This is a genomic window from Thermogemmatispora argillosa, assembly GCF_059696725.1.
Genome location: NZ_AP019377.1, coordinates 2993577 through 3051247, shown reverse-complemented (window position 1 = coordinate 3051247; position 57671 = coordinate 2993577). Strand labels below are relative to the sequence as shown.

Sequence of the window (57671 nt, the reverse complement as noted above, 5' to 3'; positions counted from 1 at the left end):
AACATCTGGCGGCTTCGCCCACTACTTCACTGGACTGTGCAATGGGAAAACGCTTTCAGCTTCTTTCCTGGCTACACATCGCCTATCTCTGCCTGACCACCCTGGGAGCCAGTTGGCAGCTCTGGCGCGTTCGTCGCACGCTCAAGGAGACGCTGCCTCCCAGTGAGGCCCCTTTGCCGGACCCGGCGCCTCGCGTTTCAATCGTGGTGCCGGTCCGCAATGAGGAGCAGCATCTTGGGGCCTGCCTGTCGTCCTTGCTGGCTCAGGATTACCCTGACTTCGAGGTGTGGGCCATCGACGACGGCTCGACGGATGCCACGCCGGCCCTGTTGGCCATCTGGCAGCAGCGCGACTCGCGTCTGCGCGTCACGCGCGTCGACGAGCTGCCCCCCGGCTGGGCCGGCAAGGCCCACGCTCTTCACACCGGCGCCACCCTGGCAAGCGGCGACTGGCTGCTCTTTACCGACGCCGATACGCGCCATGCCCCCCAGGCCCTGCGCAGGATGATGGCCCATGCGCTATCTCTGCGACTGGACTTCCTATCGATGCTAACAGGGGCGCGCCTCGTGGGAAACGGCTCGCGCCTGCTGACGCCAGCGGGAGCTATCTTGATGACGCATTTCGCTACGCCTGCAGAAATGCGCGACTCGCGACAGCCGAATCGCGCACTGGCCGTCGGTCAGTATTTGCTGGTGCGTCGCACGGCCTATGAGGCAAGCGGCGGCTACAGCGCTCCTGAGCTACGGGCCAGCTTCGGCGACGATGTGGGCCTGGCCCAGTTTCTGAAACGGCGAGGCTGCCGCGAGGACTTTGTCGATGGGCGCGATCTGGTCTTTAACGAGCAGTGGACAACCTGGCGCAGCGCCTGGCGGGGCTGGCGCAAAAGCGTCTACTCGGTGACGGCCTCGGCTCCCTGGCTCTGCCTCGGCGCCGGCCTGGGATTGATCAGCTACGGTCTGTTACCTCTGCTTAGCCTGGTGGCAGCCCTGCGATGGCTGCAGCGCCGGCAGCGGGGGCGCTCTGCCTTGACGCTGGTCCCCGCTCTGCTAACGCTGTCCCTGCAGATACTGGCGCGCCGTAGTTTCGAGCGCGAACAGGGACAGCCCCTTGCCTGGTCCTTGCTCGCACCAGTCGGCTGGATCGCTTTCGGCCTGTTAATGCTCGATACAGTGCGCCTGGCCCTGAGCGGGCAAGGGGCTGAATGGAAGGGACGCCTTGCTCCCCATCAGCCACCAAGCATTCAAGCGCTGGGTCTGCCCTTGCCTCTTCGGCGCCGCAGCCGCCCTCACAGACCTTAGCTGGCGCGAAACGAGAAGTGCCAGCTAGGGTGAGGTTGCTTCAGCCTGGCCATGATGCTGCTTACTTATCTGTCTCTGCCTGTGGTAGAATAGGTTCACCATGCATGATCTGTGGGCAGATGTCGATCAAGAATACTCTCAGGTGGCAGCACGCGCGGGTGCCCGTGCCCGCTCTGCCCGTCAAGGGGATCTGCTGACCTCTCTGCGCCTTTGGCTTCAAGAGGAGTATCTTGCCCGCTATTGTCGGGCATTACAGCAGAATCCTCTCTATCGGCGCTGCTATTGGATCGACGCCCTGGGCGGTGAGCCGCCACGGGAAGAGCAGGCCGCTGTCAGGCGTGAGGCGGGCGGCGAGGAGAGCGCCAGCCCGCGAGAGCGCCCTACAGGCAAGCGACGCGCTCAGTCTCAACCACAGCATCCCTGGCTGCAAGCATTAAGCTCTCTCTCGGCTCGCCTGGCCTCTGAGGGTCGCTCATTTGCTCTCTACGGGCTGCTCTTGACAGGTGCAGAAGGCGGACGCAACCCTACCCGCTCCTCCGCAGCGGGTCTCAGTTCGAGCCCCGGTAGTCACGGGAGACAGCTCGTGATTCCCCGGGAAAGCGGCCCGATTGCTGCTAGCTGGCCGGAAGCCGCCACAGCCATCCTGCAGGCTCTTGATCAGGCGCCGGCGGTTTTCGCCCTCAATCCACTGGCCCCGGTGCCTTTCCGCTATGAGGACCTGGAGCCGCTTTTGCTGCGCGCTGCCCCGACGGAGCTCTGCCTGCTGATCATGCATCGCCAATTGGAGAGCCGCCTGCGCGCCGCCCGTCGCCACGAGCAGCAAGCTGCCGTTTTGCTCAGCCTGCTGCGTAGTGATCGCTGGCGGGCCTTGGTCCCTCGCGATGAGGCCGCCCCGCTCTCCCCGGAGGCGCTCGCCGAGTTACTCGACCTGCTGTTGTCCCAGATTCAGCGTCACTTTCCCCTCGCGCAGCGTATTGCTCTGCCCCGCGCAAGCGGTCCCGCTCACATCGAGGCCGCTCCCTATACGCTGCTCTTCGCCACACGCCGTCAGGATAGCCTGCTAGTCATGAATGACGCTGTCTGTACCTATTGGCGTCGGCTGGAGGAGCAAAGTCAGGCCAATCTGCTCGGCAGCGCCTGGTTTCAAGCGCGGCGCGAGGAGCGCCGGGCCGCCGCCCGCGAACAGCTCTATCAGCGCACATTACAGACAGGGCGCGCTCTACGTAGCCGACGCTGGCCTGATCTGCGTCAGCAGCTTATTAGCAGCACTTTTGGCCAGTTCACCCAGGCCGAGCATGATGCCATCATTCAGCGCCTGCTGCGCGAAGGACAGGTACGCTGTGAATGGCGACGCGCCCGCCCCGCCCAGGCGCCCGGACAGAGCGATGAGCCAGCGGAGCCGGTACCTGGTCCAGACGACCTGCTGATCTGGCCAGCTACCCGCTAGAGCAGAGGAGGCCGGTCCCGCAGACAGGATCAGATCAGGGGCCAGTTGCCTGCGCGCGGACGACAGCTAGCCCAGGGAGAAGAAAGGAGACGTTGCCAGGGGGAAACGCCGGCCAATGGGGTAACCGGCGTCATTGGTAACGTCTCCCACAGGAGAACGCGCGAGCCAGCCAAAATCAGAGCAATAACTTGCCTGTCTAGCCACGATCTCTTTGCTCGGTAACGACGATATCAACGGGAGGGTGATGTGGATACCGAGAGTGTCTCACAGAAAAACACCTTGAACGAGTTGACCGGGGCTGAGTGGCTCTATTTCACGAAGAGCATACTCATCACCAATTATCCCTCTGTCTATGGGCACGAGCTGCGCAAGGCCCACGGGGCCAACAAGCCGCCCCAGCTGATGAGTCAGCTCATCGAGTTTTTCACGAAGCCAGGCGAGTGCGTGCTCGACCCTTTCGCAGGCGTTGGCGGCACGCTCATCGGCGCCTCTATCTGCAAGAAGCCGCGTCGGGCCGTCGGCATTGAAATCAATCCTCGCTGGGTAGAGATTTACCAGCGTATCCTGAGCGAGCACCCTGACTCGCTGCAGCCCCAGACTTTGATCCAGGGCGACTGCCTGCAGGTTATGCAGGAGTTCGCCGATAATTCCTTTGATTTTATTGCCACCGATCCCCCGTACAATATTCACTTGGCCCAGACCATGAGCAACGGGCGCTACGCCGCCGCCTTCCCTAATCGTCGCACCGACTACTATATGCGCTCGGATGACCCGCGCGACCTTGCCAATCTGGCCAGCTACGATGCTTATCTAGAGGCAATGGAGCGGGTTTTTGCTCAGTGCTTTCGCGTGCTCAAGCCGCGCAAATATATGGTGGTGATTGTGCGCAACGCCTATCAACACGGCGAGTATATTTTCACGCACGTGGACCTTGCGCGGCGCGCTCGGCAGCAGGGCTTTATCCCGAAAGGAGAGATTATCTGGTATCAAGCCGGCACACGCCTGCGCCCCTACGGGTACCCCAATGCCTACGTTCCGAATATTGCCCATCAGTATATCGTTGTGCTGCGCAAGCCAGCCGCTCATCGCCACAGCTAAGCCTGGCTGTTTAGCCAGTATGCTGCCTGAGACCAGACCAGGTCGGCTCTGCTTGAACTGGCGCCCCGCCCTTTGGCCATAGCAAGTGGACAGCATAGGTTATAATTACCAGAAAGCAACGCACAGGCACCGCTCAGATTAGCTTTGGTAGTAGCGCAGCAGAGGAGAGAGAAGAAGAGGACAGAGCCTATGCCTAGGAAGAAGCCAACACCTCCACGCCGTATCCCCGAGCGTGATGCCTTTGAGCCACGCGAGCGCATCGAGGAGTACCTGAATGAGGAGGAGGATAGCGAGCACCTGCAGGAAGAGCTTGCAAGAGAGAGCAGCGAAGAGTATATGGTCGAGCGTGGCGAGGGACGCCATGAGGCGGGTAAACGCGATGTCGAGCTGTACATTCGAACTTACAATACCCTGTTGCGCAGCTCGGGCGAGGTGAGCCTGAAGGCACTTGTGCAAGCTCATTACAATATTGACTCCAGCTTGCACCCAGATGCTCGCTCACCTTATCCCGATATGTCAGCCCTCATCTACAGCGCCCTGCGCCTGCCCTCGGCCATCCTCTACTGCACCCACGTCTTGCTTGGGCAGTCCGAAGAAGTCTTTCTGAAACAGGGCTTCCAGGTTGACCGCTGGCAGGCTGTAACGGCTCCGGCCCGCCGCCGTAAGTGGTTCTACGATGGCAAGGAGACGCTGGCCGTCTATGTAGCCAGCGTCAGCGATACCGACGATATTGTCCCCATTCTGGTCGCCTTCCAGATCGAGTGGAACAAGCTCTATTATCTGATCAACGCCGATCCGACGACGATCCAACTGCTCTCGACGCGCATGGATCGCTCCTCGCCGGTCTTCGCGGAGATCACGCGCGTGCTGCGCCAGCGCTTACATATTGCAGCCGACGACTGGCGCCGCCTGGAAGTGGTCTGGGGTGATCGCCTGTGGGAGAACCTCCTGATCATCGGACGCCAGCGCAAGAGTTTCACGCTGCGCATGCTCGGTGGCTCCCACGTCGGCTTTGTGCGCGCAACACGTAAATGGTGGGCCCCGGTCGAGCGCTTGCTTGATTCGCTGGGATTGCGTGAGCGCCCAGTCTACTTTGTGTCAAGCAATACTCATAGCCTGGTCAATCTCACCTCCGGCTCAGTGCTGCGACGCGAGGCGGAGCTGATCGATTTCGCCCTCAGCGGCCAGGATCAGTATCTGGCTAAGGAGTGCCGCAAGCTGCAGGCCGGCGAGGTGCCCGGCAACTGGCAGAATTTCTTGTACTTTGCCGCCCGCGAGTGGGCCCGTACGCCCCAGGGCCAGGAGGCTATGCGCCAGCGCGCCGCCGAGGAGCAGGAGCGCGGTATCTGGTACGTCGGCGCCCGCCACGGGCTGGAGATCGATGCCCAGATCTTTGAGTTGGCACGCCTCCATCCAACCGATGTTGATCCGCGCTGCCGCATGCCCGGTATGGATCTGCTGGCTAAAAGCAAGGCCATTATTCTGAATATCGATTATCCGCTGGGCATGGCTGCCTATCGGATGCTGCGCGAGATCATGGAGAATATGTCAACTATCCTGGGAATCTATATTCTGGGGAAAGCTGCGACCCTCAACGGCAGTATCGGCGATGTGATGATCTCCAATGTGGTGCTGGATGAACATAGCCAGAATACCTATTGGCTCGATAATTGCTTCTCAGCCCAGGATGTGCAGCCCTACCTGATCTACGGCTCGGTCCTCGATAATCAGAAAGCTGTCTCAAGCAAGGGCACATTTCTTCAAAACCGTCAGTACTTCGATTTCTACTACAGCTCCAACTATACTGTAGTAGAAATGGAGAGCGGCCCCTACCTCAACGCTGTCTACGAGGATCAATATCTGACGCGCTACCCCATCGGCGAGAATATTAACTTCGCGCGCCTGCCCTATGATCTCGGTATTCTGCATTATGCCTCGGATACTCCCTACACCCGTGGCAAGAACCTTGGTGCCGGGAGTCTCTCCTACTTCGGCATGGACTCGACTTACGCCTGTGCCGTAGCGATCGTTCGTCGCATCTTCGAGCGAGAGATTCGCTATGTGCAGGAGAAGTACGGAAAGATAGAACAGCGTGAGGAGGTCACTGCGGCGCGCGACGGCAGGCAGTCGCCGCCCGAGTCCGGCCAGGACGATTCACGCCCAATGGAGGCCTCTGTTACTTAACCGGGCGCGAGGGATTTCGCCGACTCCAGCCGCTGCGGAGGCGCATGAGGAGGCTGCGCCACAATGGCCCCCGTCCGCGCAAGGCCTCGCTGGCGGATGAGGATGGGCGGGTTGCCTGGCCTCTTGGTCCAGCGGCTGGCGCCGCCAATGGGGAGGCACCCTCCTCGCCTGGTGCCGCTTCCCTGCTATGCTGGCCAATGGCCTGGCGATAGGCCGCCACAAGCTCGCTGGGACGCCGGAAGCGCCGGGCTGGCTCTTTCTCCATGGCCTGTCTGATGACCTCATCCAGGGCCTCGGGCAAATCCCTGCGCCAGCGACGCAGTGAGGTGACAGGGGCGCGGAGATGCTGGGCGTAGATGCCTTCGCGGGAACTGTCCCGAAAGACCGCATGTGTGGTCAAGAGTCGGTAGAGAACGGCCCCCAGAGCGTAGACATCGGTATAGGGTCCGCAGGTACGCTCGCGCAGTTGCTCTGGCGCCCGTCCCTCACCGCTGCCATAGTCGGGATAGCTCTGCGCCGCTGGTGAGGCCAGTTCGAGCAGGTGCATGACGCCGAAATCGCCGATGGCAAGGCGCCCATCGCGCAGTAGAAAGATGCAGTCTGTGCTCAGGTTCCGGTGGATGATCCCTTGCTCATGGGCATATTCCAGCCCCTGGGCGATCTGCTCCAGATAGTCGCCAATGGTGCTCAGGCTGGGCGGGCCACTCTTGGTGAGCGCTGAAATCAGCGTCTGCATGGGCAAATTGGGCGTTACCAGATAGGAACCGCCCAGATAGCTCCCGTAGTCAACCAGCGGCAGAATATGGCGATGCTGGAGGGCCGCTATTTCGCCAGCTACCTGCAGAAAGCGCTCCTGGTAGGCCGCTCGCTCTTCGGGGTCAAGGGCACATGGGGCAAGAATGAAACGCACCAGGTAGGTGCTTCCTTCGTCGGTGCTGCCCAGAAACACCGGTCCCAGCTCGTTACGTCCGACCAGTTGTTCCAGATAATAGCTTCCCAGGGTGGTACCGATTAAGCTTTCGCTGGGTGGGAACGCAAGCATAACCTTCCTATCCCTTTCCCTTCAGCCTCGCTCGTTATCTCTCGCTCGGATGTGAGTGACGCTTTGACCACAAGTCTGTCACTCCTCCTCCCTATGCAGGGTTTGTGATTCTGGCACCCTCTAGATCTGCTCTTATCACCAGCAAGAACGCGAGGGCAAGGCACTTTTGGCGGGCATGGCCAGACTGGCCGGCGCTTGTTAGTCCCCCGACACTTCCCCCATCTCGTGCTATAATAAGTCGCATAGGGAGTGCAGTTTCGCTTAGTCTTGCAGTGTGCACCTGTCCGGCCTTATCGCTCTGCGCTTGCCCCAGGCCAGCGGCAGGCTACCTTGCCAGTCTGTCCATGAACGAGCCATCCCAACAGAGCGAGCAACCGTCTGTCGAGCCTGTAGAGTTCACTGACACAGAAGAGATCTCCTTTGAGTCGCTCGCGGCTCCTCATGAGGAGCGCTCGCACTATGTGACTTTGCCTGGCGGGCGCCGTTTGCTGAGAGCAGCGGTCTGGTTCGGAGGGCTCTTGACCGCGCTGCTGCTCTGGCAACTTTTTCCCGTGGGAGAGGTCGCTCAGCAGCTTCTGAAGCTCTCCACTGCGGAGCAGAGCACAGGCGCCAATAGCGCCGCTTATTATCTCAGCGTCGATCTGCCCTGGACGCGTGTTGCCGTCGATGGGCAGCCTCTGAGTCAGAGGTCCGTGCTGGCTTTTACCGCCCCTCTTCAGTTGCTCCGTGGCTCCCACCTGATTAGCTGGCAAGCCCCACCTTTTCGGGAACAGTCATGCACGATCTCCGTGCCTCCTTCGCTGCAAGACACCTGTCTGACTTCGACCGCCCTGCTACACGGTCGACAGTCGATTCAAGTTCTCTGGCTGCGCGATCGCCTGAGCGATCTCCCCCCCTCGGCACAACAGGCTTTGTTGGCAACCTTGCGCGCCGCCTGGCAGCCTGCTGCCTGGAGCACAACGCTTGAGCCGGGCGAGCGCTATATCGACCTGAACCAGCTCGGCTATGTCGGGGTCGTTCGGCCCGGGCAGCCGTTGCGAGCTACACTGCGGCTAGAGCTGATGCTGGACCTGAGCGGACGGCATACCAGCTATTTGGCCTGCCAGAGCGGTACCCCGGATGGGGAGACCGGTGACTGCCCGATCCGTGAGGAGAACTGCTTACAGCTCTGTACGCTTCCAGCCTGGCAATGGCAGCCCTCTTCCGCCGGCGCCCTCGCGCCCTTGAATGGCTGGCACGTAGTGGCTCTGGCAACGTTTGCCTGGGATATTATCCGCCAGGACGGCCAGCCGATCGCTTTGCGTCAGCCACTTGGCCTCTATAGCTTCGCTCCCGAGACCATCCCGTTGGCCTTCAATGTCATTTGGACTGGTTCCCACTGGCAGGCTCAGCTGTTAACTGGCCCGGCTCTCAGTTCGACGCTCTTCCTTGATGGTCAGCAGGTCACGCTTGACCCGGCCTGTGTCGATGCCCAGCATAGCTTTCCCTCCTTCGACCAAACCCTTGTAGGGAGCGTTCAGCAGGTCCATTTCTTTTCGTCCGCCAACCCCGCTGAGGGGTGCTTAATGACGTTCAAGGTGAAAGGAGAGACGGCGGCTTTCCTGGAGCGCTGCGGCCTCCTGCTGGCACTCAATCCCGTGGCCCAACGCCTGCAACCTTACTGGCCCGTGGCCAACGCTACGGAACAGGCCCTGGCGGCTCGCTTGAGCCATCTACCCGGCTGGGACTGGTGGCCATGGCTACCTCAGTAGGGGCTGTCTTCTGCGCTTCTCCCCAGGGGACAGCCCTACTCGCGGTAGAGAGCGAGCCGGCTGGGTGAGGCCCCTCCCGCTAGCTAGCGACGCGCGCCCGACAGGGCCCGGCTGGCTAGGATGCCCTAAGCTGATCAGGCCCGCGCTCATAGAGGGCGAGAATAGCGCGCCAGGTTTCTTCACCTCCGACGTGCTGGACCAGTATGCCCGGCACCTTTGTCACAGGTACCTGGCCGATAGGAAGCAGGCAGACAGAATGACCACTGCGCTGGAGGCGCTCCAGAACTGTCAGCAGGGCCTCATTGATGGTACTGGTCACCAGGATCACGGTCGCCCCAAAGGGCAGGTGCGTGCGCTCGGCATTGATGACGACTTCGATAGGATCGCCATAATATGGCTCAACGCGCGCAAGCACCTCCAGCATGCGCTGACGCTGCCTGGGACCACTCGCCGGCGGCAGACGAATCACACTTGATAGCGCTTCTGAGTCTTGCTGCTGCTCGCCAGCGACCGACTCTGTCGCTGCCTTGCCATGTTCCAGCCCCGCTAGCATGCCGTTACAGTAAAGACCGACAGCGTACCCCTCTTGCAGTCCCCAGTCGGCTACAGAGGCTGCCACGCAGATGGCCAGCTCTTTTAGCTCCTCGTTTATTGCCCGATCGAGCAGCGAGAGGCGCAAGGGCATATTCAAGAATAGCACCAGCGTGTAGGTAGTGCTTGTCTCGTAGATTTTACTCTGCAGGCTCATGACACGCGCGGTGGCTTTCCAATGGACGCGCCTTAGCTCGTCGCCCTGGCGATAAGCGCGGATGCCGCTAACGCGCGCGGGGTCTTCTAGCAGACGCTGTGGAGCACGCCGCTCGCCGAAGGGATGGCGTGCCGGCAGGCCGAACCAGCTCAGGGGAAGCACCGGCGGGTAGACAAGAATCTGCTCACGGTTGTCGAGCTCCTGACGCTGGCTGGTGAAGCCGAAGAGGTCTCCGCTGCGCAGGACGGTGGGGCCAAAGGTATGCACGCCGCGCGCTAAACAGCGCATGCGATAGCTGCGCGTGATGCGCTCATACCAGCGCGGGCTAAAGAGGCTCTCGATAATGGCCCGCCTGCCGTCAGGAACGAGATGGGGGCTTAGCCCCCGAAAGACGAGCGCCAACGGTACTCGATCACTTACTTCGACCCACGGCAACGGCAGGAGCTTGGCATTCTCTACTACCTGGGTCAGAACGATCTCTTCTCCAAAGCCGGCTCGCTGGTGGCTAAAAGTGCGCCTGTATCGCAGATTCGTCAGGCAGAAGGTAGCCCAGATATCAACCAATAAGAGGACCAAGAGAAACAGCAGCCCACCGACCAGCAACAGTAGCTGATGGAAAATAACACTCATTCCCAGGAGGACAAGCGCCAAAAAGTACCAGCTACGTTTCATGGCTCAACAGGCACGGGCACGCTTGCGACGATGGTGGTCATGATCTTCTCCAGGGACTGGCCACGCAGGCTCGTTTGCCCAGTAGGAATCAGACGATGAGCCAGGACAGGAATCGCCAGACGCTTGATATCATCGGGCAGCACGTAGCTGCGCCCTTCAATGGCTGCCAGAGCCTGGGCGGCGCGATAGAGGGCCAGGGTACCGCGCGGGCTGACCCCCAGTTCAAGGGCCTCATGCTGCCTGGTCGCCCGCACCAGCTCAATCAGGTAGCCTTCGACGCTCTCCTCCATATCTACTGTGCGGACAACCTGCTGCAAGTGAGCGAGTTGCTCAGGGCTAAGTACAGGCTGCAGCTCGGCCAGCGGTTGCCTCTGGCGAAAGCGGCGCAGAATCTGGCGCTCCTCCGCAGCGTTGGGGTAGCCCAGGCGCAGACGCATAAAGAAGCGATCAAGCTGGGCCTCCGGCAGCGGAAAGGTGCCTTCCAGCTCAATAGGGTTTTGCGTGGCAATCACCATAAAGGGTCGAGGCAGAGCAATCGTCTCGCGCTCAACGCTGATCTGACGCTCCTCCATCGCCTCCAATAAGGCGGACTGGGTGCGCGGCGTCGCACGGTTGATCTCATCGGCCAGGACAATCTGAGCCAGCAGCGGGCCGGGACGAAATTCAAAGGTGCCTTGCTTCTGGTTGAAAAAGGTGATCCCTGTGATGTCGGAAGGCAGCAGATCGGGCGTGAACTGGATGCGTTGGAAAGAACAAGTGAGCGAGCGAGCAAGCGACCTGGCTAAGGTAGTTTTTCCGGTGCCTGGGACGTCCTCAAAAAGGACGTGCCCTTCGCACAGAAGCGCCACTAACAAGAGATCGATGATCTCTTCTTTGCCGACAATCACCTGCCCAATGTTCTCGCGCAGCGCCCTGGCCACTACGCTGACTTGAGCAAGCTCTTCCGAGTGAATCATGCTATTCGTCCTCTGGTCAGCCAGACAGAATCTCCACTATTAGATCAGGTTTGCACAGGCGAGGCTCGCCAGGGCACGATCGGTCAGAACGCAAGGGAGGCTCCTCTGCCAGCCTGCAAGCGCGGCGAGGAGCGCCGGCCTTAGCTTACTGGCTCCCTCTGTCCTCTCTCTACAGAGTCTGCCACGTTGGTCACGTGAGCCTTTCTCTTTGGAGATACGCCCGATTCGCGTGGGCTATCACAAACCAGACCTGGTGGCGCCGGGCGAGCCTGAGTAGACAGGAGAGGAAGCCGAAGAGAGAGGACAGCTTTAGCGCTCTCCCTGTGCCTCTCCTGCCCTCAGCAGGCCGCTGGCTGCCGCCAGGCCGATCAGCGCCTGCCCGCTAAGAGCCAGGAGGTAGCGAGGATAGGCCGATGATCGTGATGGCATTGGCGCTGGCCGGCAAATGTTTGCCCCATAGAGGTGCAAGTTGCATGCTCCTGGTCTTAGCATGGAAGCGCTTGAGAAGTAGCGCCCGCGCTTCATCCTGCGACAGGCCAGCGATGCTCTGCGCTACAGCCTGCCGCCCGGCGGCATCAAGCTGCAAGACCCACTGACCACTAGCGATGAAGAGAAACTGTGGTGCCTGGACGATGCCGAGCAAGGCTGAGGTTTGCAGTTCACCTACCCGCCCAAAGTGCGCCCCAAGGCTATGCTCTACCCGTTGCTGGAGATCCTGCTCTACCCAGCCAATCAGGGCCTGGGCATCGTAGGCCACGGCCTTGCAGCTCAATTGCCCGGTGACGGTAACCCGGCTGCTGTGGTCGCCAGCAACGTGATCGGCTTGCATCTGCACTGAGCAATCGAGCACGTCACTGCCAAGGTTCAGAAAATCTTCCCCCGCATGGAGCTGGGTCTGGAGGTGCTGTTTGACCTCTTGCTGAAGCTGCTCCGTCAGATCTCTCTGCGCGTCATTGATATCCTTCTGGGTCACCTCCGGCCCATCGTAAGCGTCAGCCCCTCCAGTGAAAGGGGCCGGATTGGAGATGTAGGCAGTAAAGCTGGGATGCGCTGCGCTTCCGCTGTAGGCATAAAAGCCGTCCAGGAAATGGGCGGGAATGTTACCCTGACTGCCAGCTTGCTCGACGATAGCATCGACAGTCGTCGATCCTTGGGAGCGAATCAGGCCGTGGTCGATGATCGCGATGTCTAAGCCGTTGCTGGCCTGGATTACCAGGGACTCATCTGGTTGGATGTCGCGGCTGACAGACGAGAAGACAAGCTTTCCTCGGGCATGGGTGGCCGGAATATTGGCATGGGCAATACTGCTGGGAAGCGTCTTAGAGCGCTTGGGGGTGGTATAGCTGAGCACTCGTGTCGCCACCTGGTGATTGGCAAAGTCATCGCTCTGGGCACGGGCAAACGTATAGGATTGCACTATCTGCTGACGCACCGGTACAATCGTCACACTGGCCGCAGTTGCAGGTAGTAAACCATAGAGCCAGATACCTCCCAATATAAGCAGCAATACAAGTATAATGGCTAGAGCTGTGCTCAGAGCTATTCGGCGCCTCCTGGCCATGAGAGCCGGTAAGCGCACTGTGCGCAGTTGGCGGGCAACGCGCGACGCAATCGCAGCAGGAGTCGTCACGCTACCAGTGAAAGCCAGGTTTTGTCTATGGCCGCCCCCGCTCTGCAGGCCGGCCGCTCCAACAGGAAATGTCTCCGCTGGGGACAGCGGTGGCGGGGTCACGGGAGTTAATGGGAGCGCAGGAGTGATCGGCGTGACTGGCCCAGAGCTGCCGCTGACAGCCGGCGACGGCGGGGGAGGAGGTGCCATGATCGTCGCTAGAGGGACATCCTCTGAGATTGCTGGCTGGTCCTGGCCCTGATCCTGACCGTGCTGAGATCCCTGAGCGCTAGCCATGACCTTATGTCGATCGATCCCCCCCTGCATGGCCGGCCCAGCCGGCCGCTCCCAACGCTCCAGCGGACTCTCTGGGAAGGGTAGCTCATAACCAAGCGCGCGCAGAAAAGCGCGGATGGAGGCGAAGCGCCGCTGAGGATCAGGGTCAGTGGCAGGCTCTAGCGCCGCCAGGTTGAAGCCAGACCTTTCCTCGTGGGATGTGGAGGCCAGCACGTCGCGCACCAGCATGGCCAGAGCGTATTGATCGCCCCGCTTGCTAATGCGGCCTTCAGGGGGACAGTAGCGAGGATGGTCCTGATCAGGCAGAGCAAAAGGCGGCTTGAGACCGCTCAGGAGCGTGCGCCCATCAGCGGTCAGCAAGACCCACTGCGGCGCTAGCTGACCATGTAGCATGTCCAGTCTGTGCGCCGCCACTAGCCCGCGACCTACCTGCTCTACTATCTGGCGCGCCTCAGCGATCAAGAGCGGCTCCCTGCTACTGCGCGCCAGACGCAGCGTTAAGGTCTCACTCCTGGTGACCAGCTCGCTCCCTTGCACCAGATAAGGGTGACCCTCCACTACGTCACCGTCGATAACGGGCACCAGCGCCGGATCGCGCAAATTGACCAGGGCTTTCACCCACTCTAAAAATTCTATATAGCTATCCCGCGATTGAAGAGCGATAGCAGGCCAGAGCTGCAGGGTGTAGAGAGCACCTGGATCATTAATATCTTCAGCAAGATAAAACAGGCATTGAGAGGTTTGCCGCAAGCAGGTCAACAGACGATAGTGTCCAAGATAGTCACCTGAGTTCTTCACTCTGCTTCTGCCTCCTTGTCAGGTCGGAGCAACAGCAGCCCGCCTGCTAGCAGAATCTCTGGCAATCATCGCGAAGAAAGCTGTTCTGCTCATTCCACTAGGGCAAGAGAAGAGCGGTTATAAGTTTGCTTCTATAAGATACCATATTCTGCAGTAACCGTGAAGCAGGAGGGCCATCTTGAGTCTTCGATCAGCGAGAGTCGTACCAGCCTGATCAAGAGGCCAGCGGAGTCCAAAGAGCCAGTGCCAGAACAGCTCATCAGTTTACATCTTGCGGCTTGCCTCTTCTCTTCACCGCCATAGGAGACGGACAGCCTCCCTTCCTCTTTTTCGCGGTTTCCGAGAGCAAGGAGCCTGTAAGGCAGGGAAAAAATAGCCGGGGGAATCCATCTCTAAAGGAGAACTTTCTGAAAAAATACAGAAAGAGTGGAAAAAGAGGCCTGCTTCTCCAGCGGGCGCCTGAATGCTTACCAGGTTCCATATCCTGCGGGCTTGCCTCTTCTACTACCTACCAGGCGCCGGGCGTATGGCTGGCCAATGCCATACCAGGGGCAGCCCAACCTGACGCCAGTGGAGCGGAGGGCCAGCACACTGGCCTTGCGGTCTTCTCTCGCCGCTCACCCTCTGTCGACGGCCGACGAAGTTAGCCTGATCATCCCTCCCTATGCGCGCCCTCAGCTGCAGTGATGCTTTCCTGCTTTCCTACGGCAGCAGTATCAGAGGAGGAGCGGCAGTACAATCAGTTAAGGCAACGGAGCAGAAGTCGGCAAGCGCCACAGCACAGAACCGCTTGCGCTAATCGGCAGGGGCAAAACCACCGGTTGTAATGCGCACAGTCACCGTATTCGAGCTGGCCGCGCCATTAGGACCAAAGACCGTGGCATGGACGCGCGCCTGTGCGCGTCGGCTCGTCGAAAAGACCTGCACATGCCACGTTAAGGTAGCCATGCCCGAAGCATCGGTAGTGCCATTGACCACGGTGACGAAGGGCGCCACATTATATGTCACTTGCAGCTGAACAAAGCTGTTTGGCTGATTCGTGATAACGGTCACCGTGACATCGCTATTATTCTCCACGGTGCTGGGGAGGCCGCTGATCTGCACCGCTCCGTTATTACCCCCGTTGCCATTATCATTCGTAGTGCGAGTCGGGCGCAGAGCGGGCGTACTCTGCACTGGAGGCTGACTACTCTCATTGCTCCCCTGACCACCCGGCGTCGGGAAGGTCGGGCGTAGATCCACCGTACCCGTCGGCGCGACCCCCGGCGGCGGGGTCAATGGTACACGTGCTTCCATGCCAGCGTTTTCCTGCATCAGAGTACTACCCACGATCACCGAGAAGATGACCCCCGCGATCAATACCAGCACACTGGCGACCATCAGGACCTTGTACGCAGGGTCCTTCTTCCAAAAGTAGCTAATCTTTCCCAGCAGCGTCGGTGGTGCGCTCTGCCGCGGACGCCGGATCAGCATTTCCGGAGCGATGTAGGTTGTCCGCTGCAGCGGATCAGCAGACCATTCCCCCGGCACCGTCCCAGGCGCCGCCGGAAGGACCAGCTTACCGGAGAGCGGTTGGTTTCTCACTCCCTGCTCATCTTGTTGCTCTTGACCTAGCATCTGGCGTTACCCTCAATCTCAACTCGCTCTCAATGAGTACTCAGCCGTCAGCCAGCCCCCTCCGCAGACAGCGGAGCGGGACAGATGTGCTCTTATTCCCTCTCATGCCACCGCTGTCCTCCACAACGAACCTCGCCCCTACGGAACGGAACAGCTACCCTCATCCTCGGAGCGCAGGGCGCACAGAGGACCAAGCGATCAGACCGACCTTCATCAGGTAGGGCCTCCTCCCTCTCACCCTCACACTCATCTCACGCTCAGCCCGTCCTCGTCTCTCTGCTTGCCTATCTCAGCACGGCGCGCAAGCCAGCCACATCTGCGATTGAGCGTGCGCTAGAGATGGCCCCCCTTCGGTACCAGGCGGCCCAGCCTCTGCCTCTGGCCAGCCCATCCTTCTATACTATACGCTTCACTGTTTCTCAGTATACAACAATGAGCCTTTATTGCTAAGGAGCAGGTACCCACAGGTAGTACACCTTCTAGTGAGCGCTTGCCAGTTGCTCAATATGCCGTACAACCACTTCAACCGCTAGTTGATCCAGCGGCTGTGCGCGCAGAGGAACCACGGCCGGCCCCAGAGGGCGCCAGATCGCGGGGTCCGTTGGCCCGAAGAGGACAACAGTTGGCACCCCGAGCAGGCCAGCCAGATGGCTGAGTCCGCTATCATTGCCCACATAGCAACGTGCACGTTGGATCTGGGCCGCCACCCGCAGCAGCGGCAGATTAAACAGTACTTTTATCCTATGCGACTGCGGCGGCGGCAGAGCACGCACCACCGCCGCAAGCTGCTCATGATCAGCCGGGCCGGCTAACAAGAGTACCGGCCAGCCATGTTCCCAGGCCCACTCAATAACAGCGGCAAAGCGAGCAGCGGGCCAACACTTGGCCGGCGAGCCGCTCCCTGGGTGCACCACCAGCGGAGCCGTGCAGAAGAGCGGCGGCTCCTGCTCAAGCACAGCCGGCGGCAGTCGATAGCAACAAGCTTCAGCAGCGACCAGCTCAGCAGCCAATCCCAGCGTCCGCGCCAGGTAGGCCGTCACATGCTTACGCTCGCCCGCCGGAGGACGGCCCGGCGCCACCGTGGCCATATGCACTTCAGCCTCGGCCAAATTGCGCCGGACACAGCCTTCAGGGTCAGCCAGCCAGCATATCACCCGCTCTGCCTGGCGGAGGCGCGTTTGCAGTTCAGCGCTGGCAATCCCATTCTCAGCAAACAGGGCGCTCCAGCGTAGATCAGCATAGTCTTCAACGCTATCGGCTACCCCTAGCCAGCGCGCCAGTGGCAGGACCTGCGCATTTCCCACGAGAGTCAGCCGGGCCGGCGGCGAGGCCGCTCGCAAGGCCGACAAGACAGGGAAGGCCAACAGCGTATCGCCAATGGCCCCAGGACGGATGACCAGTATCTCTTTGCTCTCTCCCTCTGCGTTGCTGAGACTCATGGATTACTTACCACTTCTTGGCCAACGAGAGCACCTCAACAAGCACCGCTGCAGCGCCAATAACAAGCGCCGCCAGAACACTCCAGCTATGCAGGGCGCGCAGGATCAAATTGAGAACAATACAGAGCGACATCAGGCTGCCCTGCCGTAACGCATGGCGGATGGTCGCGCGATAGAGACGGGAAGAAATGAAGAGCAAGCCGAAGAGATAGGCGAGCGGGGCCAGCGTGCAAATGAGGGCCCCCAAAAGGAGCACAAAAAAAGCCACGAAGGCCAGCAGCCCTCGTGGTGGCACAAAGTAGGTAAAAAGGAGAAAAGCCAACCAGACCGGCAGAGCAAGCCCGCCCAGGAGAAAGAGCGCCGCGCGATTGGAGATGCGAAAGCGTAGGTGTCGCTTAGCCATAGCTTATTTCAACAGGCTGAACCCCTGGTTGTTCCCCAGCGGGGCCTCCTGAAGGCGGCGGCTCTCGCGAGCCTCAGAGCTAAAGTACTTTTGCCAGATATCCGGGGCATCCTTGCTTTCACCTCCGTGACGGGTCAGACGCTGGCGGACTCGACAGATCACCGGCGTGTTGACGGCAGCCCCCGCCACAATTACCTGCCCCTTTGAGAGCGCCGGCAGATTATCCAAGAGATCCCGCCCCACTCCCTCAATGGCAGCAGCAACACTCTTCTGATCAATCTCGTTAACAATGCGCATGATGCACTGCGTCTGGCATTGGCTCAAGACGTCGGCGTCCAGCTTGCCCGGGCGCTGACTGATGATGCCCACGCCGATGCCAAACTTGCGTCCCTCGGCCAGCACCTGCTTGAGGATCTGCGTTGAGACCACTTCGGTGCCGCTCGGAGCAAAGTGATGGCCCTCTTCAAGAAGCACGAAGACTGGATAGGGTAGATAGGATTCGCCAGAGTGCACTTTTCCGCGCTCAGTGTTCATGCGCGCCTGATAGAGGCGGCGCAGAAGAGTGGCGACGATTACTTGCTGATCGCGCTCATCAACTTCATTCAACTGCAAAACAGTACATTGGCCGGGCTTGAAAATCTCGCGCAGATCCAGATGCTGGACATCATCGAAGGTGAAGCTATCGACAAAGCGCTGCTCGATACGCCACATCAGGGCGTGCACCGTACTGGAGTCGTCGGCCCCCTCACCATCTTCATCGTTCTTGCTGCGCGCTACCTTGCGAATCGCCTCCATCAGGTCCTGCGCTCCCCAGGGCGTCCCACGTTTCATTTCATTTACTTTACGCAGAGCGCGACTGAGTAGATGCTGCTGCTTCTCAGTCATCTCTGGCAGGAGATGCCGCATGTCGCCCATATTGAGCGTTGAGAGGCGTACCTTGACCTGCTCGGGCCGGTAGACCCGCACCTGGGCGCGGTAGCCCCCGCTGCCATCTTCGCCGCCCTCCTCAGAGAACTCGGGAAGATTAGGCAACTGGTCAAGCGTGCCATACTCGCCGTGTGGGTCGACGATAAGCACGCAAGCCTTATTATAGGGCCGCATCAGCTCCTCTATAATGACACTGGCCAGGTAGCTCTTGCCGGCGCCGGTGCTGGCGATGATGGCCAGGTGTGTGCTGACAAAATCCTTTACCGAAAGCACAATGGGCACTGCCCCCGGGGCCCGCGTCAGCAGCGAGCCGATAGTGGCCGAGCCTGGCTGACCGACTCGCTTGCGGCAGAGGATCTGCGCAAGCATCTCATCGTCGGCCAAGAAAATCTGTTTGCCCGACTGGGGCGGTATCCAGGGATTAATAAAGGAGCCGCTTTCGGGGTCGTAGTAGCCCATGATGGCGACATGCAGTTCGAATAGTTCGTTGGCTCGCGCATCATAGCCTACCATCGCCGCGACCTGAGCCGGCGAGACCTCCGGCTCCGCCAGAAAGGTATCAGGATAGAGCTGCAGAGGCACACGCTTGATAATGCGACCCAGCACACGCCGCGTTAGCGGCTGGGCGCCGTTTTGGCCCCACTCACCAGGCTCATCTAGCTCGTAATAGACATATTCTCCATTTTTCAGCACTTGCTCGTCATCGCGCGAGACAAAGGTATACTCGTGGGCTGACTCGCCCGGCCCCTTGGTAATGCCCACAGGCTTGCGACCCGTGCGCCCTCGCGACACAGGAGGCACATTAGCAGAATCGCTTACCATAGCCGCTTTACTCCATCTCACGTGAGAGAACTGCTTGTCCGATCTGAACCGCGCCGCCTGGCAGATGCGCCTCTCTTCTGGCCCGCTGCGTCCGTTTTGTCTTAGCCTGGCTCTGCAACGAGCCAGACGGCCAGAGCCGAGGGGGAGAGCCAGGCTGGCCGATCTGACACCCCTGGCCCGGCCCGCTGCTCTCTGCTCTGCGCACCCCCTCGCTATACGCGCTCACTCCGGTCTAGCCAGTGGTTTCAACCTTGAGACGCCAGGCAAAGTTGCGCTTGACAATCGACAGTAGAGAGAGATTTTGAGGAAATAGACGTTCTAATTGATCTATGATGCAGAGCGTGACCATTGGCAGCAAGCTATTGCGCTGGGCGATGATGTGGGGCAGATAGCCCATATGGAGATAGGGCGGCTCATCCGGCCTGTCAGGATCACTGAAGAAGTGGAAAGCCCGCACCTGCTCATCGTCCATTGTCTCGATCTCGCTGCCCAGCTCCAGCGAGAGCAGGGGGACGCCGTGCATAATAGAGAGCACCTCTGTTCGCCCCTCGGGTGTCGTTCTCTCTTGCATCATGCCGAGCACCATAACATAGATCAACACGGCGCGCTCGGCGATATAGTCGGGCGAGAACAGCTCAACCTGCGTTTCATTGGAAAGGCGTGGGCCCAGCGAGCCGAAGGTCGGATTGAGCAAGATGGTGTCGTAGATCACACCAACGGCGTAGGTTCGCGGTTCCGTACTCATACCCAGCACGCGATGCAGCTCCGCCTCTGGATCATCGCCCTGGCGTGCACGCACAGCAATGCGCACGAAGCGTCCGAAGGCGTAGTCTTCAGGCGCCGGCTCAACCTCGACCTCGCGCGGTCCATAGATCTGACAGACGTAGTTGATATGCGAGTCGGATTTGACGATCTTTCCGATGAACATGCCGATGCCTCGTGTGCGGGCATGAAGTAGCACGCCCTGTATCTATTGTACCTGTCACTGCTCTCTCTTGAGAAAAGGCTCAAGTTGCCCTTTCTTGCAGAGTGTTCCTTGTCTCAAAAAGCTGTTTTTACACCTGTGAGGGCCGTTGTCACGGGAACGGTGGACACCTACAGCCCATCTCACTGGCGGCCATTATACCATACTGGGCGTTGCGCGAGGAGGCAGGTTGCTCCTCTTGGCAGGCTGGTCACGTCAGGATAGCAGGCCTCCCGCAGGGGTCAGAGTGCGACCGGGGAGGGAAGGCCTATGCGAAGATTTCAGGCGGGGCAGATAAGAAAGAAGGGGCAGGCCGGACAGCGGCCCGGGTCAGCGGGCGCTGCGGCATAATCATGCTCTTTGAGGCGTTCAAGGCTTGCGACCACTTTGGCGTAGAGATTCTGCTCACGCCGCGGCCCGAGCTTCACAGGACTTACTTCGCCTGTAGTCAAGTTATCGCTCTGGAGTTCGGCCTCCTGCCCGGGATAATGCTCGCGGTAGGCACGCACATAGAGCAGTTCCCGCGTATCAGGTTCCGGCTCCTGTTTGCGTCGGCCAAAGCGTGTGCGGACAAAGCGCACCGGCTGGTTTGGCTGTCGTGGCACCTCGACCCGATCGACGTCGACCCGGATGGCTTGCCCAGCGATCTCTATCGTGAAGCTGCGCCCAAGCTGCCAATGCTGGGTCTCAGCGCTGGCGCGCAGCTTGTGATGAAGCTGCTCTACTACTTCGCGTCCGTGCCGTTCGTAGAGCGAGGCAAAGGGCGACTCGGGGCCACCAAGGTCGCGCCAGTGCCGGCTATAGAGCTCGCTCACCTCTTCGTGCGTCGGCCACTCCTTGGCGACCTCATGCTCTTCTGAAGCAGTCTGACGCGCCTGCCTGATCCTGTCGTAGAGGGTCTCTAGCGTTTTACGGATGGCCTGCACAAAGAGAGTGTACCCCTCTTGCAGAGGTTGAAAGCGGTAGATATAGCTATATAGATACTTGCGGGGGCATTGCTGGTAGCATTCAAGGGCGGAGGCACTGAGAATCTCTGGCTGCATGGCCCGAATAAATTCCTCATGGGGCAGGGCCGCAGTTGCAGGCTCTGGCTCTTCCTGATCACTGGGGATTCGCTCGCTTGGCTGGTGCCATTCCGTTCTCACCAGGCGCTCGGGTGGCAGGCTGGTCAGCAATGGCTCTAAAAAGGCTGATGGCCTGGCTGTGCGCTTGCCAGGACGGCGGCTATAGCTCAGCACGAGGTGATCGCGGGCGCGCGTAATGCCGACATAGAAGAGGCAGGCTTCGCCCACCTCATGCAGGCTCGCCTCATCGCCCTCCAGCGAAAGCATGCCGTCAGGAGGCGGCACCGGGTTATAGCGGCGTGTGGTAGGAAAGCGCCCCTGACTGAGGCCGGGCAAATAGACGACGGGAAACTCCAGGCCCTTGCTGGCATGCACCGTCATGACTCGCACGACGTCCGCCTCTTCTCCCTGGTCCGCATCAAGAGAGTGCTGGCGCGCGCTGCTATCCTGGCGCAGCATTAATAGCACACGCACATATTCCAGGAAACCGCGCACGCGCTCAGCGATCAGGCCGGGCTGGGGCGCATCCGGCTGGCTAGCGCCCGCTGGAAGCTCCTCGGGCTGCTGGCGCTGTTGCTGCAAGTCGTAGCGTCGTGCTAGCTGGAGCAAGAGCGCATAGTCGGCCAGCATAGCGCGCGCCTGGGCATCGTTACGCGCGAGCAGGCGACGCACCTGATCGGTCTCGGCCAGCAGATATTGAGCGAGCAGTGACCAGATATCAGGGGCGGTGGCCAAGCGTTGGAGCAACTCACCGAGGAGCTGTAGCGAGCGCCGCCCGGGAGGGCTGACGGTCTCGGGGATTTCACCACGCAGGAGGAGCAGGCCCGGGGCAAGCTGTTGTTCGCGCGCTGCCAACAGCAGAGCCTCGATATCAGTCTGACTGAGAGGATGCTCTGGCCAACGAGCCGCGCGCAGCAACCCCATGCCATCCGGTCCTGCCAGCAGCAGCAGCGGCGCCAGAGCATCCTTGATATGGTCCTGTTCCAGGGCGCCACCGCTCTCGATGACCGGCAAGCCAGCCGTTGCCAGAGCCTGCGAGATGCGCCGGGCCTGGGCCCGGGTGCGACAGAGCACGACGAGATCACGGTAGCGATACCCCTGACGAGCGCGCGCCTGGAGATCAGCCGTCAGGCCGGCGAGTTCGGCAGCCTCATTCTCGGCCACCGCCAGCGTCACGCACGGCTCGGGCGGCGAGGAGCGCGCAGCCTCGTTGCGCCGCAGGGCAGCTTCTCCGCCAGTTTGTCCGGCTTCCAGAGACTGCAGACGAAAGGCTTCAGCCAGCACAACAATGTCGGGACGCGAGCGGTAATTACGGCTCAGCGAGAGAATCACGGCCCCGGGATAGTCCTCCTGGAAGCGTGCGATATTGGCAGGCGAGGCGCCGCGGAAGCCGTAAATCGCCTGGTTCGCATCGCCCACGACCCAGACACGACGTGCTTCTCCTGCTAAGAGACGCAACAGAACGCCGCTGGCCCGATTGATATCCTGGAATTCATCAACAAGGATATGCTGGTAGCGCTGCTGGAGCAGCAACAGAATATCGCTGTGACTTGTGAGGAGCTGCACTGTCAGCATAATCAGGCCACCGAAGTCGATGTCGCCACGCCGCTCCAGCTCTTCCTGATAGAGCCTATAGACCGCCGCCACTTCAAGGGCACGCTCCGCGCGCTCACGCTCCTCCACGGTCTGCGCCCGCTCTAGCATCTGTTCTGCTAATTGGCGATAACGCTCAGGGGTCACCAGCTCATCCTTGGCGCGCGAGATCGCTCTTAGAATGTCAGGGAAATAGAGCGTGGGCTGCGTCAGATGATGATAATAATGGAGAGGCAGGCGAGGCGCCAGATTGCGTAGCAAGAAGTAGCCTTCGACGTCATCAATTAAGGCAAAGTCGGGGCGGAGGCCCGCCAGCTCGCTATACTGACGCAGCAACTCGGCACAGAAAGCATGGAAGGTGCTTACTGTCGGCAGCTCCCTGCTATCGGCCCCCTGCCCGGCGCCAGCACTCAGAAGATGCGCCAGGCGCTCATGCATTTCTTCGGCGGCCTTGCGCGAAAAGGTTAGCGCCAGGATCGAACGGGGCGCAACGCCACAGGAATGGATCAGATACTCAGCGCGCCCGATGAGCGTGCTGGTCTTGCCGCTGCCAGGACCAGCAATCACCAGGGCCGGCGTGGCTGCCGCAATGGCAGCCTGCTGAAATTCATCGTAATGCCGACCCGCGCGCGTTGGCGCTTGCGCCAGCCTGGAATCGGCAGGCTGCGAGGAGGGTGCTGCCGCTGGCTCTGGCTGTTCTTGTAGCTCCATGACAGGAGGATATTCTTTGAGCAGGCCAGCCAGGCGGTTAAGCATGGCAGCCAGCGAGACCCCGAAACGCTTTGCTAGCGAAAGTGGCGGCTGCCGCTGCTCCACATAAAGGGTGCGTACCTCGTGGCGGGGCATGAGCAGCTCAGCGGCAAACAGGTTAGCCGCTCGCTCGCGTTGACTGCGGGGGCTATAGGACTGGCCAGGCCCCAATAGCTCTTCGAGGCTCCCGTCGTCAGAGAAAGCCGCCACATCTTCGCGGATATCAGCCTCGCTGCACAGGCCCGCCTGGTCCGACTCTTCGCGGGTGAGCGTCGCCGAACCGCGCTTGAGGGGTTTCAGCATCTCCTCCAGCTCTGGCAGCAAGAGGCGCATAGTCTCGGTTAGAGGGCGATGGAGAATCACATGACCGAGTTCATGGGCGAGCGTAAAGCGCCGCTGCGGCTCCGACAGATTGCGGCAGATCCAGATCAGATTATCGCCTGGCTCCAGATAGCCATAGGTTCCTGGGGGCTGATCAGCAGGGTGAAAGGTAGCGATCTCCAGCTCTAGCCAGGCGATCAGCTCATCCAGCGGAACAGCCTCGGCCTCCCACGATGGCCTGTAGAGGTGATAGCGCTGGCGCACATAGAGAGCAGCCAGCGTAGCCAGCGCGCGGGTCTCTTGCTCCATAGATGGCGCCTCTTTCCCCGCAACTTGTTTCCTACCCTGTGCCTCCTCTGCTCGTCCGTCTGCTGGCGGCCCTGGCGAGCAGGACCCCGAGTCGACCGGCTGCCGGAAGAAAGCACAAGGGGAAAGCCACAGCTTCTCAAGCATTATACCATGCTCGCCAGCAATGGCCAAATCTACTAGAATAGAGATAGCGTGCGGCGGTCATGGCGGCGGCGAGAGGCAGGAACAGCGCGGCAGCCGATAAACAAGCTCCCACCGCACGCAGCGGGAGTCTCCGGGCACGGAGGCTGAGAGAAAATTTTCTGCGCAGCGGCCTGGATTCCTGCTATAATTGAGGGAGACAGGCAGGCGGCTAGTCCTACCTGGTGCGCGCAGCGGGCGAGACGGCCAGGCGCAGCGCGGCGGCAAGGGAGCGGACACGCCCCACACCTATGGGAGGTTCCTGGTCATGGAAGCATCCGAGATACTGACTCGCGCCAGAGCGGGAGAGGAAAAGCCAGACGGCTGGATTATCTTGCCGTTGCAGCGTGGCAGAGTGATCCTCTCGATCATTGGCTGGCTCTTCGGGGCAGCTCTGGGGCTCATCCTGTTCGCGGCCATCTTTCCTATTATGGTGCCCGAGAACTACCACAGTGTTTTCGGAGCGATTGCCAGCACTATTTTTCTCGGCATTCTCCTTTTCATCGGCCTGGGTAGCATCTGGTGCCTGATCAACGATGCCCGTCGTCTCATCAGAGCACAGGACTACCTGATCGTCATCACTCCTGAAGACTTCGTACAGCAAACTGGGGATAAGGTGGTCCATGTCCCCCTGATCAATGTCCGTTACGTGACGGCCAGAGGGCGCGCCAGGCCAGACCGCACGCCCCCCACGACCAGCCAGCTTTCGCAGCTTGGCAGCGCAAGCGAGAACATGGTGGGTTTTCTCTTTGGACGCGGCATGACCCAGTCACCCGAGGAGCGGCGCAAGGCCATGAGTTCCCGCGCCCCTACTTCGCTGGCCTTCATCGATACACGCACCAATACTGAGGTCGTTGTCACCACAGACACAGCCTATGGCGACCCCTTCTTGATCGCTGCTTTGCTGAAGCAATACGCCGCCAGAGCACAGCAGATCGCCTGAACCTGGTTCTGCGAGTGAGCGCTTTGTCTGCTCACTACTCTTTCTTCTCGCGCGCAATGCACCTGTGTAGTTCTTCTGTTTTTTCTGAGCCATCCTCTCTGGCCACCGATAGGAGTTCCCTATGCTGCTGGCTATTGACATCAGCAATACCAATATTAAGTTTGGCCTTTATAACAGCGAGGCCCTCAAGCACCATTGGGCCGTCTCTACCGTGCGCCAGCGCACCGCTGACGAGTACGCTATGTTGCTGGGCACACTCATGAATCATAGCGGACATACTTTCAGCGACGTGCATGCCGTTATCTTCTCATGTGTTGTGCCACCGCTGACGCCGGTCTTTCAGGAAATGGTCCAGCGCTATTTTCACCAGGAAGCCATCATTGTCGATCACACCCTGGATCTGGGCCTGCGGCTGCTGGTCGACAACCCCTGGGAAGTAGGCTCCGACCGCATTGTAACCGCCATCGCTGCGCACGAGCTGTACGGTGGTCCTGCTATCGTGATCTCCTTCAGCACCGCTGCCACCTTTGATGTAATCTCAGCTCAGGGCGATTTTCTTGGGGGGGCGATTGCCCCGGGGTTAATGATCTCCGCCGAAGCTCTCAGCAGTGCCGCTGCGCGCCTTTTCCGTGTCGAGCTGACTCCTCCGCGCTCAGCGCTGGGCAAGAACACGACCGAGAATATGCAGTCGGGTATCATCTATGGGCATGTGGGCCTGGTACAGGGATTGATCCGCCGTCTGCGTGCCGAGATCCCCGAGGTGCGTGACCAGGACGAGGTGAAGATCATTGCTCACGGCGGCCTGGCCAATTTTATGGCTCCGCTGATCCCCGAGATCCAATACGTTAATCAGTTTCTCCCCTTGGAGGGCCTGCGCATCGCCTACGATCGCTTACGCAACGGCTACCGCCAGCGTCGTGAGCGCTAGCTCAGGCCCAAGGAGCCTTGTCTCCTGCTGCCCGTTCTCACTGCTACGCCCGCGTTCAGAAACGTTAGCTAGCCAGCTTACAAAAAACAAGGCGAAGAGGGTACTGAGTTAGCCTCTTCGCCTTGTTACTGTTATGACGCTGTTCCCACGGTCGGTAACAAGCAGGTGAGTTAGCTCTTCAGTAACTGGGCAATCTGGTGTAGATCGCTGGCAGCCTGATGCAAGGCTGTATGGGCTGTTTTCTCAGCGCTGCGTACTTTCGCAAGATTGCTGGCGTAGGCCGTGCGATCCTGGTTATAGTTCTCTGGGGTCAGAGTAGGGAGAGTACTCTGCACGGTGTCAAACTGGGCCTCTGCCGTCGCAAGCTGGGCCTTAAAGTCATTGTAGAGGCTTTGCAACTGAGCCTGTTTACTGGCTGGCGCGGCGGCGATCGCCTTCTCAATGCTGGCTTTCGCTGCTTCCATCTTGCTCGCCAGCTTCTTTTCGATATCAAAGTGGAGCTGCTGATAATCGCGCGGCAGTACAACTGCATAGATGCGGAACTGCCAGAAGATGTTTTTCACATCCTGCCGGGCGGCCTGAGCCGAGGTCTCAGCGTCAAGCTTACTCTGCAGCGACTTCAAACCGTTCTGATTGGTGGCAATGTCGGCCTGTAGAGCACTGGCCGCATCAGCAGTGATATGGCCGGCCTGCTGCTGCTGCGTCACGCGACTGCTGAGCGTATTCAAGGCGTTCAAACGCGCTGTAATCAGTTGATTACCGATGTTGATCACACACTGGACATCGTCGCGGGCACACTTACCCCCGGAAGCTGGCGCAGCCTGAGCAATGGCCGGCAGAGCAACAAAGGCGAGCAGGCCGACGAGCGTGAAGCTGACTAGCGTTACTACGGTCAGCTCGCTGGAACGCTTCACTATGTGGAAAAGTTTCGCTTTCATTGTATGAGTCTCTCCGCGCATTGGTAATCGATCGCTTAGATCGCCATGTTCAAGATAGCTTCTGGCTTGCCGAAAGCGCCAGGGAACGCGCTAGGGAAGAGGAGCATTATCCTGGCCCTGATCGCTGTTATTGGCGTCATTCTGGGCTTGGTCCAGCGCTGGCAGCGTCCCTTGAACCTGCTGATCAATCGACTGCACTTGCTGCGCGGGACTGCCGCCGCCAGCCGATGGTGTGCTGCTTTGATTGCTCGCCGGCGCAGACTGAGACTGGCTCTGCGCGCTGGCAGGAACGACCTGATTCTGCGAGCTGGCAGCGCGCCCAGCACAGGCCGTTAAGGCTACCATCCCCACAATCAGGATCAGCAGCAAGGCCAGACGCAGCAGAGGACGCCGGGCGACAGCGCTTTGCACTAGCGACTTTTTGCTCATTTTCATCGTTAGCATAGGCTCTATAACGATAACCGCTTGATCAGTCTTTAGCTAATTTACTTGCTGAAATGCGAGCCGGGTCAAGTCTGCACAGGGAGAGTCGAAGTGTGCAGGCTCTACCCCGGCAAGGCACAGCTCCGTGTGTGCCCCTCGCTTTAGAGGGAAGTGTAGCAGAAAAACCTCAAGAATAGCTCAAGGTCAACCAAAGATTTGCTCAATGCGGTCAGCAGCCCTGTGGGAGCGGTGCACGGTGACCAGGCCTGGGGCCGGGCTTTGCCCCCAGGTCCCATGATCAGATCAGACCAAGAGGTAGAGGTAGCCTCGTGCCTGGACAGGAGCGGCGCCCCACGTCCACCAAGGTCCAGTGCCCCAAAAAAAAGAGATTGCCAGTCAAGGCTAACTCGACTGGCAACCTCCTGTCGTGTTCCGCAGCGGGAACAGGGAGAAAGCGCCGTGCTGGGCTACTGCTTCTGCTGACTCAGGCCCTCGGCGTAGCGGCGCTCAATCTCTTCCCAGTTGACCACGTTCCACCAGGCATTTAAGTAATCGGCGCGGCGGTTCTGGTACTTCAGGTAGTAGGCATGCTCCCAGACATCGTTACCCATCACCGGATAGAGACCATCCATGTAGGGGCTATCCTGGTTGGCGGTCGAGATGACCTGTAGCTTCCCCTGCTTATCCAGCACCAGCCAGACCCAGCCCGAGCCAAAGCGCTTCAGGCCAGCATCATTGAACTGATTCTTGAAGTTCTCGAAGGAGCCGAAGGTTTGCTCGATGGCCTTCGCCAGATCGCCGCTGGGCTGACCGCCGCCATTAGGCTTCATGATGCGCCAGAACATGCTATGGTTGGCATGTCCGCCACCGTTATTGCGCACCGCCGTGCGCACATTCTCTGGCACCTCGTTGATGCGCTTCAGCACCTCCTCAACTGGCAGATTGGCAAAGGGATGGCCCTCTAGCGCGCTGTTGAGGTTAGCGACATAGGTGCCGTGATGCTTATCGTGGTGGATCTGCATCGTCTGCGCATCAATATATGGCTCCAGAGCATCGAAGCTATAAGGCAAAGGTGGAAGTTCAAATGCCATAGACCTTCTCCTTTTTATAGAAAGAGATTGCCAGAATGGCGCTTCAGATAGCGTGCTCACCCTGGCCTGGCTCACTCGCCTGCACTGGCGCTAGCTGGCTAGCCGAGGAGAGAAAAGCGAACCGGACCCGGCAGCAGGTCCGGCAAGCAGGCAGACACAGATGCGCATGTGCACAAGCGCGTACGCCCGAGCACACGGGCAGTCGAGGGACTGGCCAGAGCGTTGCGTCAGCCAGCACTAGAGCACTCCCCTGTTTAGTTGTATTCGATAAGATATGCGATTGTCAAGCAGATGCATACCTTTCCGTCAAGCCTGCCAGGCTGCCAGGCGTCCAGAGCCGGAGCAGTCTCTCCTGCCCAGCGCGTCATCGCCGCGCCAGCGCCAGCGGCAGGCTCTCTAGCACCCCTGGCAGAGCAGGCCAGAGCAAGCCGGCCTTTACGTATATTAGTATAGCGTAAGGAGCGCCAGCCGCCTCTGAACGAAAGGACAGTGAAGTGAGCGCCCTCAATGCCACCAGGGCAGCGAGAGGCCTCCATAGAGCAGAAGACCAGCCCCGGCAGCCAGGAGCAGAATCATAAAGACGTGCACACGCCGGCTCAGCGCTAGCAAGCATGCAGCGATTCCGATCAACCAGGCCCGCCAATCGCTGGCGCTATGGCTAATGATCGTCCAGCTATTCCCCACGGTGATCCCCACGACGGCCAGCGAGACCCCACGCATCAGCGCCTCAACCCAGCGGAGCCCCCCGAGGTGTTGATAGAGCGTCTCCCAGATCAGAGCAACGAAAGGCGGGATCATAATGGCAAGCAGAGCCAGGGCAGCCCCCAGATAACCGTAGGTCAGATAGCCCAGGGCAATGACCCAGAGGCCGTTTGGTCCTGGGCTTAACTGACCGATGACCAGCGCCTGACTAAAGTCGCTCTCATCGGCCCAGTGATTGGCCAGCAAATCCTGGTGGAGACTCAGAAAATTACTGAAACCGCCCGTCGAGAACAGCGAAGCTTTAAGAAACAGCCAAAAATAGAGAAATGGATTCTTCATGGTCGCTCCTTTCCATCTGGCTGCTGATCAGTGGCCGCCAGAGACGGAGCGTGAACAAAGAGGAACCTGCCGATGAGGGCGGAGGCGATCACGACCAGCACCACTGTGACTTTGCCGACGATGAGAGCCAGGGTCACCAGCGCAATAAAGGCCAGGCTGAGCAGCAGCATGCTGAGGCCCTCCTGATAGCCCTGCTTCAACAGCGGGCGAGCAAAATTGATAGCCACCACCAGCATGATGCCAGCGGTTGCAGGCACCACGCCGCGAAACATGGCATCGACAAAAGCCAGATGCTCTATCTCCTGAAAGCCAGCGGCGATGAGAGCCGTGATAGTGGCGCTAGGCAGCAACAAGCCCAGCAGCGACACCACGATTCCCCTGGCTCCGGCGAGCTTGCGCCCAATGAGCACAGTGATGGCCACCAGATTGATGCCAGGCGTCATAATGCAGAGGTTCCAGTCGCGGGCAAATTCCTCAATCGTCAGCCAGCGATGCTTTTCAGTAAACTCCCGTTGGATCAGCAACAACGTCGAAGAGCCGCCGCCGAAAGATTGCAGGCCGATCAAGATCCAGATACGCAGCAGCTCCCAGAGCGACGGCAGCGGGTCCCTGGAGTTCAGACAGGCGGGCGTCGCGCTGACAGAGGCAGGCAAGGACTGAGTCGATGACTTCTGTTGATCTGTGCGGAAACCGTCCATAAGCGTATAGTAGAGTAGAAAAGTTACAGGAGGAGTTTAGCAGTAACCAGCTCAGCCTTCATTCTAGCACATAGCTTCAGGGATGAGCCAGTCGGCGGCTCACCTCACAGAGGCCAAGACCACCGACCACACTGGGGCCACACTTTTCGCCTTCACTGGGTGCCTGCCAGAGAACCCGTTTCAGGGCGCCATAGGGAGGCCAGATAGATAGCGAGGCGCAGGCGTTAATCGCTCCTTTCCCAAGAAGAGGGAGTAGGGGCAAGAAGCAGCAGACAGCCGCCAGAAATTGAGCTGAAAGAAAGAGCAGCCCGGGCGAAGTCTCTCCTTTCGCCCGGGCGAAGGAGGAAGAGAGACAGGCACTGACCTAACCAGGGCAGCGAGGAAACAGTTTACAGCTCGCTGCGGAAGAGCGACAGATAGACCACCTCGGAGTCGGCATAGACAGCCTGGCCGAACCACTCGCTGTGACTGATCGACAGCACCCGCAGGCCGGCATGCACCTCAACGAGGCGAGCATGCTTATGAAGCTCAGCCACCGAGCAGAGCTGCGCAAGATAGAGCCGCTGCTCCTCACGACGAGCCTCCTCCAGACGCCGCTGCAGATCATCCAGGTCGCGCAGGCCTGTCAAGTCGAGAGTTGAGCGAGCGAGCGCACGGCCCTGACGCTGGGCCAGCAGAGCGGCAGCCCCATAGCAGTAGATCAGCAGAATTGGCATCAGCTCAGCCCAGTAAGCGCTATTGGGAGCCAGCTCCACACCGACCAGCCTGCCGGCCAGGAAGAAAGCCGCCCCGACCTGACCCGGCTGCAACTCTAGCGCGTGGCGATAGGGCAGCAACTGGGAGAAGCTAGGACGCAGCCAGCGCTCCAGATGGCCACCGTAATTGATCCCGTAGCGGCGCGAATATGCAGCGATCGCCTTCCAGAGTTGACTAAAATCCTTCACCCCCTGGAGCTCAAAGGCAGCGCGGCGCAGCCCAAGAGGCAACATACAGAAGCGCTGCTGGGCCTGACGCAGAGTTCCGCTCTGGCTCTGCTGGATGCAGAAGCAATCATCGACCGTCAGCGTTTCGCCGGCATCAAGGATCAGCACACGGCTGGTCGCGTGGTTCTGTGCACCTGGCTGAAAGAACCCCACGTGCATGGGCAGCACCAAGACGCCATCTGTTGCCCGATTGCGCAATACGAGTGTCCCATAGGAGGGAGACCCGACCAGCTCAAGAGAGCGCAGGGGAGGAGCAAAGCGCGCGTGGCGCTGCTCCTGATCAACGCTGACCGGGAAAAGGCCGATGACCTCCAGCAAGCCCCAGGAAAGCAGCGGACCCGGGGCCAGGTGCGCCAGCAGCCCCATAAGAGGAGAGGTTTCCGCCGCCTCCTGCTTGACCTGAATCTCCATCATAGCTATCACCTCGTAAGCAAGAGTTGTTGCACCTGTTCCGCTTCAATCAGAGAGATAGACTCGGCGGCGTAATCCAGAAAGAGCCGCGCCAGCACCTCACGCACTCCCTGTTCATGGTGCACAGGCAAGAGAATGAAATCGCTGCTCAGATGACGCTGCCGCAGATACTCGGAGCGAGAGAAGCTCGGGACCAATTGATAGACAGGCATGCTCAGACCCAGCAGACGCAGGCCCTGCAGGATTGAGGCAGCATCGCCCTGGCGCACATTTTCGTAGCCATCAGTAATCAAGAGGATTGCCTGCGGCTGTGAGCGAGCAGCCTCCAACAGAGCACTGGCTAGATCGGTCACCCCCTGGGGCCGAGGCAGCAGCTCCTCGCTGGCGAGCACGCTGCCACCGACCTGATAGAGCATGACCGAGGTCACGCGCTGCTGCAACAGGCGGACTAGAGCCAGAGCCAGCGCCACCGGATGATAGGCGCGCTCGCCGGAGGCCGCCATCGAGGCCGAGAGATCCAGCACCACGGCAAGCCGCCCCTCAACGAGCGGCAGCGAAGCCACCGCCTGCTCAGTGCGACGCCACAATTCCTTGCTGTACTGCTCGCTCGGCAGTCCCTGGATCAGTGCTTCACGATAGAGCATGGTGAGCGGTCCATCCTGGCGCTCAGCCTGCGCCTTCGAGGGCGCAAGGGCACGGACCCGACTGGCGGGAACATCGCGGTGATAGATGCCGCGCAGCCCAAAGAGGGTCTCGCGGGGGAGACCCTCCCCGTGCTCTAGCTGCTCACGCGCGGCCATCCGCTTGGCCAGCGTGGGATCGGTGGGATTGAAAGGTACCCCAGCCAGAAAGCACAGCGTCTCACGCGCGATGGCCGGATCAGGCGCGTAGTGCAATAGCTCGCGCCGGAGGAATTTCTCGCCAACCTCGCTCGGCTGCGCCAGGAAGCGCCTGACCGAAGACCATGTACGCTCTCCTAGCAGATGCTTCAACAAGAGCGTGACCCGCTGTCGCCGTGCCGCCGCTAGCTGCGGGAACTGCTCATGGCCGATCAGCAGCTGCAGGCCGATCTCACGTGCGCGCCGATTATTGATGCGCCGCTGCCGGATCACATCGGCGACTAGCAAAGCCTCCTCAGCCGGCAAAACGCGCAACTGCTCTACAATGCGCTGCCTGGTAATGGCATGGGCTGCTGGCAAGCGAATAAGATTAACAAGCATCTCTCGCTTATGCGAGAGGTCGGCAAAAGGATCAGCCAGCAGGTAAAGGTAGAATTCGGGAGCCGCCTCGCACAGTTTCTGATGCAGTGATACCATTTGCTCCTGTCCGGTCAGCGGAACCTGGCGGCAATTCAGATACTCGATGAGCAACTTTTTGTCCATAGGCAGCTTCTCCGTCATAGTACTACACGACGATAAGCGTAAAAAGAGTAATAAGCGCGCAAAATGGCACAGATTACGACGACAGCATGACGCGGTGGGTCACGCGCGCGCGCACAGGCAAAGACGGATACAGGAACCAGAGAACACGGGTCGACCGGCGTTGATAGCCTTGGGAGCTACGCCTGCCGCCCTCGCAGAAAGTGCAGGTGATGCCTGGGGAGATTTCTGCAGAGGAAGGTGGCGGAAGCGTAGCCAACCGGGCGACTCCAGCTATCCTTCTTAAACGGATATTCCGTTGAAGGTTTCGACTGTTGGCAATTTCCTGGACCCGGTAACTGTATGAGCTTAATCAACATATACGCTTCCCGCCCTATGAGATGGTGAACAACAAAAAACAGCAACTGCCTTGTCCCATCGAAAGGGACGGAGCCGGACAGGCAACGAATAAACACCAGGGGAAACAGCGCCGCCAGACTGGGCTGTTCCAGAATGAATCGCGATTAGCGCGTACTCACCCTTTTTCTAACAGATGATTTGGCTGGCGCAGGAGGGGTCATTTGAATGCAGTCGTTGCTGCAGACGCGTGCAAGTAGGCGACTGGTCCTTTAGCAAGGACCGCTGCATCCAAAAAGTTCCTGACAGGGACTATATAACATAGTTCTGGCTATTTGTCAAGTATTTTCTACGCTATTTTAGGAGAGGACCTTCAATAGATTTGGCCGAGTAAGCGTGGCAGGGCTGCAATAGCGCGCGTTTGCTAAGAACTCCTTGTTGGGAGGCTCACATGGCGCTTCCCCTCTTAAAATAGCAAGAGGCTTGCTTCTCACGAGAAAAGCCATCACGAGCATGCTGGCTGGCGGCGGGAATGGAATCGCTGGCCCAGTTGTAATCACCTATGGAAGCCAGCAGCAAGCGGCCATTCTACAATGGTAACCTGCTCTTGTTGGCCTGGTGCTCCTGAAGAGGAGCCGCGTTTCGTCCCTCAGCGGGCGAAGGAGAGGGTTATGACGATTGTTACAACGCCTGGACTGGAACGCTTTCGAGGCCTGGTGAGCGATGACCTGCTTGCCGAGATCTACGATTTGGCGCGTCCTCTCCAGGGTTTGCACGTCCTGCACATTAATACCACAGCGCAGGGCGGCGGTGTAGCTGCTCTGCTACGCGTGTTGCTGCCGCTGGTCAGCGAGCTGGGTATTCCCCATACCTGGCGCGTTGTTCAGCTTAACGAGTTCGCCGCTACCTTTATGGCCAGACTGACCGATATGCTGCAGGGCGGAGAGCCTGGCCAGATCACTCCTGATGATCAGCGCCAGTTTTTAGACTCGCTCCAATCCGCCATGCAGCCGTTTGCTCACGAGCGCGCCGATCTCTACTATGTTCACGATATTCAGCTCGCTCCCCTGGGGCAACTGTTCCCACACCTGCGCCCAGCGCTCTGGTTCAACCATATCGACACCGCTCAGCCCAACCCTGTGGCTTTACAGTATATCAGTCAATTCCTCGATGCTTATGCGCTTTGCACTTTTAACACACCGTTCTCGATCTTCCCTCAGCTTCCCGCCGAGCGCGTGGCGGTGATCACGCTCGGCATCGACCCATTCAGTGAGCGCCATGTCCCCTTGAGCGAGGCTGAGGGGCAGGCTCTCCTGGCAAGCTGTGGCATTGACCCGGGTCGCCCCCTGATTACGCAGGTGTCACGCTTTGGGCGCTGGAAGAATCCGTGGCAGGTGATCGAGATCTATCGTCTGGTGAAGCAGCGGCGCCCTGACGTTCAGGTCGCCCTGGTTGGCGCGCTGGAGGCCAGCGACGATATCCGGGCCCAAGCTATTCTTGCTGATCTTCAACAGTGGGCGGGCGATGACCCTGATATTCACCTGCTTTGGGACCCGGCCCAGCTCACAGCGCCGGTGGTCAATGCTTTCCAGCGCTTCTCACAAGTCATTCTCCAGCGTTCGAGTCGCGAGGGCTTTGGCCTGACCGTGGCCGAGGCCATGTGGAAGTATCAGCCGGTGGTGGGCACTTCGGCGACAGGGGTACGTTATCAGATTACGCACGGGCGCGACGGCTTTATTGCCGACGACGCAGCGAGCGCCGCTGACTATACCCTCTACCTGCTAGAGGACCGCGAACGCTGGCGCCAGATGGGAGAAGCAGCCCATCGTAGCGTTCAAGAGCGCTTTCTGCTGCCGCTGATGCTGCGTGATTACCTGGCAGCGCTGCGGCGGGTGCAGCACCTGGTCGGTAGGGTCTGAGTCTCGCCGACCCCTGCGACTTTTGGCATACACGAAGCCTCTGCTTCTGATCAACTCCTGGCAACGCCACATCAATGCTGGCGGACCGGCCAGCGATCAGAAACAGAGGCTTTCTTTCTGGAGCCAGGCTCGCCCGCTGCTGGATCAGCGGCCGCCCTGGCGGCAAGCCTGACTATTCCAGCGGCGGCACTCAGAGCCTTGGCTCATCCTGCGCCGCCGATCCGTGAACTGCGGTGGCGTCCTCCGCCTGCGACTGAGCAGAGAGCGTCTCGGCATAGACGCCGCGGTAGGAAGCCGGCAGCAGAGCAGCGATACTGCGCATCACGCGCTCCGTGGCCTCTTCGATCTCCTCGCGTGTGATCTTTGGCCCTTGTGGCTTAAAAAGGAGCGGTTCCCCGTAGACAATATGGATCTCCGGGCGGAATTTTTTAAAGAGGTCCTCACTGCCCCAGATAGCCACGGGCAAGACCGGCACGCCACTGCGCAGGGCGATCATCCCCAGGCCGGCGTGAGCGCGGGCCAGGGTGCGCGTGCGGCTGCGCGTGCCCTCGGGGAAGATGACTAGCACACGACCGGCCTTCAGGACAGCCTCCGCCGCCCGCAGCGCCTGGCGGTCCCCTTCTCCGCGACGCACGGGGAAGGCACCCAGGAAGCGCGCCAACCAGCGCAAGCGGCCCTGAAAAACTTCCTCCTTAGCCATGTAGACTACCTTATGGGGCAGATAGATAGGGATGAGAGGAATATCGGTCCAGGCCAGGTGATTGGCCGCTACGATGTAGGGACCCTGGCGCGGAATGTGGTGGCGACCGCGCGGGCGCATGCGCGCGATCACGGCCAGTAAGAGAACAGCCAGAATGCGCAGAATCTCATAGATCAGCGTCGGAGTCTCGTATGGCTGATAGAGGTCCTTTGTGCGCCGACTGGATGCCGGACGTGGTAGCGGTTGCCGGCTCTCCGGCTGCTCCTGTCCGGCGGAGGAGAGGCTGACTTCTTGTTTCATCGCTTTCCCCGAAAGTGACAGATGCGTTCCAGGACTTGCGCTACGCTGAGATGGTCGGTGTTAATTACAATGGCGTCGGGCGCCGGCTGCATGTTGTCGCGATCGATCTCGTCGCGGCGCCGAATATCGGCCACCACTTCTTCAAAGGAGGGCAGCGCCGGATGATTCTCTCCCAGGCGCTCCAGGAGCTCGGCATAGCGTCGGCGTCCGCGCTCTTCCAGGCTGGCCGTCAGATAGATTTTCAGCTCGGCATCGGGCAAGACGACGGCCCCGATGTCCCGCCCGACCATCACGACGCGGCCAGGACGGGCCAGGGCACGCTGCGCCTCGATGAGGACATGGCGCACTTCGGGATGGGAAGAGACCAGCGAGACAGCGCGGGTCACCTCGGGGCTGCGAATCGCCCAGGTGACATCTTCGCCGTCGATGGTCACGGTGTATTGACGTCCATCGTTAATATGGGGATGACTGATGATGATGCTGGCCTCCTGCGCCAGGCTTCCAAGAGCCGCCCCATCGCGGGGGTCAATTCCACGCTGGAGAGCCAGCCAGGTTAAGGCCCGATACATTGCCCCGGTATCAATGTAGAGATAGCCCAGACAGCGCGCTAAGCGCTCTCCTACCGTGCTCTTGCCCGCTCCTGCCGGTCCGTCTATGGCAATACGTTCCGCCTGCTCCATGTGGTTCCCGAGCCTTTCTGGTCGGCTTGTCAATGTCGCTAAGATTATACCATAGCGCTTTCGCCAGCCAGGTTTTCCTTTCTTCACCCTCCCGTCTGCCTCCCACCCCGCCCTACTCACAGGCTCTCTTGAAGGAAGAGAGCAGAGCGCTCCTTCACAGAAAATGGTATGCTTCCTTATGATGATATACGTGGTGTTCTTCTGACCAGCATGTGTGAGAGGAGGAGAAAGGCGGCACTGATGCCGGCTTTCCAGCTTTCCAACGAAGGAGGTACAGCGATGAGTAAGGCTCCAGGACACGTCGAGGTGCGCCGCCCCGCGCGCGGTGAGAGCGTCTATGCTCGCTATCTGCGGCTGAATGAGCTGTTGTCTTTGCAGAAGCCAGAAGAGGAGCTGGCTCATCACGATGAGCTGCAATTTCAGGTCGTTCATCAGGTCTTCGAACTGTGGTGGAAGGAAACGGCCTTCGAGCTGCGCAGCATCAGTCGCCTGCTACGTGATGCCAATCTGAGCGAGGCTCTGCGCTTGCTGCAGCGCGTGATCCGTATCCAGTACTTGCTACTGGAGAATATGCGCATGCTTGAAACGATGTCCCCTTGGGATTTCCACGCCTTTCGTAAGCTGCTGGCCGGCGGCGCAGGCAGCGATTCGCCGGGTTATCGCGAGCTGCTGCGCCTGTCGCCGCTGCTCTGGGACGATTTCCGCTCTCTGCTGGACGCCTCCGGGATTTCGCTCCGCGATGTCTATCTCTCCGCCGAGCGCTATCCCTTGCAGCACGCTTTTGCCGAGGCGCTTATCGATTACGATGAGGCGGTGCAAACCTTCCGCTTCCGCCACTACAAGCTCGCTGAGCGAATGATCGGCTCCGCAACAGTTGGCACTGGTGGCACACCTATGCCCCTTCTCGAACGTACTATTCATGATGTGTTCTATCCCGAGCTTTGGGAGGTCCGTAACCAGCTCAGTACGCTTGCTCAGGAAGAGGGCCGTATCTAGCCCGAAGGAACCATACGTTTCTTTCTGGCAAGAGTACCAGGTTTTGGCTCTTCACATTTTTCGCCATTTGTCATATGCTTTGAATGAGTCTCGTAATCAATCGTTCAACAGTAGAAGCTCCTGGAAAAAGGCATATTGACAGTGAGTTCAGAACAAGAGAAAGCTGCACAAGCGTCTGAGGAGACGCCGACTCAGCCGAAGAAGCCGCCTCAGCAGGCGGAGCAAAATGCATGCGGGGAGGAGCGGCAGCCGGATAGGCAGGCGGGGGACGAGATAACGCCGCCCGCCAGAGAGGTCAGGTCGCCGGAGACTGGGGGGCCAGCCGTTGCTGGAGGGTCTCCAGCTCCCGCCCCGGACAAGGGTGAGCATGAAGCGGCCTTGAATGACTTCGCGCAGTTTACCTATCAGGAGCACGCCAGTCCTGGCGGTGTCGGTGAAGGAGCCGGGCCGAGCGGGTCCCAGCCAGCGGCCTCGTCCTTGCCACCTTCCGCTCCGGCTGTTCCTCCCCTGGCTCCGGGGTATTGGCCTGGCGCTCTTCCAACCTATGGAGGCAGGCCCGCCTATCCTTCGTATCCTGGCTATCCGTCTCCTTATCCTGGCCCTGCCTATGGCGGAGGCCCCCTCTGGCCAGGCTACTGGCCCCCTGGCTACTCAGCCTATCCGGGCTATCCAGTCTGGCCATACTGGCCGGGCTATCCTGCCCCCTGGCATCCCGGCTATACCGCTGCCCCGCCACGCCCGCGTGATCATTACCAGATGGCGTTAGGCATCACTGGCTTGATCTGCTCCGCGCTCTCTCTGTTGGCCGGGCTGGTGGTGCTTTTCCTCGCCGCCATTGCGACGCTGGTGTCGTCACGCCTGACTTCAACTTCCACCTTTTACCCTGTGACGGTGCAGCTCTTCGTCTATACGTTTGCAGGCCTGATCGGAGGCAGTTTCTGTCTCTATCACAGTATCCGGGCGATTACGGGCCAGCCGAGCCGCACCTTGAAGCTACCGGCATTTTGGATCTTCCTGGCCTGTTACCTGGTTACCCTGGCGGTTGGGCTAATCCTGCAGGCCACACACCAGGCCGTTTCCTTCTTGCCGGCGACCACTGTCCTGATCTTTCTCGCGGCTATCTTTCCCGCCCTGACCCTGCTGACGTTGGGCATGCGCTTGCTGCGCCGCGCACGCTGGTCTACCAGTTGGCGCCGCTTCACGCTAGCTCTGACCAGCGGTGCAACGATGGGCATCTTGGTCGCCATGCTCCTTGAGCTATCGGCCTCCCTGCTGATGGAAGCTAGCTCGGGGGCAGTCCTGAGCTGTCTCAGCGATCCCTCAAGCCCTGCCTGTCAGACAAGGACCCGTTTTGTTGTCCTCATCCTGGCCATAGTAGCGGCCCCGCTGATAGAGGAGAGCGTCAAGCCACTGGGAGTGGCCTTACTCAGCGGACGCATCGCCAGCGGTATTGAGGCTTTCATCCTGGGCATGAGCGCCGGTCTCGGCTTTGACCTGGTCGAAACAATCAGCTATATCAGCATGGGCTATAGCGACTGGGCTCATGTGGCCCTGGTGCGCACAGGGGCCGGTCTTCTGCATGGCCTTGGCGCAGGCATGGTAGCCTTGGGCTGGTACTACCTGTTCCACACCAAAGAGCGGCGCTTTCGTTATGGCATCGCTTGCTGGATATATGCTGTTTTACAGCATGCTTTGTGGAACGCCTGCGGCTCGCTTGAAGCCTGGCCCGCACCGGTGGGGCCGACGGTTGCGCGCTGGCAGCTAAACCTGGGCTTCATTAGCTTTGGCTTTGACGAGCTGCTCATCATGTTCCTGACGATCATCTTTTTGGTGCTCTTCATCCTGATCGTGCGTTGGCTGCGTGATCATCATCAGGAGGAGACGATGTCAGAGCCAGCCGGAGTGACAGTTTCTTCCAGTGGGCGAGCGGCAGCCGTCGGGGTATAATACCGGCAGAGGCAGGCATCGCCGCCATCTTGATGGTACGCGATGTCCTGCCCCGTCCTGCGATGCTGGTGCGGTTCTGTTTGTCTTTCAGCTTGGATGCGCGTCTCTCTGTCCTTGGGCAGAGGGCAGCGGCCAGGGGAGTGGGAGATGAGGGAGCAACTTGGTCTTCCTGTACCAGAGCCAGAGAATAACGCTCCGAGGAGCCAGCCAAGCAACACCAATCGGCGGCGCTTTGGCAACTATGAGCTGGTGCGTCGCATTGACGTGGGCGGCATGGGCGAGGTGTACCTTGCTCGCCAGCGCACGGCCTTTGGTCGCGAGGTAGCCATCAAGATCATGCGCTCGGATCTGGTGCATGATCCGGTCGCCCGCCAGCGGTTTCTACGCGAGGCCGAGGTCAATGCCCACTTGAAGCATGAGCATATTCTCCCGCTGATCGAGTTTGGCGAGGAGCAGGGACGACTGTTCTTTGTAACTCCCTACATCGAGGGTGGGACCCTGGCTCAGCGCCTCCAGCGCGGCCCACTTCCTCTAGCCGAGGTCTACACGCTCTTCACCGCGCTGGTGCAAGCTGTCGCCTACATCCATCGCCGGGGGGTCATTCACCGCGATCTGAAGCCGAGCAACGTGCTGCTCGATCGCAACAATGATGGCAAGGTTTACGTGCGTCTCATTGATTTTGGCATTGCGACTATTCAGGGACAGCACGCCGATGCGCCTTTGACGCTGCCTGGCAAAGAGATCGGCACTCTGGCCTACATGGCCCCTGAGCGTCTGCAGGGGGTTGCTTCTGTCAGTAACGATATCTATTCTCTCGGGGTCATTCTGTACCAGATGCTCACAGGCCGGCTGCCTTCTGAGGAGCAGGCGGACAACCGTCTCCCCGAGCCGCTGGCCTCCGTTGTGCGACGCGCGACTGCTGCACGCCCGGAAGAGCGCTTCAACAGCGCGGAAGAGCTGCTGTCAGCCTTTGAGCAAGCCTATCAGGCGGTCAGAGGGAGCGAGCAGGCGAGAGAGCGCATCCAGGCTGTTCAGCGAGCCGCGCCTCAGTTCGGGGCCGGCTCTGGCCCCTATCAGCATGCAGCGGCAGCTCAACGAGCTGCCTCCCAGCCACCGGCCTCGCCGGGCCACACTCCTTCCGAGGTGATGACCTTGCAGCGTTCAGAAGATGCCTCAGAGCAGTCTCCCTATACTCCTTCAGCGCGACCCTCGTTCCGGTCCGCCGCTCGCCCGTCTCTCTCCCTCTCGGGGCAAGGAGGCTTTGCGCGAGAAGACTATGACGCACCTACAATGGAGCTGGGGCGCGATATGGGGGGTCCCGGCGGCCCTGGTGGCGCTGGTGGTCCCGGAGGCTACGGCGGGCGCCCTTCACGCCGGCGTAAGAATCCCTTGCTTGCTCTGATCTTTGTCACTATTGCGCTGGTGCTGCTGCTGATTGGCGGCCTGCTCTTTATCGAGGCGCCAGGCCTCTCTAGCGCTGCCATCAACATCACTCCCCGCACGGCGGCGCTTTCCCAGGTCTTGACGATCACTGCCAGTCTCAAGGTCAAGCAGGTCGACGTAACAAACAAGGTCATCCCGGCCAGGGTGCTCAGCGAGAGTAAGACGCTGTCCCAGCAAGGAGCAACCACGGGCCGCAAGTGCACATTGCTAATCCTTGACTGCAAGCAATCGGTCGATATCGTTGACCAGATCAGGCTGGCTAATCAGGCCAAGCAGATTCTAGTCAATCAGATCACCCAAGATCTGCAACGTCAGCTCCATCAGCAAAATGCTCAGCAAGTGGGGGATTTCATCTTTTCAGATGTGGATGAGAAGACCGATCCGCCCATCGGGGTCGAGAGTAGTACGGTGACTGTCACGCTGACCGAACAGGGCAGCGTTGAGTACTTTCTGCTGGGAGATGTCCGCTCGCTCGTGCTGCAGATGCTGGGGCAGCAGGCTCAGCGGCAACTGGGCGCTCACGCTCAGTTAAAGACTACGCAGATTGGCAAAGTCAGCGTGCAAAATGTTGATAACCAGGGAACAGCAACGCTGAAGGTACCCGCCGCCGCCTTAGCCCAATATATCTTCTCTCAAGATGAGCTGGAGAGCATGAAGAGCCATATTAAAGGCTTGAAGGTCGGCCAGGCACGTACCTATTTGCAGAAGTTGCCGGGCGTCGATCCGACCTCGGTCGCGATCCATCTGACAGGCAGCGGCAACGATATGCTGCCTGATGACCCCCAGCGCATCCAGATTATCCCGGTGAACCCCACCAATCTGCCGAACGTCCAGCTTCCATCGTCAAGCGGCTCAGGCTCTAGCTCGGCGACGGGGAGCACACCAGCCTCTCCAACAGCTAGAGCCTCTACTACTCCATAGGTTCATCGGCGGGATCAGCATCAGCGGCACCGGCGCGGCTCTCATGCCAGAGTTGGCGAACGACCCGCTTGGCCGTCTCGTAGCTAAAGCCACGGCGTAGGAGAAAAGCCCCTAGCTGGTTACGAAAGGCGTCATAGTTTTTCGCCGCCTTACCACGCAAGAGCGCCTGTACTTTCTTGCGTCCGGCGCGCAAGGCCCGCTCCTCATCGCGCTCCTGGCTTACCACCTCCGCGGCAATTTCAGGCGCTACCCCGCGCGCTCGCAGCTCGCTCCGTAGAGCCTGGGCGCCCTCTGGATGGAAGCGCTCGCGCGACTCTACCCAGAACGTAGCAAAGGCCCGATCGTCAACTAGCTTTAGCTCAGTGAGCCGCGCTAGGACCGCTTCTATCAGATCTGGCGCTGTGCCTCGCCGCCGCAGGTACTGATGAACCTCCTGGCGACTGCGCGGGCGAAAAGACAGATAGTTCAAGGCTCGATCAAGAGCCTGCTGTAAGGCGGCCTCGCGTTGGAGCCGGGTGAGCTGCTCAGCGCTCAGCTCCTGGCCGACAGCCAGACCCAACCGCTCCACGACCAGCGCGCTAACCGTGAGCAGATGGTGGCCATCGACAAAGAGGTTTACCTGTTCGCTTTTATTCGCCAGTGGCTCTATTGCGGTGATCTGCATGGACCTACTATAGCACGTCGCAGCCGATGTTGCAATGGACGCGACCCCTCAGCCTCGTCAGGACAATAAGACCGCTTGCAAGCTGGGCAAGAGCACGTAGTCGGCAGGCAGGGAGGTCCAGGAGACGACAAGGATAGGAAGAGAAGGAAATGGTAGCAGGGGCAACCTTACAAACGTTTGATAGACGCTGAGGAAGCAGTAATTCATGTAACCGGGCGGTTACATGGCATGAATTACTGCACTACGCTTAGCGAGCGGCCTCGACGTAGGTCTCTTCCGCCGTTGCTTCGGGCAGCAGCTCGATCAGGGGAACCTCGCGCAGCTCGGTGATCTGGTTCTGCTCATTGACCAGAACAATGCGCGGCTTCAACGAGCGAATTTCCTCTTCTGTAAAGAGCGCATAGCTCATAATAATCACAATATCGCCGACAGCATTCAGACGAGCAGCCGCACCGTTCAGGCAGATGACCCCCGAGCCACGCTCACCAGGAATAGCATAGGTCTCCAGCCGTGAGCCGTTGGTTACATTGACAACTTGTACCTTTTCATATGGATAAATGTTTGCAGCCTCTAACAGGTTCTGATCAATAGTGATGCTTCCAACATAGTTGAGATCGGCCATTGTGACCGTAGCGCGATGAATCTTTGACTTGCACATTGTGCGCTGCATAGAGCAGAACACCCCTTTCTCCAATCAGTCAGTCAGACACGCCTGGCCGGTCCAGCAAACCAGTCAAGGCCGGTTCGCCCCAGCCATTCACCGGACGTCCAAGAGCCAGCACCAGAAGTCTGGCCTTTGTCCCCAGCTCTGTGGGCCGCCCGTGACCTTTCGCCGCCTCAGACAGCTCAGCAGCGAAAGTAGGCCCAGGTCTCATACTACGGCCTCTATCGCCAGTATAATAAGGCTCCATCAATTGAGCCTTTGGCGGTCAGCACGCATAGCCAGAGCAAGGTAGACTAGTGGCCAAGCGCCTTCACTGTTTTTAAACGATGAAAGCCCGGCCAGGGAACAGTGTTCTGAGCGTTCACTAGCCCTTTAGGCTCATCTCTCCCCCAAATGACCCCGCACATCATCGTTCCAGCCCCCCAGCAGCGGTACCTCCTTTTTGCTGTAACAGCGTTAATTTACTCGTCTTGTGCTACCAAGGGTTGCTGAGCCTCTGGCTCCGGCTGATAGCGACCTTCAAGTACTGCCAGTAAGCCGCGAGCATACGCCTCAGCCACACTTTGAGCATCATAGATCTGATCTCGCATCAAAAGACGGTAATGACATTTCCAGCGGCGTGCTGGCCAGGGAGCCAAACGGATCAACGTATAGGTTGGAACGTACGTTTCCAGCGTCTGCCGTAAGGTCACCTCATCGCAGGCACTGATACCATGTGCTAACAAAGCCTGGCGCAATTCATCGGGGAGCACCCGCAGCCACCCTCCTTCTCGTAAACCAAAGAAAAGCCATCATCGACCCTCTCGCGTAGCTGATCTGGTAGGCACCTAACGCGCTCTACTAGAGCAGAGCCGCGCGCCACGCCGCCCGCATCTCCTCAACACTCAAGCGCTCCCAGTCCACCAGCGGTAACCGACGAGGGATCACTGCAAAAGGGCCGCTCCATTGCCTGGCCTGTTCTTCCAGCCAGGCCAACACCTCGAAGGAGCGCTGTCGCACCTGCTCAACCAGCGGATAGCGCTGCGCAGCCCGTTCGAAGACCTCCTGATCCTTGGTATAGACGCTGAAATCTTCGCGGATGACCACATCAACGTAGAGATCCACGTAGATGAGCCGTTGGGAGGTACTTGTATAGGGATCGGTCGGCAGCACGACATCGCAGTAGCCGCTCACAAAGTGACCATCCTGATGGTCATAGCCAATGTGAATGGTATACCAGGCATGAGGCCAGAAGTACGTTAGCGAATGCCGCTCTAAGATCCAGGTGCCTGGCCGCCAATGCATCGGCGTACCGACTGGCGTCCAAACCGAGACATACTCATCGCTTAACGGTAGCTGGTAGCCCTTCCACGCACCCCACTCGCTACCATCGACAAGCATCTTCTGTATTTCGACCTCAAGTAACATATCTCGTGAGCATCCTACAGAAAGAATCGATCCGTGCTTTGCAGCCCTCAGACTACATTATAGCGAAGAGCCTCCGACCACGCCAGATCCAAAGGCAGCCCTGGCTTGCCGACCGGTCGCCAGCCAAAGACGGCTGACGCGTTCCAGCGCAGTGATATAATGGGGCAGACAGCAGCCAGCGGCCATGCCGGCCTGAGTTCGAAAGCGAACGATGGTCAGCGGGTCAACGGGGGCGCGCCCGTGCCCTGCAGCGCACTTGCACTGCGGCCCTGGCTAGCCAAGCAAAGAGAACGACCAGGATACCATCGAGGAGGATGCTGTGAGCAGCCTGGCAGAAGAAACGCGCATTGAACGTGACTCTATGGGTGAGATGCGCGTCCCAGCGAACGCCTATTACGGAGCCAGTACTCAGCGCGCCGTTCTCAACTTTCCCATTAGCAACCTTCGCTTTCCGCGTGCCTTTATCCGTGCTCTTGGCCAGATCAAGCAGGCAGCGGCTCAGACCAACGCTGAGCTGGGTCTGCTTGATGAGCGCATAGCCACGGCCATTGTCCAAGCAGCCCAAGAGGTCATCGACGGCAAGCTTGACGAGCACTTTGTTGTCGATATCTTCCAGACCGGCTCGGGTACCTCGACAAACATGAACGCCAACGAGGTCATTGCCAATCGGGCCAGCGAGCTACTCGGCGGAGCACGTGGCTCGCGACTGGTTCATCCCAATGACCACGTGAACTTTGGCCAGTCCTCCAACGATGTCATCCCCACGGCCATTCACCTCTCGGCCCTGGTGAGCATCGACAAGGAGCTGATTCCCGTCCTGGAGGAGATGCAGCGCGTACTGCAAGAGAAAGCAGAAGCCTTCTGGCCCATTATCAAGACAGGACGGACCCATCTGCAGGACGCTACGCCTATCCGTTTGGGGCAGGAATTTCTTGGCTACGCTGGCCAGATCGAACGGGGTATCGCTCGCCTGCGCCACGCCGAAAATGAACTCTCTGAGGTCGCCCTTGGCGGCACCGCGGTCGGTACAGGTGTCAACACCCATCCCGAGTTTGCCGCCCGTGTCTGTCGACGCCTTTCGGAGATGAATGGGGTGACCGTGCGCGAGACCAGCAACCATTTCCAGGCACAGAGCACGCTCGATAACGCCGTAGAAGCCAGCGGCGCCCTCAATACTTTGGCGGTCAGCCTGATGAAGATTGCCAACGATATCCGCTGGATGGGGTCGGGTCCCCGCGCTGGTTTCGGAGAAATCGAGCTGCCCGCCGTCCAACCTGGCAGCTCGATCATGCCCGGCAAAGTTAACCCGGTCATCGCCGAGTCGCTGTGTATGGTCTGCGCTCAGGTTATGGGCAACCACACTACGATCACCATCGCTGGTCAGTCGGGCAACTTCGAGATCAACGTGATGATGCCCGTGACGGCCTATAACCTGCTGCAGTCGATCAGCCTGCTCAGCGCGGCGGTACGTAACTTCACTGAGCAGTGCCTGCGCGGCATCAAAGCCACCGAGAAGGGGCCGGAGATGGTTGAGCGTGGTCTGGCGATTTGCACGGCGCTGGCCCCCATTATCGGCTACGACGCTGCGGCGGAGATTGCTAAGGAGGCCCACCGTACGGGGCGCACCGTGCGCGAAGTGGCTCGCGAGCGTACACAGCTGAGCGAGGAGGAGCTAGCCCGCATTCTGGACCCGGAGCGCATGACCCAGCCAGGTCTGGAGGCCGGTCCCGCTGCCGGCTAAGCCGGTAGTCCATCGCAGCCCGATCAGAGACGAGCGAGGCTGAACCAGCAAAGGGAGCCTGCGGCAGCAGTTATCTCCCACCAGCCTGGCCTGGTTGGCCCCGCTCGTCCGCCCGCGAGCCTGGCTTCGTGAGCCAGCTCATCAGCCTCTCATCTAGCGCAAAAAGCCCCCACAGTAACGCAGGCGATACAGTACCGTTCCAGCCTTAGCTATCTCCTCTGCTCCCTGAAACATCTGCAAGTGACCCTCTACCTGGTTCACATAGCGCCACTCCTTCTCTTCCCAGCAAGCAGGGCCACGAAACGGCAGCTCCGCTGATACCTGCCGCAGCGCGCGACGTAAAAAGACGTAGACTTGGGCGACCTGATCCTCCTGGTCAGCCAGCTCCCCCATCACACCGCCGGCATAGGCCATTGACCAAACCGGTTGTCCGCGCCAGGAAACGACCTCTTGGCCAACAAAGAAGGCCATACCAAAGTAGATATCGCGATAGTGCCAGGCCCCATTGTGCCACTCCAACTGCTGGGAACCGGGTAGCAACGGTCTGACCGAGGCCGCGTCTCCTAATGCAGCGTAGGTATGACGTTTTGCCTCCAGGAGAAAAGCCAGAAAATCTTCTTGCTCAAATGGCTCGATCAACAAAGTATCTCTCCTTCCGTCTAAGTAGGAACTGGCAGCACCAGCGCATCAATGCAACAGTGGGACTGTAACAGTACTTTGACAGTCCAGCAGAGCGCCACCGGTTTTACAGAGCGAACTGGAGAGCAGTCTTGTTGAGGCAGAAGGCCCAAGGAGAGAGCAGAAGGCTCCTCTTTGCTCCAGAGCCTGGCCGGTCAGGGAGCGAGGAACTTGAGAGAGGAGCCTTCTCTATTCAGAGAGTGAGGCAGAGAGCAGGCCAGCTCGTCAGGGGCCACCCCAGGGAGCTTCAAGCCCGCTTGAGCACCTCGATGCTCTTGCGCACAATCTCTACAAAGTCGGCCTTCAGACTGGCGCCACCGACGAGCGCCCCATCGATATCGGCTTGAGAGACGTACTCGGCGATATTGGCAGAGGTGACACTGCCGCCATAGAGAATGCGCACAGCGCTGGCAGTCTCGCTGCCATACATATCAGCATACAGCTCGCGAATCAGACGAATCGTGCGCTGGGCATCCTCACCAGGGCAGGCCTTGCCCGTGCCAATCGCCCATACCGGTTCATAGGCGATCACCACATCACAGGCGCGCTCTCCGCGGAAATTTGCCAGACTGCCCTGGACCTGAGCGCGGATCACCGCCTCCGTTTTTCCGGCCTCATGCTCCTCCAGCCGTTCGCCCACGCATACAATCGGACGCAAGCCATGACTGAGAGCGGCCTGCGCCTTACGATTCACCAGCTCATCGCTCTCGCCGAAATAGGTACGCCGCTCGGAGTGGCCTAGAATCACCGTTGTACACAGCTCACGGACCATGAGCGGCGAAATCTCGCCTGTGAAAGCCCCTTTTTCTTCGAAATGCATATTTTGAGCGCCAAGCTCAATCCGTTCGAAGAGCAGAGCATCGAGCACCTCGCGGACAGCCGAGAGCGAAATCGCAGGTGGGCAGAGAATGCAGAGCAAATATGGATACTCGTTCAGCAACTTGCCCAAAGCCGGCGTGATCTCCAAGGCAAAGCTAGAGGCCATCCGCGGGCCATAGTGCATCTTCCAATTACCGGCGATAATCGCGGTGCGCGCCGGGGTAGTAGACATCACAGATCACCTCACCCTCAGCGATCCTGCAGAGCCGCGACACCTGGCAGTACGCGCCCTTCGAGGAACTCCAACGAAGCGCCGCCGCCGGTTGACACATGCGTCATCTTCTCAGCAGCTCCGGCCTGCTCCACTGCCGCAGCCGAATCGCCACCACCGACGACCGTGGTTGCGCCGCGGGCCGTACAAGCCGCCAGGATCTCAATCACCGCGTTGGTCCCGCGAGCGAAGGCGGGCATCTCGGCTACTCCAAGAGTACCATTCCAAACAATCGTCTGAGCCTTCTCCAGAACCTGGCGGAAAGCCGCCACAGTCTCCGGCCCAATATCCAGAATGCGCCAATCTGAGAGCACCTGATCGCGCGGCACCACGCGCCACTGAGCATCAGGAGCGAAGCGGTCGGCAATCACCACATCCACCGGTAGCACCAACTCCAATCGGCGTTCACGCGCGCGCGCCAGCAGATCGCGCGCCACATCGAGCTTACCATCCTCGACCAGAGATGCGCCGACCTCATAGCCCTCGGCCTTCAAGAAAGTATTGGCCATACCGCCGCCGATCAGCAAGGCATCAGCGAGCGTCAGCAGGCGTTCCAGCACAGCGATTTTATCCGAAACCTTCGCCCCCCCGATGACCGCCACAAAAGGACGACGGGGATGCTCCAGCGCCGCACCGAGGAAATTCAGCTCCTTCTCCATCAGGAAGCCAGCGACAGCCGGCAGATAGTGAGCTACCCCCTCAGTGGAGGCATGAGCACGGTGAGCCGTGCCGAAGGCGTCGTTGACATAGAGATCGCCGAGCGCAGCCAGGCGGCGTGCGAACTCGGCATCGTTTTGCTCCTCCTCAGCATGGAAGCGCAGATTCTCCAACAGCAGTACTTGACCCGGCTTCAGGGCACGAGCCAGCTCCTCGACCTGGGGGCCAATGCAATCGGGGGCTAGTTGAACAGGACGCTGCAACAGCTCGCTCAGGCGAACAGCCACCGGAGCCATCCGCAGTTTCTCCACCACCTTTCCCTTGGGCCGGCCCAGATGGGACATCAAGATGACCGCCGCGCCGTGGTCAAGCAAATACTGAATCGTTGGCAGAGAGGCCCGAATGCGCGTATCATCCGTAATGTGGCCCTCCTCATCGAGGGGTACATTGAAATCCACACGCACCAGGACCCGCTTGCCCTCCACCTCGATATCACGAACCGTCTTCTTATGCATGCCAGTGCACCCTCCATCCAATGGGCGGGGAAGAGACCCCGCCCTGACCATGAGCGCTTGGTACCTGTGGCTGAGCGCTCTCGAATTTATTGGCTTACCAGCCCTTCTCGGCCACGAAGTGGGTGAGATCGGCCACGCGCGTCGAATAGCCCCATTCGTTATCGTACCAGGCGATCACTTTGACCATCTGGCCACCGCCGGTCACCATCGTCGAGAGGCCATCGATAATGGCGGAATGGGTATCACCCCGGAAGTCGGACGAGACCAGTGGCTCCTCTGTGTAATCCAGAATGCCCTTCAAGGGGCCCGCTGCGGCCTCCTTATACGCTTCATTCACCTCCTCGCGCGTTGCCGGTTTGCGCAGCGTCGCCACAAAGTCGACGACCGAGACCGTGGCAGTAGGTACGCGGAGGGACATGCCATCGAAGCGGCCCTTCAGCTCGGGGATCACTAGCGCCACAGCCCGAGCGGCTCCAGTGGTGGTCGGAATAATATTGAGGGCGGCAGCGCGAGCACGGCGCAGGTCCTTGTGGACCAGATCCTGAATCCGCTGATCATTGGTGTAGGAGTGGATCGTATTCATCAGGCCATGCTCGATGCCGAAGCGATCATTGAGGACCTTGGCGGCGGGGGCCAGGCAGTTCGTGGTACAGGAGGCGTTAGAGATAATATGATGCTTGGCCGGGTCATACATGTGCTCATTGACCCCGAGCACAATCGTGATGTCTTCGCCCTTGGCCGGAGCAGAGATAATTACCTTTTTCGCTCCTCCCTGTAAGTGGGCTTTCGCCTTATCGGCATCGGTGAAAAGACCAGTGGACTCGATTACGATATCAACACCCAGGTCACCCCAGGGAATCTGAGCGGGATCACGCTGAGCAAGAACTTTGATGGTGTGACCATTCACAATGAGCGCTTCGGGCGTGGCCTCAACCTGGCCAGGGAAGCGGCCATAGGTGGAGTCGTACTTGAGCAAGTGGGCATTGGTGTAGGTATCGGTGAGATCGTTGATAGCGACGACCTCTAATTCGTGGGGATAGCGTTCGAGCATCGCTTTGAAGGATTGCCGACCGATACGGCCAAAACCGTTGATGCCTACTCGTGTAACCATGCGGATGTTTCTCCTTCTTGCTACTTGCTGCTACTAGTCAGTCATAGCCTGACTGCGAAGCGCTGGAGCGGGAGGAAAAGCGCCTCCACAATCCTGAGACAAGATGCCCTCCCCGGATGTTCCTGTTTCACGTGAAACACAGGGAAGCGCTGGACAGAATCTTGTCTGCCCCCTCACACCTCTCCGTCGAGGAACGACCGCCGCATCTTACCGTCTGGCCACAGCGCGGCATACGCCAGGCGGCCCCTATCTCTGATTGATCTACACCTGGCGACTGCTACTCCGTTCTTGTCAACCCACTTGCCGCACCTTGTACGCCAGCACCAGCATCCACGCGGCCACTGCTCCGGCGCCGCGGAGGCGTCCCGCGGGCGCCCACACTCAGCTAAAAGAGTATCACCAGTTGCAGTGAGGGTCAAGCAGCAACTGCAGCGGCACTCGCTCACTTGCCGCTTCTAGCCGCACAGGTACAAAGTCAGTCTGCTGCCCACGCGTATAGGGAGCGACTTCCAGATTTCCCACCCCTACCCGGGGAGGAGAAGGCCAGAGTACGCAGAAGGCCCCTATCATACGCGCACTCTCTTCCCCGGGTTCCCCCTCACTTCGCCCGGCCTGTGTGGCCCTTGCCCATCTCAGCTAGTCCCCCGTGATCGCCTCACCTGGCACAGGGATGACCCCCACAGAGAAACGGACGTACTCATCAGTATAGCCGAAACCAGAGCCTGGCACCCCTGCAATACCGGTTTTTTCAAAGAGCGAAAAGGCGTCTTCTCCCTCACGGAACTTGCTCCAGTTATAGACCGTCGCATCGTCATCAAGATAGATCTGGTCGAAGAGTTGTAGCTCTCGATCAAGCTGTTGGAGCTGAGCGATAAGGCGACGGCGGCGCAAGCGATAGAGATTTCGCAACTTCTCGATCAGGTATGGCCTTTCACGCAACAACTGAAGGTAGGCCATGAAGCGTAGCTGCCACTCGGCAGGGAGTGACGCCATACTATTTGACCATCCAGGGGCGAGGGCCGGTGCGAGGCGAGCATCGCCGATGGTTACCCAGCCAAAGCGATCGCCGGTAAGAGAAAGCGTCTTTGAAAGGCTACTGACAAAGATCGTCTGTTCTAGATGAGCGGGTTCGGCAAAAGTCGCCATACGGGCCCGATCCTCTTCCGGGCGTCCGGTACCTACGTATGCCAGATCAGCCAAAAAGAAGAGCTGGCGCCCGGCCTCGCGCTGGCGCCTGACGACCGTGTGGAGAGCGCGCAGCTCCTGGGGAGTCAAGGCAAAGGTAGTTGGATTATTCGTCACGGTTAGATAGATCAGGCGGATATCGGGCGCCTCTTGCAGAGCCTGCTCGAGTGCCTCTGCAGTGAGCTTGAAGCGATGCTCTGGTCTCGTGCTGACGCGGTGCAGACGATAGCCATAAGCTTTGGCCTGGGCCTCGGGTACGCCAAAACCGGGAGCTGGGAAGAGTACCGCCCGCTCCGTGATCCCCTGCTCATCGCACATTTGGCGGAAGCCGCGCAAGGTCTTATCGATCCCATCCATTGCGCCCAGGCTCAGATAGACCTGCTCGCCCTTGACAGTCAGCCCCCATTGCTCCCGCCAGTCAGCAGCGAGCCAATCGCGCAGCACTGGATTGCCAATCCCAACAATATCATAAATGCGGAGATCGATCCCCTGGTCAAGGAGGAGGCGCTCATAGTGGAGCATCTGGTCACGCAGCCAGCGATAGACCTCGCCAGAGGCAGTGTAGCCGTTGAGATGCTCACCGGGGAGAGCGATGCCCAGCTCATCGGCGAGCATACGGTAGTCACCTGGACCTCCAGGCTCACCCTCGCACTCTATTACACGCCGCAGATCGACATCGCCAATGGTGCGGTCGACGATTTCACTGGCGATGATCTCTTCATCAAGATTGAGATCACGGCAGCGTCTGCCCAGCTCGGCAACCATCCGCGCCATCACGCGAATAGGTCCTGCTCCCTGTTGCAGGACAGGCCGATATTGCAGCAGTAGTTCATGGCGCAGACGCCGAATGATAGCCCGCTGTTCCTGACTGGATAGGCGTGATTGTCGCTGATTGTTGGCCCGCGATGAATCGGCAGATGTCCCATGAGTAATCACCGCTGTTTACTCCCTTCCTTGCGCCACAACGGCGCAGCCTGGCTTGAGCGAACGATCGACCCTGATCGCCGCGTCTCTGTTCCTCTTGGGAACGGCTCTGCAGACAGGATAACACATGCAGTTGACGCAGACAACCGCCATCCCAGCAGGCCAGCGGCAGAGCGCCCCCCTCGCTGAAGCTACTCATCACCTTGCGATCTTGCTGAAAGTGGTAAGGTTGGTTGGCTGGTCACCCAGGCCGCTGGTTCCCATGTTGCTCTAGCCGGAGTCGCCAGACGCGAGTAGAATAGCAAGCAGACAAGAAGGAAGATGGCCCGTCATAATGGACTTCTCATCGCTATGCCACTCAATTGCGGAGCGACCGCTGCCCTGCCCTTCTGTCCCTTCGCGGGGCGGGCAGTGGCTATCGTTCACTAGCAAGCAAGCAGAGCATCTGCTTTGAGTATGGGAAGGGAGACAGAGCCAATGCCCGAAGGGGAGCCGTTTCAGGGACGCAGCGTTGTCATCACGGGGGCTGCGCGGGGACTGGGCCGAGCTTTAGCTCTGGCTTTTGCCGCCCGGGGGGCCAGGGTGGTTGTGCATTATGCGCATTCGGCAGCAGCCGCCCATGAGCTGGTCAGCCAGATTACGAACCAGGGTGGTCAGGCCCTGGCTTTACAGGCCGATTTGCGCTCAACAGTTCAGGTTGAGCAGTTGATTGCTCAGGCCCATGAGGCCCTTGGTGGCTTTGATGTCTGGATCAATAATGCTGGAGCCAGCGCCAATACTACGGAGACGCGTGGCCTCAGCGAAGAAGAGCGTTTCGAGCGCCTGCTACAGGTCGATGTTTTGGGGACCTGGCGCTGTTGTCGCGCCGCTCTGCCTTTCATGAAAAGCGGCGGTTGTATTCTCAATATTGCCTGGAATCATGCCCTCGATGGGGCTCCCGGCTTTGTGAGCCAGGTCTATGCGACGGCCAAAGGAGCCGTGATCGCCTTGAGCCGCTGTCTTGCACGCGAGCTGGCGCCCCACATCCGCGTGAATTGTATAGCGCCGGGTTGGATTGAAAATGATTGGGCCCGCTCACGTTCGCCAGGCTTTCGTGAACGCGTTGCCGAGCGCATTCCACTCAGGCGCTGGGGGCAAGCGGACGACGTAGTCGCGGCAGCTTTGTTTCTGGCCTCGCCCGCGGCTTCTTTTATCACCGGACAGGTTTTGATTGTGGACGGCGGGGAAGTGATCGGTACTCCTTAGAGGGAGTTCTGGCATGCCGCTGCCTCAGCAGGAAGGGAGGCCAGGGCCGGGAGCGGTTTTTAGCGATACGTCGGCCCCTTCCCGCTGGGGCGGCAGCGCCGTGCGCGCTGAGATGGTGATCAGCGCCAGAACGATCCGATCTGTCAGGCGTTTTCTTTCCGGGAGGGGGCTTTGTTGGTCAGCGTTGTTTCACGTGAAACAGTGGCAGCGACCTTCTCGCTGCTCTCGTGGCTTACCGCTTTGCCTCTCACAGTCAGCTCCCTCGGGCTGCCTCTCTTCCTGTCTGCCTGGGTTCGCCTAGAGCTGGAGAAACACCCCCTCCTGCACCGCGCGTGTCAGCCGTTCAATATCTGGAGCTGGGGGACGATCGCGCTCAAGCTTTGGCACGTAGGCCCTTACAAGCGCGAAAGCTCGCTCCACTCCCTCGCCAGCGCGCAAGGGCCGACGAAACTCCAAAAGCTGAGCCCCACAAAGCAGCTCAATCGCTACCACCTGCTGAGCCAGCGCCAGCACGCGCCGCGCTTTATGAGCTGCCGTCACGCCCATACTCACGAAATCCTCCGTTCCTGCCGAGGTCGGAATCGAGTCGATGCTTGCCGGATGCGCCAAGACCTTCATCTCGTTAACCAGGGCCGCAGCCACATACTGGGTCAGCATGAGGCCCGAATTGAGACCTGGTTCAGGCGTCAAGAAGAGCGGTGCCCCCTGGTCATCCCAGTCGTGCGGCCCCATGAGCAGGTAGATTCTCCGCTCGGCAAAACTAGCAAGCTGAGTCAGTGCCAGGGCCAGAACATCGAGCGCCAATGCTAGAGGTTGACCGTGGAAATTCCCCCCCGTAAGTATTTCCCCCTCCTCGGGAAAAACCAGAGGATTGTCAGTCACAGCCCCCAGCTCACGTACAAAGATTGTCTCACAGTAATCCAGCGCATCGCGAATCGCCCCAAAGACCTGGGGCGCGCAGCGCAATGTGTAAGGATCTTGCACCCGCGGACAGTCCTCATGGCTGCGCTTGATTTCACTGTTGATCAGCAGACGGCGCAGATGCTCAGCGCTCTGCTGTTGCCCGCGCTGGTTGCGCACGCGCTGAATGCGCTCGTCAAAGGGGACATGGCTGCCCATCAATGCCTCTATACTGAGGGCGCAAGCCACTTCTGCGGTGTGCAGTAGCGTCCAGGCATCTTCCAGCGCCAGAATGGCGCAGGCTTCCATGAGATGGGTGCCGTTGATGAGTGCCAGCCCCTCTTTCGCCTCCAGACGCAGCGGCTGTAGACCAGCTTCGGCCAGGGCCTGGGCCCCTGGAAGGCGTCGCCCGCGATACCAGGCTTCTCCTTCTCCAATAAGGACAAGGGCAAGATGGGCCAGTGGCGCTAGATCACCGCTCGCTCCTACTGAGCCACGCGAGGGAACAATAGGATGCAGCTGAGCGTTGAGCAGGTCGATGAGGAGACGCACTACTTCTATGCGTACCCCAGAGTGACCGCGGGCTAGACTGGCGGCGAGCAGCAGCATCATGGCGCGGGTGGTGGCTTCATCCAGTGGCTCCCCTAGGCCGGCGGCATGGCTGCGTAGTAGATTGTGCTGTAGGTCCAGGACTTGCTCATGTCTGATGCGCACACGGCTGAGGTGACCGAAGCCGGTGGTGACGCCATAGACTTTGCGATCTTCTGCGACAATGCGTTCGATGAGGGCCCGCGCCTGCTGGATACGTATTTCGGCTTCTGCCCCAAGTTGTACCGGGGCGAGGTGACGGGCAACGGCTACGACTTCGGCAGGGGTGAGGGCCTGGCCGTCGAGAACCAGGGGAGCGCTTTGTAGCTTCGCTCGATGATGATGGTGGTGGTGCTGAGTTGAGTGATTCTTCATCGCTGAAGTCCTTTCTGGCTGCTTTGCCTCCTGCTTTGGATTGTAGCAGAAGGGCGCGAGAAAAGGCAAAGGGGTCAGGCTGACCTCTGAGTCTTGTGGTGTGTTGCCGAGACGGTCTCTTAGATCAGTGCGGTGATGGTCATGGCCAGATAGGGCGCGTCTGGCCCCACTGCACTGCACTGCACTGCGGCCATGCTGTCGTCACTCTTGATAAAGCAGGCAGTGTTTCACGTGAAACACTGCCTGAAGACAGCGGGCGGAAAGAAGCCACACGCGTTGGCGCATAGCCGTACCGCTCCCTACGCACCAGGCCGCTGGGTAGAAGAAGCCTGCTTTAGCCCTCGTCAACGGCGGACATGCAGAGAGCAGCGCTCTTCTTGACCGGCTGGCTGGCTGTTATCTGCTACTGCCGCTGCTGATACACGGCGCGGCCTGAGCCTCCCAACTCCCACACGCAAGGGTAAGGTCTGAACTCTGCTCACAAAACCCTTGCCCATAGCAGCCCCACAGGCATCGCGTTATGGCGCGGCAAAAGCCCAGATCAATGCACAGCCTAGACCAATGTCAGAGTCGACTGTACCAGGTTAACGCCAAAATGATAGCCGATTTCACGATAGTCCTCAAGTTGCCAAAGCGCAAGCTCGCAGCGTTTGCCTACCTCAATGCTCCCTATTTCTTCCTCCAAGGCCAACGCTTTCGCCCCGTTAATAGTTGCCGCCGTGAGCGCTTCCTCTAGAGACATCCCCATCTCTGCCATCGCCAGCCCGATGATCATCTGCATATTCTCACAATAGGAGGTGCCGGGGTTGCAGTCGGTAGCCAGTGCCACCGTAAGGCCCAGATCCAGCAAACGCCGCGCGGAGGGATAAGGGCTGCGCAGCGTGTAGGAGCAGCCAGGTAACAGCGTCGCCACGACGCCGGCGTCCCGTAGCGCTTGAAGGTCCTCATCGCTGGCATAATCCAAATGATCGGCGGAGGTTGCTCCCAGCTCCGCCGCGAGGCGCGCTCCGCCCGAGGGACTGAGCTGATCCGCATGGATCTTCAGACGATAGCCCAGCTCCTTGGCCCGGCTTAGAATCTTGTAACATTCGTCAAACGTGAAGGCCTCCGCTTCGCAGAAGACATCACAGAAACGCGCCAGCCCCACAAAGGAGGGGAGCAGCTCTTCGACCACCAGATCAAGGTAGTCAGCCCGGCGCTCGCGATATTCTCGTGGCAAGACATGCGCGGCCAGGAAGGTGGGAACGATGCGCACGCGTTGGAGCGTGGAGGGTGGCGCCCCTTCTTCAAGCGCTTTGAGGTTGTTGATAATACGCAAGCAGGCCTCTTCGTTGACGCGGTCCAGGCCATAGCCACTTTTGATTTCTACCGTAGTCGTGCCATGATCTCGCATGAGGCGAAGCCGCTTCTGGGCGAGAGTCAGCAGGGTCTCGGCGTCGGCTTGCCGGGTTGCTTCTACGGTCGTCAAGATCCCTTTGCCCTGGGCCAGTAGTTCAGCATAGCTGATCCCCGCCCGACGTAGGTGAAATTCTTCGGCTCGCTGACCGGCGAAAACCAGGTG

45 protein-coding genes (2 of these 45 cut by a window edge) are annotated in these 57671 nt (G+C 59.6%); 14 read left to right on the top strand and 31 right to left on the bottom strand.

Annotated elements, in window-relative coordinates:
- From AC6H1L_RS11880 to AC6H1L_RS11860, 5 genes are all read left to right on the top strand, one after another.
- Window positions 1-166, top strand: the final stretch of a protein-coding gene (locus AC6H1L_RS11880) for a glycosyltransferase family 2 protein (RefSeq protein WP_497597715.1). It extends 1283 nt beyond the left edge of the window; 166 of the gene's 1449 nt are visible here — the last part of the coding sequence; its start codon lies beyond the left edge, outside the window; it ends in the stop codon at window positions 164-166.
- The gene (locus tag AC6H1L_RS11875; RefSeq protein ID WP_497601542.1) at window positions 78-1298 is read left to right on the top strand and encodes a glycosyltransferase family 2 protein; all 1221 of its coding nucleotides are present in this window, start codon (window positions 78-80) and stop codon (window positions 1296-1298) included. The genes AC6H1L_RS11880 and AC6H1L_RS11875 overlap by 89 nt, the downstream gene beginning before the upstream one ends.
- Window positions 1299-1398: 100 nt before the next feature.
- Window positions 1399-2745 (top strand): hypothetical protein, encoded by a 1347-nt coding sequence (locus AC6H1L_RS11870; RefSeq protein ID WP_497597714.1) that lies wholly within the window; start codon window positions 1399-1401, stop codon window positions 2743-2745.
- A gap of 279 nt (window positions 2746-3024) precedes the next feature.
- Window positions 3025-3843 (top strand): DNA methyltransferase, encoded by an 819-nt coding sequence (locus AC6H1L_RS11865; protein ID WP_497597713.1) that lies wholly within the window; start codon window positions 3025-3027, stop codon window positions 3841-3843.
- 189 nt (window positions 3844-4032) lie between these two features.
- The gene (locus AC6H1L_RS11860) at window positions 4033-6027 is read left to right on the top strand and encodes a DUF6909 family protein (protein WP_497597712.1); all 1995 of its coding nucleotides are present in this window, start codon (window positions 4033-4035) and stop codon (window positions 6025-6027) included.
- On the opposite strand, the gene AC6H1L_RS11855 is transcribed toward AC6H1L_RS11860, so the two are convergent.
- Window positions 6020-7069, bottom strand: coding sequence for a serine/threonine protein kinase (locus AC6H1L_RS11855; RefSeq protein ID WP_497597711.1), 1050 nt, complete (start codon window positions 7067-7069; stop codon window positions 6020-6022). The two genes, AC6H1L_RS11860 and AC6H1L_RS11855, sit on opposite strands and share 8 nt — an antisense overlap.
- Window positions 7070-7413: 344 nt before the next feature.
- Between AC6H1L_RS11855 and AC6H1L_RS11850 the strand changes: the two genes are divergently transcribed.
- Complete coding sequence (locus AC6H1L_RS11850; RefSeq protein WP_497597710.1) at window positions 7414-8820, top strand: hypothetical protein; 1407 nt, start codon at window positions 7414-7416, stop codon at window positions 8818-8820.
- Window positions 8821-8935: 115 nt separating this feature from the next.
- Here AC6H1L_RS11850 and AC6H1L_RS11845 read toward each other — a convergent pair whose 3' ends face one another.
- The 9 genes from AC6H1L_RS11845 to AC6H1L_RS11805 form a co-directional block, all read right to left on the bottom strand.
- Window positions 8936-10240: a DUF58 domain-containing protein gene (locus tag AC6H1L_RS11845; RefSeq protein ID WP_497597709.1), complete on the bottom strand. Its 1305-nt coding sequence runs from the start codon at window positions 10238-10240 to the stop codon at window positions 8936-8938.
- Window positions 10237-11196: an AAA family ATPase gene (locus tag AC6H1L_RS11840; protein ID WP_497597708.1), complete on the bottom strand. Its 960-nt coding sequence runs from the start codon at window positions 11194-11196 to the stop codon at window positions 10237-10239. Before AC6H1L_RS11840 ends, AC6H1L_RS11845 begins: the two co-directional genes overlap by 4 nt.
- Window positions 11197-11578: 382 nt before the next feature.
- Window positions 11579-13900: a hypothetical protein gene (locus AC6H1L_RS11835; RefSeq protein WP_497597707.1), complete on the bottom strand. Its 2322-nt coding sequence runs from the start codon at window positions 13898-13900 to the stop codon at window positions 11579-11581.
- Between the two features lie 795 nt (window positions 13901-14695).
- Window positions 14696-15484: a hypothetical protein gene (locus AC6H1L_RS11830; protein WP_497597706.1), complete on the bottom strand. Its 789-nt coding sequence runs from the start codon at window positions 15482-15484 to the stop codon at window positions 14696-14698.
- Between the two features lie 512 nt (window positions 15485-15996).
- Window positions 15997-16956, bottom strand: coding sequence for a glycosyltransferase family 9 protein (locus AC6H1L_RS11825; RefSeq protein WP_497597705.1), 960 nt, complete (start codon window positions 16954-16956; stop codon window positions 15997-15999).
- A gap of 7 nt (window positions 16957-16963) precedes the next feature.
- On the bottom strand, window positions 16964-17359 hold the full coding sequence (locus AC6H1L_RS11820) for a hypothetical protein (protein WP_497597704.1): 396 nt from the start codon (window positions 17357-17359) through the stop codon (window positions 16964-16966).
- 3 nt (window positions 17360-17362) lie between these two features.
- Entirely contained in the window at window positions 17363-19108 is a 1746-nt protein-coding gene (locus AC6H1L_RS11815) for an ATP-binding protein (RefSeq protein WP_497597703.1), read from the bottom strand.
- Window positions 19109-19340: 232 nt separating this feature from the next.
- Entirely contained in the window at window positions 19341-20069 is a 729-nt protein-coding gene (locus tag AC6H1L_RS11810) for a DUF8166 family protein (RefSeq protein ID WP_497597702.1), read from the bottom strand.
- 284 nt (window positions 20070-20353) lie between these two features.
- Window positions 20354-24109 carry a UvrD-helicase domain-containing protein gene (locus AC6H1L_RS11805; RefSeq protein ID WP_497597701.1) on the bottom strand — a complete coding sequence of 1252 codons (3756 nt, stop codon included), beginning with the start codon at window positions 24107-24109 and terminating at the stop codon, window positions 20354-20356.
- A 448-nt stretch (window positions 24110-24557) separates the two neighbouring features.
- On the opposite strand from AC6H1L_RS11805, the gene AC6H1L_RS11800 reads away from it, so the two are divergent.
- A complete protein-coding gene (locus tag AC6H1L_RS11800) occupies window positions 24558-25232 on the top strand; it encodes a hypothetical protein (RefSeq protein ID WP_497597700.1) in 675 nt (224 codons plus the stop codon).
- 121 nt (window positions 25233-25353) lie between these two features.
- Window positions 25354-26160: a type III pantothenate kinase gene (locus AC6H1L_RS11795; RefSeq protein WP_497597699.1), complete on the top strand. Its 807-nt coding sequence runs from the start codon at window positions 25354-25356 to the stop codon at window positions 26158-26160.
- Between the two features lie 170 nt (window positions 26161-26330).
- Here AC6H1L_RS11795 and AC6H1L_RS11790 read toward each other — a convergent pair whose 3' ends face one another.
- The 7 genes from AC6H1L_RS11790 to AC6H1L_RS11760 form a co-directional block, all read right to left on the bottom strand.
- Window positions 26331-27098, bottom strand: coding sequence for a hypothetical protein (locus AC6H1L_RS11790; RefSeq protein ID WP_497597698.1), 768 nt, complete (start codon window positions 27096-27098; stop codon window positions 26331-26333).
- Between the two features lie 90 nt (window positions 27099-27188).
- Complete coding sequence (locus AC6H1L_RS11785) at window positions 27189-27542, bottom strand: hypothetical protein (RefSeq protein WP_497597697.1); 354 nt, start codon at window positions 27540-27542, stop codon at window positions 27189-27191.
- Window positions 27543-27988: 446 nt separating this feature from the next.
- Entirely contained in the window at window positions 27989-28612 is a 624-nt protein-coding gene (locus AC6H1L_RS11780; protein ID WP_497597696.1) for a superoxide dismutase, read from the bottom strand.
- Window positions 28613-29116: 504 nt separating this feature from the next.
- Window positions 29117-29653 carry a chromate transporter gene (locus AC6H1L_RS11775; RefSeq protein ID WP_497597695.1) on the bottom strand — a complete coding sequence of 179 codons (537 nt, stop codon included), beginning with the start codon at window positions 29651-29653 and terminating at the stop codon, window positions 29117-29119.
- Window positions 29650-30306 (bottom strand): chromate transporter, encoded by a 657-nt coding sequence (locus AC6H1L_RS11770; RefSeq protein WP_497597694.1) that lies wholly within the window; start codon window positions 30304-30306, stop codon window positions 29650-29652. Before AC6H1L_RS11770 ends, AC6H1L_RS11775 begins: the two co-directional genes overlap by 4 nt.
- Window positions 30307-30740: 434 nt before the next feature.
- On the bottom strand, window positions 30741-31700 hold the full coding sequence (locus tag AC6H1L_RS11765; RefSeq protein ID WP_497601541.1) for an ARPP-1 family domain-containing protein: 960 nt from the start codon (window positions 31698-31700) through the stop codon (window positions 30741-30743).
- 53 nt (window positions 31701-31753) lie between these two features.
- Window positions 31754-33127: a vWA domain-containing protein gene (locus AC6H1L_RS11760; protein ID WP_497597693.1), complete on the bottom strand. Its 1374-nt coding sequence runs from the start codon at window positions 33125-33127 to the stop codon at window positions 31754-31756.
- A 1004-nt stretch (window positions 33128-34131) separates the two neighbouring features.
- Here AC6H1L_RS11760 and AC6H1L_RS11755 point away from each other — a divergent pair.
- Complete coding sequence (locus AC6H1L_RS11755; protein ID WP_497597692.1) at window positions 34132-35379, top strand: glycosyltransferase; 1248 nt, start codon at window positions 34132-34134, stop codon at window positions 35377-35379.
- A 190-nt stretch (window positions 35380-35569) separates the two neighbouring features.
- On the opposite strand, the gene AC6H1L_RS11750 is transcribed toward AC6H1L_RS11755, so the two are convergent.
- Window positions 35570-36379: a lysophospholipid acyltransferase family protein gene (locus AC6H1L_RS11750; protein WP_497597691.1), complete on the bottom strand. Its 810-nt coding sequence runs from the start codon at window positions 36377-36379 to the stop codon at window positions 35570-35572.
- Complete coding sequence (gene cmk / locus AC6H1L_RS11745) at window positions 36376-37059, bottom strand: (d)CMP kinase (RefSeq protein WP_497597690.1); 684 nt, start codon at window positions 37057-37059, stop codon at window positions 36376-36378. The genes AC6H1L_RS11750 and cmk overlap by 4 nt, the downstream gene beginning before the upstream one ends.
- A gap of 279 nt (window positions 37060-37338) precedes the next feature.
- On the opposite strand from cmk, the gene AC6H1L_RS11740 reads away from it, so the two are divergent.
- The 3 genes from AC6H1L_RS11740 (at window position 37339) to AC6H1L_RS11730 (ending at window position 42366) form a co-directional block, all read left to right on the top strand.
- Complete coding sequence (locus tag AC6H1L_RS11740; protein WP_497597689.1) at window positions 37339-38055, top strand: tryptophan 2,3-dioxygenase family protein; 717 nt, start codon at window positions 37339-37341, stop codon at window positions 38053-38055.
- Between the two features lie 378 nt (window positions 38056-38433).
- Window positions 38434-40002, top strand: coding sequence for a PrsW family glutamic-type intramembrane protease (locus AC6H1L_RS11735; protein WP_497597688.1), 1569 nt, complete (start codon window positions 38434-38436; stop codon window positions 40000-40002).
- A gap of 147 nt (window positions 40003-40149) precedes the next feature.
- The gene (locus tag AC6H1L_RS11730; RefSeq protein ID WP_497597687.1) at window positions 40150-42366 is read left to right on the top strand and encodes a serine/threonine-protein kinase; all 2217 of its coding nucleotides are present in this window, start codon (window positions 40150-40152) and stop codon (window positions 42364-42366) included.
- Here the strand turns inward: AC6H1L_RS11730 and AC6H1L_RS11725 are convergent.
- The 4 genes from AC6H1L_RS11725 to AC6H1L_RS11710 all read right to left on the bottom strand — a co-directional run bounded on the left by AC6H1L_RS11725 (window position 42356) and on the right by AC6H1L_RS11710 (window position 45101).
- Entirely contained in the window at window positions 42356-43030 is a 675-nt protein-coding gene (locus AC6H1L_RS11725) for a regulatory protein RecX (protein ID WP_497597686.1), read from the bottom strand. The genes AC6H1L_RS11730 and AC6H1L_RS11725 overlap by 11 nt on opposite strands.
- Before the next feature lie 247 nt (window positions 43031-43277).
- On the bottom strand, window positions 43278-43700 hold the full coding sequence (gene panD / locus AC6H1L_RS11720) for an aspartate 1-decarboxylase (RefSeq protein WP_497597685.1): 423 nt from the start codon (window positions 43698-43700) through the stop codon (window positions 43278-43280).
- Window positions 43701-44155: 455 nt separating this feature from the next.
- Window positions 44156-44446, bottom strand: coding sequence for a hypothetical protein (locus tag AC6H1L_RS11715; protein ID WP_497597684.1), 291 nt, complete (start codon window positions 44444-44446; stop codon window positions 44156-44158).
- 88 nt (window positions 44447-44534) lie between these two features.
- Complete coding sequence (locus tag AC6H1L_RS11710; RefSeq protein WP_497597683.1) at window positions 44535-45101, bottom strand: DUF402 domain-containing protein; 567 nt, start codon at window positions 45099-45101, stop codon at window positions 44535-44537.
- A gap of 328 nt (window positions 45102-45429) precedes the next feature.
- On the opposite strand from AC6H1L_RS11710, the gene AC6H1L_RS11705 reads away from it, so the two are divergent.
- Window positions 45430-46842 carry a class II fumarate hydratase gene (locus AC6H1L_RS11705; RefSeq protein WP_497601540.1) on the top strand — a complete coding sequence of 471 codons (1413 nt, stop codon included), beginning with the start codon at window positions 45430-45432 and terminating at the stop codon, window positions 46840-46842.
- Window positions 46843-46995: 153 nt separating this feature from the next.
- On the opposite strand, the gene AC6H1L_RS11700 is transcribed toward AC6H1L_RS11705, so the two are convergent.
- The 6 genes from AC6H1L_RS11700 to AC6H1L_RS11675 form a co-directional block, all read right to left on the bottom strand.
- Window positions 46996-47481 (bottom strand): DUF5680 domain-containing protein, encoded by a 486-nt coding sequence (locus AC6H1L_RS11700; RefSeq protein ID WP_497597682.1) that lies wholly within the window; start codon window positions 47479-47481, stop codon window positions 46996-46998.
- A gap of 286 nt (window positions 47482-47767) precedes the next feature.
- Window positions 47768-48571, bottom strand: coding sequence for a triose-phosphate isomerase (gene tpiA / locus AC6H1L_RS11695; protein ID WP_497597681.1), 804 nt, complete (start codon window positions 48569-48571; stop codon window positions 47768-47770).
- A gap of 17 nt (window positions 48572-48588) precedes the next feature.
- Window positions 48589-49782, bottom strand: a complete 1194-nt coding sequence (locus AC6H1L_RS11690; RefSeq protein ID WP_497597680.1) for a phosphoglycerate kinase — start codon at window positions 49780-49782, stop codon at window positions 48589-48591.
- Window positions 49783-49876: 94 nt separating this feature from the next.
- Window positions 49877-50893: a type I glyceraldehyde-3-phosphate dehydrogenase gene (gene gap, locus AC6H1L_RS11685; RefSeq protein ID WP_497597679.1), complete on the bottom strand. Its 1017-nt coding sequence runs from the start codon at window positions 50891-50893 to the stop codon at window positions 49877-49879.
- A 396-nt stretch (window positions 50894-51289) separates the two neighbouring features.
- Window positions 51290-51463 carry a hypothetical protein gene (locus tag AC6H1L_RS11680; protein ID WP_497597678.1) on the bottom strand — a complete coding sequence of 58 codons (174 nt, stop codon included), beginning with the start codon at window positions 51461-51463 and terminating at the stop codon, window positions 51290-51292.
- 66 nt (window positions 51464-51529) lie between these two features.
- Window positions 51530-53014, bottom strand: a complete 1485-nt coding sequence (locus AC6H1L_RS11675; protein WP_497597677.1) for a pyridoxal phosphate-dependent aminotransferase — start codon at window positions 53012-53014, stop codon at window positions 51530-51532.
- A gap of 444 nt (window positions 53015-53458) precedes the next feature.
- Between AC6H1L_RS11675 and AC6H1L_RS11670 the strand changes: the two genes are divergently transcribed.
- Window positions 53459-54247: an SDR family NAD(P)-dependent oxidoreductase gene (locus tag AC6H1L_RS11670; protein ID WP_497597676.1), complete on the top strand. Its 789-nt coding sequence runs from the start codon at window positions 53459-53461 to the stop codon at window positions 54245-54247.
- A 297-nt stretch (window positions 54248-54544) separates the two neighbouring features.
- Here AC6H1L_RS11670 and hutH read toward each other — a convergent pair whose 3' ends face one another.
- Window positions 54545-56110 (bottom strand): histidine ammonia-lyase, encoded by a 1566-nt coding sequence (hutH, locus tag AC6H1L_RS11665; RefSeq protein ID WP_497597675.1) that lies wholly within the window; start codon window positions 56108-56110, stop codon window positions 54545-54547.
- Window positions 56111-56663: 553 nt separating this feature from the next.
- Window positions 56664-57671, bottom strand: the 3' portion of a protein-coding gene (gene hutI / locus AC6H1L_RS11660; RefSeq protein WP_497597674.1) for an imidazolonepropionase. It continues 276 nt past the right edge of the window; the window shows 1008 of its 1284 coding nt (coding positions 277-1284); its start codon lies beyond the right edge, outside the window; it ends in the stop codon at window positions 56664-56666.

Coding starts and splice junctions, on each gene's coding strand:
- AC6H1L_RS11725 (WP_497597686.1), bottom strand. CDS start 43,030: ATGCAGATCACCGCAATAGAGCCACTGGCGAATAAAAGCGAACAGGTA.
- cmk (WP_497597690.1), bottom strand. CDS start 37,059: ATGGAGCAGGCGGAACGTATTGCCATAGACGGACCGGCAGGAGCGGGC.
- AC6H1L_RS11845 (WP_497597709.1), bottom strand. CDS start 10,240: ATGAAACGTAGCTGGTACTTTTTGGCGCTTGTCCTCCTGGGAATGAGT.
- AC6H1L_RS11740 (WP_497597689.1), top strand. CDS start 37,339: ATGAGTAAGGCTCCAGGACACGTCGAGGTGCGCCGCCCCGCGCGCGGT.
- AC6H1L_RS11870 (WP_497597714.1), top strand. CDS start 1,399: ATGCATGATCTGTGGGCAGATGTCGATCAAGAATACTCTCAGGTGGCA.
- gap (WP_497597679.1), bottom strand. CDS start 50,893: ATGGTTACACGAGTAGGCATCAACGGTTTTGGCCGTATCGGTCGGCAA.
- AC6H1L_RS11855 (WP_497597711.1), bottom strand. CDS start 7,069: ATGCTTGCGTTCCCACCCAGCGAAAGCTTAATCGGTACCACCCTGGGA.
- AC6H1L_RS11730 (WP_497597687.1), top strand. CDS start 40,150: ATGAGGGAGCAACTTGGTCTTCCTGTACCAGAGCCAGAGAATAACGCT.
- AC6H1L_RS11780 (WP_497597696.1), bottom strand. CDS start 28,612: ATGGCATTTGAACTTCCACCTTTGCCTTATAGCTTCGATGCTCTGGAG.
- AC6H1L_RS11800 (WP_497597700.1), top strand. CDS start 24,558: ATGGAAGCATCCGAGATACTGACTCGCGCCAGAGCGGGAGAGGAAAAG.
- AC6H1L_RS11690 (WP_497597680.1), bottom strand. CDS start 49,782: ATGCATAAGAAGACGGTTCGTGATATCGAGGTGGAGGGCAAGCGGGTC.
- AC6H1L_RS11680 (WP_497597678.1), bottom strand. CDS start 51,463: ATGATAGGGGCCTTCTGCGTACTCTGGCCTTCTCCTCCCCGGGTAGGG.
- AC6H1L_RS11815 (WP_497597703.1), bottom strand. CDS start 19,108: ATGGTAAGCGATTCTGCTAATGTGCCTCCTGTGTCGCGAGGGCGCACG.
- hutH (WP_497597675.1), bottom strand. CDS start 56,110: ATGAAGAATCACTCAACTCAGCACCACCACCATCATCATCGAGCGAAG.
- AC6H1L_RS11795 (WP_497597699.1), top strand. CDS start 25,354: ATGCTGCTGGCTATTGACATCAGCAATACCAATATTAAGTTTGGCCTT.
- AC6H1L_RS11790 (WP_497597698.1), bottom strand. CDS start 27,098: ATGAAAGCGAAACTTTTCCACATAGTGAAGCGTTCCAGCGAGCTGACC.
- AC6H1L_RS11805 (WP_497597701.1), bottom strand. CDS start 24,109: ATGGAGCAAGAGACCCGCGCGCTGGCTACGCTGGCTGCTCTCTATGTG.
- AC6H1L_RS11760 (WP_497597693.1), bottom strand. CDS start 33,127: ATGGACAAAAAGTTGCTCATCGAGTATCTGAATTGCCGCCAGGTTCCG.
- AC6H1L_RS11775 (WP_497597695.1), bottom strand. CDS start 29,653: ATGAAGAATCCATTTCTCTATTTTTGGCTGTTTCTTAAAGCTTCGCTG.
- AC6H1L_RS11765 (WP_497601541.1), bottom strand. CDS start 31,700: ATGGGGCTGCTGGCGCACCTGGCCCCGGGTCCGCTGCTTTCCTGGGGC.
- AC6H1L_RS11710 (WP_497597683.1), bottom strand. CDS start 45,101: ATGTTACTTGAGGTCGAAATACAGAAGATGCTTGTCGATGGTAGCGAG.
- panD (WP_497597685.1), bottom strand. CDS start 43,700: ATGCAGCGCACAATGTGCAAGTCAAAGATTCATCGCGCTACGGTCACA.
- tpiA (WP_497597681.1), bottom strand. CDS start 48,571: ATGTCTACTACCCCGGCGCGCACCGCGATTATCGCCGGTAATTGGAAG.
- AC6H1L_RS11820 (WP_497597704.1), bottom strand. CDS start 17,359: ATGGCTAAGCGACACCTACGCTTTCGCATCTCCAATCGCGCGGCGCTC.
- AC6H1L_RS11670 (WP_497597676.1), top strand. CDS start 53,459: ATGGGAAGGGAGACAGAGCCAATGCCCGAAGGGGAGCCGTTTCAGGGA.
- AC6H1L_RS11785 (WP_497597697.1), bottom strand. CDS start 27,542: ATGCTAACGATGAAAATGAGCAAAAAGTCGCTAGTGCAAAGCGCTGTC.
- AC6H1L_RS11860 (WP_497597712.1), top strand. CDS start 4,033: ATGCCTAGGAAGAAGCCAACACCTCCACGCCGTATCCCCGAGCGTGAT.
- AC6H1L_RS11825 (WP_497597705.1), bottom strand. CDS start 16,956: ATGAGTCTCAGCAACGCAGAGGGAGAGAGCAAAGAGATACTGGTCATC.
- AC6H1L_RS11750 (WP_497597691.1), bottom strand. CDS start 36,379: ATGAAACAAGAAGTCAGCCTCTCCTCCGCCGGACAGGAGCAGCCGGAG.
- AC6H1L_RS11850 (WP_497597710.1), top strand. CDS start 7,414: ATGAACGAGCCATCCCAACAGAGCGAGCAACCGTCTGTCGAGCCTGTA.
- AC6H1L_RS11755 (WP_497597692.1), top strand. CDS start 34,132: ATGACGATTGTTACAACGCCTGGACTGGAACGCTTTCGAGGCCTGGTG.
- AC6H1L_RS11840 (WP_497597708.1), bottom strand. CDS start 11,196: ATGATTCACTCGGAAGAGCTTGCTCAAGTCAGCGTAGTGGCCAGGGCG.